Origin of the sequence: Eisenbergiella porci, assembly GCF_009696275.1 — a bacterium.
Taxonomy (GTDB): domain Bacteria; phylum Bacillota; class Clostridia; order Lachnospirales; family Lachnospiraceae; genus Eisenbergiella; species Eisenbergiella porci.
On record NZ_VUMI01000049.1, the window covers coordinates 1 to 41,598 of the forward strand.

Annotated in this window: 54 protein-coding genes, 1 tRNA gene and 1 rRNA gene; 4 read left to right on the forward strand and 52 right to left on the reverse strand. The window is 44.7% G+C overall.

Annotated features, from left to right (window positions below):
• Positions 1-4: 4 nt before the first annotated feature.
• Entirely contained in the window at positions 5-145 is a 141-nt protein-coding gene (locus tag FYJ45_RS33285; protein ID WP_321170290.1) for a KTSC domain-containing protein, read from the forward strand.
• Here FYJ45_RS33285 and FYJ45_RS22190 read toward each other — a convergent pair.
• A complete protein-coding gene (locus FYJ45_RS22190; RefSeq protein ID WP_154467266.1) occupies positions 142-288 on the reverse strand; it encodes a BC1881 family protein in 147 nt (48 codons plus the stop codon). The genes FYJ45_RS33285 and FYJ45_RS22190 overlap by 4 nt on opposite strands.
• Before the next feature lie 78 nt (positions 289-366).
• On the opposite strand from FYJ45_RS22190, the gene FYJ45_RS22195 reads away from it, so the two are divergent.
• Entirely contained in the window at positions 367-681 is a 315-nt protein-coding gene (locus FYJ45_RS22195; protein ID WP_154467267.1) for a hypothetical protein, read from the forward strand.
• An 8-nt stretch (positions 682-689) separates the two neighbouring features.
• On the opposite strand, the gene FYJ45_RS22200 is transcribed toward FYJ45_RS22195, so the two are convergent.
• From FYJ45_RS22200 to FYJ45_RS22390, 40 genes are all read right to left on the reverse strand, one after another.
• On the reverse strand, positions 690-1,361 hold the full coding sequence (locus tag FYJ45_RS22200) for a hypothetical protein (protein ID WP_154467268.1): 672 nt from the start codon (positions 1,359-1,361) through the stop codon (positions 690-692).
• Positions 1,361-1,516, reverse strand: a complete 156-nt coding sequence (locus FYJ45_RS22205) for a hypothetical protein (protein ID WP_154467269.1) — start codon at positions 1,514-1,516, stop codon at positions 1,361-1,363. The genes FYJ45_RS22200 and FYJ45_RS22205 overlap by 1 nt, the downstream gene beginning before the upstream one ends.
• 16 nt (positions 1,517-1,532) lie before the next feature.
• Positions 1,533-2,444, reverse strand: a complete 912-nt coding sequence (locus FYJ45_RS22210; protein ID WP_154467270.1) for an Ig-like domain-containing protein — start codon at positions 2,442-2,444, stop codon at positions 1,533-1,535.
• Between the two features lies 1 nt (position 2,445).
• Complete coding sequence (locus FYJ45_RS22215) at positions 2,446-3,036, reverse strand: hypothetical protein (RefSeq protein WP_154467271.1); 591 nt, start codon at positions 3,034-3,036, stop codon at positions 2,446-2,448.
• On the reverse strand, positions 3,017-5,257 hold the full coding sequence (locus FYJ45_RS22220; protein ID WP_154467272.1) for a hypothetical protein: 2,241 nt from the start codon (positions 5,255-5,257) through the stop codon (positions 3,017-3,019). The genes FYJ45_RS22215 and FYJ45_RS22220 overlap by 20 nt, the downstream gene beginning before the upstream one ends.
• 2 nt (positions 5,258-5,259) lie before the next feature.
• Entirely contained in the window at positions 5,260-5,631 is a 372-nt protein-coding gene (locus tag FYJ45_RS22225; RefSeq protein ID WP_154467273.1) for a hypothetical protein, read from the reverse strand.
• 49 nt (positions 5,632-5,680) lie between these two features.
• The gene (locus tag FYJ45_RS22230; RefSeq protein WP_154467274.1) at positions 5,681-9,790 is read right to left on the reverse strand and encodes a hypothetical protein; all 4,110 of its coding nucleotides are present in this window, start codon (positions 9,788-9,790) and stop codon (positions 5,681-5,683) included.
• A 368-nt stretch (positions 9,791-10,158) separates the two neighbouring features.
• Entirely contained in the window at positions 10,159-10,464 is a 306-nt protein-coding gene (locus FYJ45_RS22235) for a hypothetical protein (protein ID WP_154467275.1), read from the reverse strand.
• A 104-nt stretch (positions 10,465-10,568) separates the two neighbouring features.
• Positions 10,569-11,024, reverse strand: a complete 456-nt coding sequence (locus FYJ45_RS22240; RefSeq protein WP_154467276.1) for a DUF6096 family protein — start codon at positions 11,022-11,024, stop codon at positions 10,569-10,571.
• A gap of 17 nt (positions 11,025-11,041) precedes the next feature.
• Positions 11,042-11,452 carry a phage tail protein gene (locus tag FYJ45_RS22245; RefSeq protein ID WP_154467277.1) on the reverse strand — a complete coding sequence of 137 codons (411 nt, stop codon included), beginning with the start codon at positions 11,450-11,452 and terminating at the stop codon, positions 11,042-11,044.
• Between the two features lie 21 nt (positions 11,453-11,473).
• A complete protein-coding gene (locus FYJ45_RS22250) occupies positions 11,474-11,833 on the reverse strand; it encodes a hypothetical protein (protein ID WP_154467278.1) in 360 nt (119 codons plus the stop codon).
• Positions 11,830-12,366, reverse strand: coding sequence for an HK97-gp10 family putative phage morphogenesis protein (locus FYJ45_RS22255; protein WP_195841937.1), 537 nt, complete (start codon positions 12,364-12,366; stop codon positions 11,830-11,832). Before FYJ45_RS22255 ends, FYJ45_RS22250 begins: the two co-directional genes overlap by 4 nt.
• Positions 12,356-12,730: a hypothetical protein gene (locus tag FYJ45_RS22260; RefSeq protein WP_195841938.1), complete on the reverse strand. Its 375-nt coding sequence runs from the start codon at positions 12,728-12,730 to the stop codon at positions 12,356-12,358. The genes FYJ45_RS22255 and FYJ45_RS22260 overlap by 11 nt, the downstream gene beginning before the upstream one ends.
• On the reverse strand, positions 12,681-13,028 hold the full coding sequence (locus tag FYJ45_RS22265) for a phage head-tail connector protein (protein WP_154467280.1): 348 nt from the start codon (positions 13,026-13,028) through the stop codon (positions 12,681-12,683). Before FYJ45_RS22265 ends, FYJ45_RS22260 begins: the two co-directional genes overlap by 50 nt.
• On the reverse strand, positions 13,028-13,285 hold the full coding sequence (locus FYJ45_RS22270; protein WP_154467281.1) for a Rho termination factor N-terminal domain-containing protein: 258 nt from the start codon (positions 13,283-13,285) through the stop codon (positions 13,028-13,030). The genes FYJ45_RS22265 and FYJ45_RS22270 overlap by 1 nt, the downstream gene beginning before the upstream one ends.
• Before the next feature lie 12 nt (positions 13,286-13,297).
• Positions 13,298-14,242: a hypothetical protein gene (locus tag FYJ45_RS22275; RefSeq protein ID WP_154467282.1), complete on the reverse strand. Its 945-nt coding sequence runs from the start codon at positions 14,240-14,242 to the stop codon at positions 13,298-13,300.
• 23 nt (positions 14,243-14,265) lie between these two features.
• Positions 14,266-14,910 carry a DUF4355 domain-containing protein gene (locus FYJ45_RS22280; protein ID WP_154467283.1) on the reverse strand — a complete coding sequence of 215 codons (645 nt, stop codon included), beginning with the start codon at positions 14,908-14,910 and terminating at the stop codon, positions 14,266-14,268.
• 312 nt (positions 14,911-15,222) lie between these two features.
• Positions 15,223-15,384 (reverse strand): hypothetical protein, encoded by a 162-nt coding sequence (locus tag FYJ45_RS22285; RefSeq protein WP_154467284.1) that lies wholly within the window; start codon positions 15,382-15,384, stop codon positions 15,223-15,225.
• Positions 15,385-15,435: 51 nt separating this feature from the next.
• Entirely contained in the window at positions 15,436-15,609 is a 174-nt protein-coding gene (locus FYJ45_RS29790) for a hypothetical protein (RefSeq protein ID WP_195841939.1), read from the reverse strand.
• Positions 15,596-17,185: a minor capsid protein gene (locus FYJ45_RS22290; RefSeq protein ID WP_235930958.1), complete on the reverse strand. Its 1,590-nt coding sequence runs from the start codon at positions 17,183-17,185 to the stop codon at positions 15,596-15,598. Before FYJ45_RS22290 ends, FYJ45_RS29790 begins: the two co-directional genes overlap by 14 nt.
• Positions 17,178-18,608, reverse strand: coding sequence for a phage portal protein (locus FYJ45_RS22295; RefSeq protein WP_154467285.1), 1,431 nt, complete (start codon positions 18,606-18,608; stop codon positions 17,178-17,180). The genes FYJ45_RS22290 and FYJ45_RS22295 overlap by 8 nt, the downstream gene beginning before the upstream one ends.
• Positions 18,609-18,622: 14 nt before the next feature.
• Entirely contained in the window at positions 18,623-19,990 is a 1,368-nt protein-coding gene (locus tag FYJ45_RS22300) for a PBSX family phage terminase large subunit (protein WP_154467286.1), read from the reverse strand.
• Positions 19,977-20,630: a phage terminase small subunit gene (gene terS / locus FYJ45_RS22305; protein WP_321170288.1), complete on the reverse strand. Its 654-nt coding sequence runs from the start codon at positions 20,628-20,630 to the stop codon at positions 19,977-19,979. The genes FYJ45_RS22300 and terS overlap by 14 nt, the downstream gene beginning before the upstream one ends.
• 66 nt (positions 20,631-20,696) lie before the next feature.
• Positions 20,697-21,686, reverse strand: a complete 990-nt coding sequence (locus FYJ45_RS22310; protein WP_207708445.1) for a haloacid dehalogenase-like hydrolase — start codon at positions 21,684-21,686, stop codon at positions 20,697-20,699.
• Between the two features lie 205 nt (positions 21,687-21,891).
• Positions 21,892-22,320, reverse strand: a complete 429-nt coding sequence (locus tag FYJ45_RS22315; protein WP_154467288.1) for a hypothetical protein — start codon at positions 22,318-22,320, stop codon at positions 21,892-21,894.
• A 116-nt stretch (positions 22,321-22,436) separates the two neighbouring features.
• Positions 22,437-22,742 (reverse strand): NrdR family transcriptional regulator, encoded by a 306-nt coding sequence (locus tag FYJ45_RS22320; protein WP_154467289.1) that lies wholly within the window; start codon positions 22,740-22,742, stop codon positions 22,437-22,439.
• 43 nt (positions 22,743-22,785) lie between these two features.
• On the reverse strand, positions 22,786-22,974 hold the full coding sequence (locus FYJ45_RS22325; protein WP_154467290.1) for a hypothetical protein: 189 nt from the start codon (positions 22,972-22,974) through the stop codon (positions 22,786-22,788).
• Between the two features lie 58 nt (positions 22,975-23,032).
• Positions 23,033-23,257 carry a hypothetical protein gene (locus FYJ45_RS22330; protein WP_154467291.1) on the reverse strand — a complete coding sequence of 75 codons (225 nt, stop codon included), beginning with the start codon at positions 23,255-23,257 and terminating at the stop codon, positions 23,033-23,035.
• 11 nt (positions 23,258-23,268) lie between these two features.
• Positions 23,269-25,116: an AAA family ATPase gene (locus tag FYJ45_RS22335; protein ID WP_154467292.1), complete on the reverse strand. Its 1,848-nt coding sequence runs from the start codon at positions 25,114-25,116 to the stop codon at positions 23,269-23,271.
• A complete protein-coding gene (locus FYJ45_RS22340; protein WP_154467293.1) occupies positions 25,106-25,282 on the reverse strand; it encodes a hypothetical protein in 177 nt (58 codons plus the stop codon). Before FYJ45_RS22340 ends, FYJ45_RS22335 begins: the two co-directional genes overlap by 11 nt.
• 2 nt (positions 25,283-25,284) lie before the next feature.
• The gene (locus FYJ45_RS31050) at positions 25,285-26,097 is read right to left on the reverse strand and encodes a DNA replication protein (protein ID WP_154467294.1); all 813 of its coding nucleotides are present in this window, start codon (positions 26,095-26,097) and stop codon (positions 25,285-25,287) included.
• 15 nt (positions 26,098-26,112) lie between these two features.
• The gene (locus FYJ45_RS22350; protein ID WP_154467295.1) at positions 26,113-27,096 is read right to left on the reverse strand and encodes a hypothetical protein; all 984 of its coding nucleotides are present in this window, start codon (positions 27,094-27,096) and stop codon (positions 26,113-26,115) included.
• 192 nt (positions 27,097-27,288) lie between these two features.
• Entirely contained in the window at positions 27,289-27,540 is a 252-nt protein-coding gene (locus FYJ45_RS22355) for a hypothetical protein (protein ID WP_154467296.1), read from the reverse strand.
• 13 nt (positions 27,541-27,553) lie between these two features.
• Positions 27,554-27,709 carry a hypothetical protein gene (locus FYJ45_RS22360; protein WP_154467297.1) on the reverse strand — a complete coding sequence of 52 codons (156 nt, stop codon included), beginning with the start codon at positions 27,707-27,709 and terminating at the stop codon, positions 27,554-27,556.
• Positions 27,710-27,727: 18 nt separating this feature from the next.
• Complete coding sequence (locus tag FYJ45_RS22365; protein WP_154467298.1) at positions 27,728-28,102, reverse strand: ImmA/IrrE family metallo-endopeptidase; 375 nt, start codon at positions 28,100-28,102, stop codon at positions 27,728-27,730.
• The gene (locus FYJ45_RS22370; protein WP_154467299.1) at positions 28,095-28,340 is read right to left on the reverse strand and encodes a hypothetical protein; all 246 of its coding nucleotides are present in this window, start codon (positions 28,338-28,340) and stop codon (positions 28,095-28,097) included. The genes FYJ45_RS22365 and FYJ45_RS22370 overlap by 8 nt, the downstream gene beginning before the upstream one ends.
• Positions 28,341-28,460: 120 nt before the next feature.
• Positions 28,461-28,715: a hypothetical protein gene (locus FYJ45_RS22375; RefSeq protein ID WP_154467300.1), complete on the reverse strand. Its 255-nt coding sequence runs from the start codon at positions 28,713-28,715 to the stop codon at positions 28,461-28,463.
• 11 nt (positions 28,716-28,726) lie between these two features.
• The gene (locus FYJ45_RS22380) at positions 28,727-29,572 is read right to left on the reverse strand and encodes an antA/AntB antirepressor family protein (RefSeq protein WP_154467301.1); all 846 of its coding nucleotides are present in this window, start codon (positions 29,570-29,572) and stop codon (positions 28,727-28,729) included.
• Between the two features lie 40 nt (positions 29,573-29,612).
• The gene (locus FYJ45_RS22385; protein ID WP_154467302.1) at positions 29,613-30,461 is read right to left on the reverse strand and encodes an antA/AntB antirepressor family protein; all 849 of its coding nucleotides are present in this window, start codon (positions 30,459-30,461) and stop codon (positions 29,613-29,615) included.
• Positions 30,458-30,685: a helix-turn-helix transcriptional regulator gene (locus FYJ45_RS22390; RefSeq protein ID WP_154467303.1), complete on the reverse strand. Its 228-nt coding sequence runs from the start codon at positions 30,683-30,685 to the stop codon at positions 30,458-30,460. Before FYJ45_RS22390 ends, FYJ45_RS22385 begins: the two co-directional genes overlap by 4 nt.
• 147 nt (positions 30,686-30,832) lie before the next feature.
• Between FYJ45_RS22390 and FYJ45_RS22395 the strand changes: the two genes are divergently transcribed.
• Entirely contained in the window at positions 30,833-31,195 is a 363-nt protein-coding gene (locus tag FYJ45_RS22395; RefSeq protein ID WP_154467304.1) for a helix-turn-helix domain-containing protein, read from the forward strand.
• Between the two features lie 566 nt (positions 31,196-31,761).
• Entirely contained in the window at positions 31,762-33,051 is a 1,290-nt protein-coding gene (locus FYJ45_RS22400; RefSeq protein ID WP_154467305.1) for a tyrosine-type recombinase/integrase, read from the forward strand.
• Positions 33,052-33,071: 20 nt separating this feature from the next.
• Here FYJ45_RS22400 and FYJ45_RS22405 read toward each other — a convergent pair.
• From FYJ45_RS22405 to FYJ45_RS22450, 11 genes are all read right to left on the reverse strand, one after another.
• A tRNA-Leu gene (locus tag FYJ45_RS22405) sits at positions 33,072-33,154 on the reverse strand.
• Positions 33,155-33,225: 71 nt separating this feature from the next.
• The gene (locus FYJ45_RS22410) at positions 33,226-34,503 is read right to left on the reverse strand and encodes a diaminopimelate decarboxylase (protein ID WP_102288668.1); all 1,278 of its coding nucleotides are present in this window, start codon (positions 34,501-34,503) and stop codon (positions 33,226-33,228) included.
• Position 34,504: 1 nt separating this feature from the next.
• On the reverse strand, positions 34,505-35,233 hold the full coding sequence (locus tag FYJ45_RS22415; protein WP_021638889.1) for a TrmB family transcriptional regulator: 729 nt from the start codon (positions 35,231-35,233) through the stop codon (positions 34,505-34,507).
• Between the two features lie 57 nt (positions 35,234-35,290).
• Positions 35,291-35,533 (reverse strand): hypothetical protein, encoded by a 243-nt coding sequence (locus tag FYJ45_RS31055; protein WP_235930959.1) that lies wholly within the window; start codon positions 35,531-35,533, stop codon positions 35,291-35,293.
• A gap of 90 nt (positions 35,534-35,623) precedes the next feature.
• Positions 35,624-36,754 (reverse strand): DUF2264 domain-containing protein, encoded by a 1,131-nt coding sequence (locus FYJ45_RS22420; protein ID WP_235930960.1) that lies wholly within the window; start codon positions 36,752-36,754, stop codon positions 35,624-35,626.
• A gap of 50 nt (positions 36,755-36,804) precedes the next feature.
• Entirely contained in the window at positions 36,805-37,482 is a 678-nt protein-coding gene (locus FYJ45_RS22425; RefSeq protein WP_154467306.1) for a uracil-DNA glycosylase, read from the reverse strand.
• A 36-nt stretch (positions 37,483-37,518) separates the two neighbouring features.
• Entirely contained in the window at positions 37,519-38,280 is a 762-nt protein-coding gene (hisF, locus tag FYJ45_RS22430; protein ID WP_154467307.1) for an imidazole glycerol phosphate synthase subunit HisF, read from the reverse strand.
• Positions 38,281-38,295: 15 nt separating this feature from the next.
• Positions 38,296-38,904 (reverse strand): imidazole glycerol phosphate synthase subunit HisH, encoded by a 609-nt coding sequence (hisH, locus tag FYJ45_RS22435; RefSeq protein WP_154467308.1) that lies wholly within the window; start codon positions 38,902-38,904, stop codon positions 38,296-38,298.
• Between the two features lie 184 nt (positions 38,905-39,088).
• A complete protein-coding gene (locus tag FYJ45_RS22440) occupies positions 39,089-39,874 on the reverse strand; it encodes a hypothetical protein (RefSeq protein ID WP_154467309.1) in 786 nt (261 codons plus the stop codon).
• A 314-nt stretch (positions 39,875-40,188) separates the two neighbouring features.
• Entirely contained in the window at positions 40,189-41,208 is a 1,020-nt protein-coding gene (locus tag FYJ45_RS22445) for a hypothetical protein (RefSeq protein ID WP_154467310.1), read from the reverse strand.
• A gap of 285 nt (positions 41,209-41,493) precedes the next feature.
• Positions 41,494-41,598: ribosomal RNA gene (locus tag FYJ45_RS22450) — 23S ribosomal RNA — on the reverse strand; the annotation flags it as partial.

The following is a 41,598-nucleotide window of genomic DNA, read 5'->3' on the forward strand; positions in this document are numbered from 1 at the left end:
GTATATTCGTTTTCACTCTGGATCTGTCTACGAATATTATGATGTACCTTCATCCGTGTATAACGGACTTATGTCGGCATCTTCTAAAGGTACATACCATGCTGATTTTATCAAAAACAGATATAGGTACCGCAGAGTCGGCTAATCGGTAATGATGAGAACAATGGCGGGGCCATTTACCAAAATTTCATTGTTTTGGTAAGGCTCCGTACATTGGCAGGTAACTCCCTCTCTCTTCTTTATTTCTTCCACCAATTCATATGTTTTATATTTTTCTATGTCATTCATATCTTCTCTCTTTCTCCGACACTCAGCAGTCGGCAGCTAAATCAGAATTTAGGGAGCCTACTATCCACATGGGATTATTTGACAGACAGCATTGCCGGAAAAGGAACAGCAACAACTGAATCAATTACTTTATCGCGCCCATTAAGTAGATATAAATTCTTATGCATTGAATTTGAAGTAGAAAAAAATCTACCTAATTACAGAGCTTATATGTACGGGAATTTAATTCCCGTATCCAAAATGACGCTCGGAAAAATTAAATGGGCTTTAGCCTATAATAATGCCTGGTCTTCAATAAGAATCGAAAAGTTATCCGATTCAAGTGTAAGTGTTACGCACGAATATAAGAATTATGAAGGTGGGATTGCTTACAGAATCATTGGCATATCGTAACGCCCGCATTACCTAAGCGCAAAATATCGGGCCTGTTCCCCTTTGTGAAGCGAACCACTCAGCGTTATTGTGAATCCGGTATCTGTTATAGTAAGCCATTTATTTTTGGTATATGACGATCCATCAAAACTATTATAGCTATATTGTTCCGTAAATCCACGAGTGGCTTCATAGCGCCATACAACGCTACTACTATAAGTTTCACTATTGCTCATTATGCAGAGTTTCGATGGTCTGAAACCCAACTCATAGCTGACAGCTACATTTGCACTACTGGGAAGGATAATTTCTCCGAATAGAGCGCTACCCAACGGGACCCACACTGAATCAGCACCTCTTACGTACTTAACGCCTTTTTCTTCCTTAAAGGCGAACCCGTTTAAATTCTGAATTAACTGTTTACCTGCCAGTGCCCCCATCATGTAGCCGGCCTGCGTATTAGCCGCTATATCGTCAACATTATCTATAATCTTTGAAGCATCTGCAGCCGCATTAACCGCTGCATTGGTCTTATTTATATCGGCGGCGCCGAAATTGCTCCCTACTTTTTCATACTGAGTTGCATCCTCCAGACACTTTGTGCCGTCACTGTTATCAGTAAAGGTATACCGTCTTTTCCCTCCCATTGTTGATTTCAGGACATCGTCCTGATAATTTGTCGGTAACGTTGCTTTCGCCATTATTTTAATCCACCTTTCTTTGTGCCCAGCCGGTAAGGCAGGCGATACATATTCGGTTCCTGAACCGTTTCTTTTACGGTTACTTCCACTGTATATTTTTCGCCTACCTTTACTGGATTGGGGGTTATTTTGACTGCTGTTATTATTACTCCCATAGCAGTACCTCTATTCTTAATCTTCCACTTTTACGTAAATCGTAAATACTTCTCCGGTTGATACAGGATTCTTTGAATATGTAACTTCTTTGATTACAGGTGCCTTTGTATCAAGCAGAATAGTCCTTGTTACACTTGAAACTTTACCAGCAGAATCTGTGGATGTAACTACAATCGTATTTGTCCCTTCTACCAGGGTTAATGTCGTGCTGAAAGCGCCATTGCTTCCCACCTCTACCGCTGCGGCCGTACCGGAATTCAGTTTTACAGTCACAGTACAAGGAGAAGAGGTCGCATCGTTTGTAGTTCCTGCCACGGTTACCGTTTTGTTATTGGTTGCCAGATTGTTCGTAGGACTGGTCACACTTAACTGAGGCGGTACAGTATCCACGGTAAATGATACTGCCCTTTGCGTAGCCTTATTCCCATCATAATCTGTGGCATCTACTTTTACTGTATGTGAACCATCTGCAAGTGCTGAAGGAATAGCATAGGAGCACTGATATCCACCTGTGATAGCTGTCTTAGTAATTCCTGCAGTTACCTTGCTGCCACTGTCAATTGTTATTGCAATCGTATCAGGATTTACTCCGGAATCATTATCCGTTACTTTCCATGAGACTGTAGGTTTCGCATTGATTAATTTCTGCCCTGCCGTGGGGGAAGTAATTGTGGATACCGGTGATGTTTTTTCATCAACATCCAGTTTCAATGAATTCCCTAAGGTTGCATGTGTATCATTTGCAGTAGCCATATTTCCGGCTGTATCCTCTGCTTTCGCAGTAACTGGATAATAATGTCCGCTGTTATTATTCCAGGAAGATTTTGAAGGCGCCGTTAACTCCTTAAAATATTTCCCGGATGCTGAATCATAAGAAAGTTCCGATTCCACTCCATTAACTATTACAACGACTCTTTTAACTGCCATGCTATACTTTTACTCCTTTCCAGTCCCCTAAGCGGAAACTCAACCGTGCCAGACCGGCCTCCAGGTTATCTAATAATATGTTCATCTGCAGGATTGCCCCTTCAAGCCTATTCAATTCTTCCCAGTCAATAAATGGGCCGTTGTCAAAAAATCTGACTGTCGGCCCATAATCCTGCGTAAATATATGTTTGTTTATAGTATCCAGGTTCTGCTCAAACAGGTTCCATTCATCAGCATGGTAATCCGTTCGATAGCCTATTTTATCAGCTCCCATGTCCTGCACCAGGAAGGCGGCATATAGCTCTGAAGCACGTTCGTTTAGGAATTCCAGATTATTTTTTATCCGATTGTAATCCTCAATATTCACCGGATCGGTCGGCTGCCAATTGGTCTTTGGCGCATGCCATTTTGTCACACCCACCGTTTTATCTGCAATAGCAACATTCCCGCCATCATCATAAGCAGATACCCGCAGGTTGTATTCTCCGGCTTTTTCAGGCGCTTCATGGCTTCCGGTATACATTTCAGCGCCGATCCGCTCCAGGCCTTTCCTTACACCGTTAAACGCCGATTCAACCCGTTCTATTTCCATTGTGCAGCACCACCTTTCTCGCCTTCATCTGCCCGTTCCATCCGCCGGAATACTTCAGCGTATTTTCATAACCGCGAATCATGGGCGCATCCCTCTCCTCATCCTGTTTAAGGTAAAATAAGTCATGAGCATCAATTCGGGGATCGCCGCGGGTTTTCAGCACATACTCCACATCCCCCAGGTAATACTCCGTGAGCCATACCTGCAGGTCACTGGCCTGCTCCACGGTGCTTATCAGCGGATTCTTCCACTCAACCACCTTCCCTGATTGGTTATGCTGAACAGTATAATAATTCTCATCCGTCAGGTATTCACGGCCGGTAAGGCTGTACTTCACAACGGTCTCGGCAGATAATCCGCTGAAGCGCAGAACAGCATAATAATTACTGCTGTCCACAATCTGACAGTTTACGTTTTCATTATCCACCACGGTCGCCGCCAAGTCATAACTGGCCGCCGTAAAATAGACTGTATATTCTGGATTCTCCGGTGATATACTTATTTCTTCTGACTTTAGTTCTTTGTTTTCCTCATTTTCCCGGTATACAGTCCGTTTCACAGAAATTTTCTGAATCTTATCTGCTCTTTTCCCGGTTACTGATAACAGCATTCCGCCGCCATAGGTCAGCGTATAGTCCGTAATGTCGCCAATCAAGATATTGTCCACCGTTATCCGGCTGTTGGGATGTCCGCGGGTAAACACAATCTCCATCCGGTCAAAAAGTTGCATCTGTTCCTGCGTTTCATATACCAGTTCCGTGTCCGATACCGTCCATTCGGCCACTTTCACACCAGCATTATATGTCCGTATCTGGAATTCTTCCGGAGCTACATTGCGGAATCGGATTAAAAGGCCGTAAGCAACAAATGCCGCCTCCAAATCTATCGTAATCTCTGGCGGTTCCTGAAACATGCCGTTTTCATCTGCTATTCCGCTACTGATAAATCCTGTGTTTAGGTAATTTCCGTCCCGCGGCATAAAATAAAGGCTGCCGTCGGCCACCGAGAAATCATTACTCTGCAGTGCATAGGCATCCTTCTTTTCATCTTTTAATATTTTGCTTACGTGACTGTATTCTGTTTCCCCATTACTGGATGATGTCATATCTGGTATGAAGGAGCTACGAATCTGGATAGTCCCGTTCCGGCTCTGCATAAGGGAACAGCGGCCGGCATTGGCAACCATTTGTAGCGCTTCCGTGTGCTTAACCACAGGTATGGGATTGTATGCCATAACCCTTTTCAGATATGGATCCAGGTAATACTCTTCCACACCGGCATCCCGGAATACATCCTCCGCCAGGTCATATAGGCTGATACCCTGCGGCATGTACCTTCCTCGCCGGTATGTCCCATCCAGGTAGTCAAACACATCCGTCGCCGTGAACTTGGCTTTCTGCTCATCCGCAGACCATGATTTCAAGTAACTGTTCTGCGGCGGCAGCCACTCTATGCTTCCGTCATCCAACTCATAACCAAACTTGACATTCACAGCCTGGCCTATCTCCATAAAAGCCAGGGCGCTGTCCGGGTTATCCGGATTGTAATATCCATCGTAATTATTAACCGTCAGGGATACGTCCCAGCTTGGCAGGCTGTCAGTGATTGGGGATACATGCTCTTTCATGCTGTAGGATATCACCTGAGAGTCAGTAAAGGCATTGGCTATGCCACACACAAACTGGTATATCCGCAGCCTTCCCTGCCCATTCACCATTTTTGAAGGCGTGATGCGGAAATAAGACGTCCCACGGAACACATCCTGTGTTGACCAACATGATTTTGTATTCTCATTGTAGGAATGCGCGCCCTGGTCGTTCTCAATCACAAAATCTGTGGGATAACACTCACCGAAATCTATTGTCAGCCCCTTGATATCCAGCCCCGTCACGCCGCCGAAGCTGATATACACCGTCCCCAGTAAATCCTCCGTTACAATTCCCTGCGAAAAAATCACTTTTGCCGGGTCACGGGGAAGGAAATATTTCTTGCCGTCAGCCAGTGTAAAGTCCTGTTCAGCCGTTGCGTAAATATGGTCTATAGCCGTTCCTGTAAATGGGGCATCCGCATCTGAAAAGTATGTGAACCGGTTTCGGCTATCGGCAGCGCCAACATGCTTCTGCGCTTCGGAATTGATTACTCCAATATACACATTGATATGCCCGGGATTACGGAGGATGCTGTTCATGGACTGCTTATACTGCTTACTTACATTTTGCATCCCTATACCCCGCAATCTATAATGTTTACTTTACAATTCACATAAGTGGTAGGCTTCCCATCCTTATCCACCCAGTAAGGCTCTGCTGACCGGTCCCCTGGATACATTTTGAGAGATATATACTCATCTGTCACCGGGTCAGGAAATGTCACCGTTGCGAAAAAATTAGAAAATGCCTGCAATATGAATTTCCACTGCTTGGCAGTCAGCATCGGCCAGACAAGCGCGTTAATTTTATACTGGTCACGGCCGATCCGCTGCGCAACCACCTCGGCCTTTGCGTTCCTTGTGCTGTCAACCGGTGTGGTAACGATTATATTGCATCCACGGGCCGGATACGGGAACTCTACTCCATTCACGTAGATATACGCCATTTTCTCACTTCCTTCCAATAAATAGGGGACACCCGAAGGTGCCCCATCATTACGTAAAAACTATTCCATTTCTTTTGTTTCGTTCACTCAAAGCTTCAAGGCCTTCTCTGGTATCAAATACGACGATACCTTCTTTTTCAAGGATCGCCTGCAGTATTTTCATCATCTGGGTAAGCATAGAAATCACATCCTGGTTTGCTACCGATACACCTGATGCTATACCCTGTATAATCTGGTCATTATTGGCTACTGCTGTTCGCCTTCCCATCGTGCCTACAAGTTCAGGCCCTGCCTCGTTTGCAATAAACAAACTGCCTTCCGATGGGAATCCGCCGTTTGCATAAGCTGATACACTCCCTATGCTTACAGTATTCAGATTTGCCATTTTGCTGACACCAGCAGTCTGAGCCATAGTGTTATACCCGCTGATAAAGGTATTCGCGGCAGATATAACTTTATTCAATCCACTTTCAAATGCCGATAAAATGCCATTCAAAGTATCATTGATTTTTTCCGATATCCCTTTGAAACCAGTATACATGCCATCTTTCATATTGTTTCCAAATCCCTGCCACTTTTCAACAGTGAAAAACGGTATGATACTCTCATTCCACCACTTAGTAAAACCTGTTTTCCACAGGACGGAGAAATCATTCCAGCGTTTCATTATACCATCACTCATTCCCTGAGATATTGTAAACCACTTTTCCTGAGTGAACCACGGCGTAACGCCTTCCTCCCACCACACAGGCAGTGCTTCTTCGCTCCACCATGCAGATGTTATGTTCCACTGGTTCTGAATAGCCTCTGTCATAGGGATAAAGACTTCGCCCCACTTATCCTGTCCGAATAGTTCAAATACACTTTCAAACCATGTAGTTATGGCCTCATTGGTGGATTCCATATTATCCAGAATCCCATTGTTGAAGCCTTCTACCACATAGGCACCCTCCTGCCAGGAAACCTGCGAAGGGGAATTAATATCCCATGCCGCTTCTAAGCCTGCTTTCCCTTCACTCGTCCAATCGTTTATGGCCGTACTGTCTTTTGCCGCGTCTCGTATTCCCTTATCGAACCCTTCCACTACAAAACGGCCATTGTCATTGCCAACCTGATATCCATCAGGCAATATAGCTTCCAAATCAATTAAATCTTTATCCGATAAGGTTGCCTGGAATTCTTTGGCCCCGTCCTTCATTCCCGTACCGTACCGAACCATAATACCGCTTCCAAGCTCATAAAAGCCATCATCATCCGGATTTAGGCCGTTCTGAATTTCGTTATAGATATCTAACGCATCCTGTCCAAGTATTTGTTTGCCATCATCCCCCCAAATACCATGCAATTCATTGATAGCATTCGATGCATCCAAGACTGATGAAGCATAATCAATGCTGCTCATGGCTGTCTGCATTCCTGTATAAGCTTCACTGACATATAAAATTGAATCTTCTATATCATCATAAGCCTTTTTCGCGTTTTCCACCGCAAGTTTAGCTTCATCGAAAGCATTTTTAGCTTCATATAAATCCGCGCTACGGCCATTATAATTGTTAAGCATGTCATTATACTTTGCCTGTGCTTCTGAAAGCTGGTCTGTGCTGTCCTTAAGATTCAATTTTGCATCCAGTTCATCTTTGTAAAGGTCAAGAAGTTTATCCTTTGCCGCCTGCAGCCGATAGTATTCTTCTGTTTTATTAATTAGCCCTTGGAGTGTGTCCTTTTGTATATTTAAGACCCCGGTTTCATCATCGATATAATTTTTCAGTTCCGGTATTAATTCCACCAGATCCTCAGAATACTGCTTCAATAATTGCTTTTCTGCTGCTGTTTTATTTGTTTTATTCGCAAGATCCACATAACGATCCGCAAGGTTGCGGGCCATTTCTATTTCTGCAAAACCGGCATTGTCCACATAGTCTTTTGCGATTTGTGCATTTTCGCTGATCCTTTGAGAATTGGCGTTTATTTTTTCAGAAAGCTCATGCACCTTATCTGCATACTGTCCTATCGGTGTGTTATTTTGTGCTGCGTTTGATACCGCTATTAGCGCACCTGTTATAATCGCTAAGCTTCCTGCCATTGCAAGTATCGGATTAGTAGCCATCCATGTTGCCGCTGCTTTAAAAAAATCGTCTAACGCTACATATAGGCCTGTAATTCCTAAGCTAACTGCATCAATAACTGTTGTCACGGTCTTATACGTAATGAAAGTAACTAATACTCCCTCTATTGCCCCGGCTATACCAGCCAGGACGGTATCAGGTATTTTATTTAAGGCACTGAATAATCCGTCAAGCGCTTTGGCAACGCCATTGATAATATCAGCTAAAACCGGGCTTAATACATCTACAAGTCCAAGAGAAAGCTCAATAAGCCCTCCACCTATGCCAACTACAAATTTTGATATGGCCTCAAAAAATGATTCAAGCGCAACGTTTATCCCGTTCCAGTCTATTTTTTTCCCAAAGTCAATCAGTACCTCCAGTAAGGAAGGCAGGCCTTTGTTCATCACCCACCTTCCAATAGGTACAAGTAAATCACGATAAAAGCTTAGCATTCCTTTGAATACGAGTTTTGATATATCCAATAATACATCATAAAACTGTTTCATCAGGTTACGTAACCGAAGCCAATTGATACTATTTGCCAAATCTGAAGTGATATCAAGTAAATCAGGAAGCCCATTTTCCAATGTCCATTTTCCTAAAGGTAATAATACATAGATATAGAAGTCTTCCAGCGTCCCACTTATAGCGTCAATAGCAGGTTTTATAGACGCAGTAAATTTTTCGAATGATTTCATAAACGGCTTAAAATCTAATGTCTTCGTCCATTCTACAGTGGCATCTGCAGCGTTTCGGATATGCCTGATTACAATTGCAAAAATATCCCTGATATTCTCAAGAATTTTTAAGCCTGTTTCGTTTTCATTCCATGCCATCCGAAAGTTTTTTGCCAAATTTCCTGCTATCTGTCCTATATCGCCAATGATATGAAGCACATCAGAAAATATCTGAATGGTTTCTTCCTGGTTCCAAACTGTCAAGAAATCCCTTCCGATATCCTTTGCCAGTTTTTTTATTTCTCCAAGAGCGTATTTCCAGGAATCCATCACATACTGGACTTCCCGATCCCAGGCTTCCCTCAATGGTGCAAACAACTTTCCAGTGATGTCCTTAATCTTCTTCGCCAGGTCTTTGTACTTGCCTTCCACCTCCACGGTTTCAAACATGTCGGAAGGGGATACGCCTCCCGCTCCGCCGCCAGAGTCCTGCTGCTGCTGAATAAAATTCAGCTCATCAATGCCCAGCGTTGCATTTTTGATATCCTTTGCCGCCTTTTTGGCCGCGCTCCCGGTCTTGTCCAGGCTGGCCGCATAATCCTCATTGATGCCTACTGCCTGTATTACAGTTCCTTTTCCAGTTAAGGCTGCAAACAATTGTCCTATCGCATTGGCTGCCGTAATGGCAAGCTGGATTATCTGATTCAGCGCCGGAGCAAATATGTTTAACACCGGTGCGGCCGCGACTGCAAATGCGTTCTGAAGCTGAATTAAACTGGAATGCAAAAGGGACAAAGACTGGTTTGTCGAATCACTGTACTGTGCCAGATTCTCAAAACCTTTCTTTGCCCCTTCTATTGTGCTGCGCATGATTTGCCTTATCAGCATCAGCTTAAACATATTCCCCAGACGGAAGATGCTCTTTGACAACTTGTCGGCGCTGAATCGGCAGCCATCCGCGGCGCTCTTATGCTTATGCAGGCCAGCCGTAACTCCTGCAATTTTCCCCTTCACCTTATCCATCACAGCTGCAGTGCCGCTCATGGCCTTCCGGAAGCGTTCCATACCGGACGCTCCGCCGCTGCCGGCTTTTTCAAGCCGTTCCTGCGTCTGGGCGGCTTCCCCGCGGAGACGGTCAAGTTTCTGCGTGGCAAGTTCCAGTTCCGCGGCAAGCTTCTTCACTTCCGCTGTGCTCTCCGGGTTCATCCGTGCCTCTTCCAGTTTCCGGTTCAGGTCAATTACCTTATTTTCAAGTTCATCATACTTCGGATTCAGCTCATCAATCTTCCGTATAACTTCATCAAGGCCATGAGGCTTTAGCCCCTGCGCTTCCCAGGAGCGCATTTCAGACAACTTAGACAGCAGCGGCTGCATTTCCTTGTCAACAGCGCCCAGCGCTCTCTCTGCCTTTTTCAGCTCCGTTTCAAGGAAGGAAACGGAACTATTCCTTGCCCCGCCGCTGTTCATGGCATCCAACTTATTCCTCAGATTTTCCACCTTTGCGGCCTGTGCATTGATTGCCTCTGTCTGCTTATTCAGTTTATTTGTAAGAGCGTCAACTTCCTTCCCCGCGGAACCGGTGGTCACCTTATTAACGGCATCATGGATACGTTCCGTACACTTATTAACTGCCGCAGTAACTTTCTCAGTTTTGGCTTTTACCGCATCGATTTCTTTCTTATAGGCTTCTGCCTTGGCTTCGATAACTACTTGCAGCCTTTCCAGCGTTGTACCTTCTGCCATTATGGTTCACCTCCTTTGGCTTCCCGGATCCGGGCGTTATGTTCCGCCGCCGCTGCCCTTAAGCGGGCATTCCGTTCCTCAAGCTGCTTCTGATATTTCTTCTTTTCAGATTCTTCATTTTTAGGGAATAAGGAAGGATAATAAACCTCAACCGTTCTAAGCGGATGCGCTTCATCGATACCGCCAAATGCCTGCCCTATCTGTAGCGCCTGAATCTGCAGAGCAACCGCCAGGTTCTTAAACTCTTCCAGTTTTTCCTTCTGCCGGCGTTCTTCCCGCTTCCGATGGGCAGTCATTACATCCATAATCTCAGCAATGCTGTAACCCCAGAAAGCTTCAGGGCTATATCCCAGCTCAAGAAATCCAGGATACAGCCCCTCTATGACGTCCGTAACTCTATCATCAGGTGTTACATCTCTTCCCTGGCCTTCCCCATCGTTTCCGACAGGTCCTCCGCCAGACTCTTGGAGAAAAAACCGCTTACCATAAAGATTTCCATATACACGCCAGCATAGAACTCCAACTGGGATCCACCGTTCTCCATGTAACGGTCAAATAATGCTTCCACATCTTTCATCTTGACACTGTGGTGCCAGGGCTTCATGGCAACGTGTGCGACATCCAACATTACGGTCAACGGCGGCATTGATTCACCGTCATGCGGCTGCATCAGGTTGATAACATTGGTCTTGTACCGGCTTTCCAGCTCTTTGATACCCGCAGTACTGAGTTTCAGCTGGTATCCGGTGTCTCCTACATTCCATACAGCAAAACCTATACTTTTTTTCTTCTCAGCAGCTGCTTCCTCTTTTTTCTCTGCAGCTTCCTCGATTGATACCACTTTTTCTTCCGGGAAATAATTCATCTTTCATAACCTCCATCTTAAGCCGGGTCCACAATGGTAATCTCACTCTGCAAAGCCATCGTCACATCAAACTGGATTACACCATTGACACCGCCACCGGTACGCTTCACGGATACTTTTGCGTCAAACTGTATTTTCGTACCGTCAGCGTCCGTTTCGCAAAAGGATCCGACTTTGCCGGCGGCTTCCATTGCACGCAGTGTACGGTAAGGACAATCTGCCTTTGAGTTATCATACAGGAACTTGTATACCAGTTCCCCGGCATCCCCAATTCCTACATCGTACTTTTTCACCTTATCCTTCAGTACGGTGATAGCCACCTTCTCCGGGGTATTGCCCACCTCCGGGATTTCCTGCAGCCCAGGCAGATCCGTATATTCCGCAGATTCACCTTTTTTCACACCAAGTTCTGCTCCATTCGCTAACATGCTTTATTCCTCACTTTCTTCTTAATTGTTCCAATATACAAGCTCTGAGTTCATATCAATAATGCCCTCGTACCTCATCTTTTTATGTCGTAGCCCGGAAGGATCCGGAACATCCTGGCAGCCTGTCCTGACAAGCCCCAGCGCGGCCACAGCCTCATCCACCTTCAGGGCAGCTTCCGAAGTACTCCCGCCGTTCCAGATATCAATGCGGTATCTGACACGGGATTTCTGCTCTCCCTGCTTCGTCCGTTCGTATACGCTGTTATCCTCCTCCGCATACTGGATTGTGGGCAGGTGTGCCCAGTCGCTGGGATAGATGTCCGATACATTCTCAAGCACCGTTTTCAGGGCTTCGTACACCTGGTCTTTTACATTTTTCATATCTTCTTAAACTCCTTCTGTAGGTCGGCTGACAGATTCTTTATGATTTTATCCTCATTATTTTTCAAAGCCGGGTACATGAACGGGTGTGCTGGTTGCCCATTAGTATAGTAGTACAAGTATTTGAAACCATTACTGTCCTCATATACCCCTTCCTTAAAATGATACTTTTCAACTGCATCATTGCGGTCAATAGCATATGCCGGTATTCCCCACCCATGCTGAACATAAGAAGGTTTTATTGCCGGAGATATCCCTTGATGATTTGCGTCCCCCACTGGCCCCGTTCCAAATTCCACATATGGAGCATAGTTCTTCGCGGTATAACAGATACCCCTTACACCGCCTTCTATGACTTCTGAATAGGAATGTATACTTTGTCGTAATTCTCCGCTATTTTCTTGGCATAGAATTTTCGCTTCGTCTGAAACCATATGCGTCTGCCTTGCTACACTTACCCGCAGTGCCCCGCCAGGGATATCTTCAAGTCTGTCTATCTTTTTTATAAGGGAATCAAGTCTATTAATGGACAATCCTCTCCACCTCCATATACAGCGGTTGGTATGGCTTAACCGCAATGATACGATAATCCGGCGGGCTGTCCGGGGATGCATAGAGGCATATCCCGTCCTTTTCCCGCAGGTAGAAGCCCTCAAACTGGTACACCAGTCCGTCTTTGTCCACCACAGGACTATATTTGCCCTCTACCCGACAGTTTAAAATATAACTAACCCGGTCCCCATACTGCTCCGTCTGCACTTTCCCGCCCGCGGGCCAGACCTGCATCATTAACGGATCGGCTTCCCCAAAGCTTTCAATTGGCACCCCTTCCCGATCCCTCTCTACTTTACGGTTCCGCAGGTGGTACTGTTTCAGCGTGCTTTGCTTCATTCTCATAGGTTCTACCTCCAACCCGTACCAGCCGGAACCGGTTCAGCACATCATATATTTGTTTAGGGGCAGACTCAAAGCTGTAGCTGCCGCCGCCCTCATTCCGACCAGTCTCTCCTTCGGTTCCCCTACGGTTATAGGCAATCAGAGCCAGGTCCCGGACAGGCTTTTCCAGTTGCGGAATGATATGAGTCCGGTTTGTATAAGCCAGTACATGTTCTTCGGCATCTGACAGCAAAAGGGAGAGCAATGCATCATCATTCTCCCCGGTCAGTATCTTTAATTTTCCCAGATTGTCAGCCATCAGACCACATCCTTTAAGACAGCCAGCAGATCCTCTTTATTCAAGGCGGATACCCCTTCCAATCCCTTCTCTTTTGCCAGGGCCTTTAATTCTGCGACAGTCATACCTTCCAGGGGTTTATCCGCTTTATCAGGATTCTCCTTGTTATCCTTATTAAATGCATCCTCCCCAATCGGTTCAAATCCCTGCCTCATGAGTTTCCGGATGGCAGTTTCTGTTTCTGCTATCCGTTCTACATTATCCTTTTTCAGTATCATAATCTACCTCCATCAGCCCGCAGAAGGATCCGCATCTTTGATATTCAGATATATGCCATCCACTTTATTGTCCAGTACCCAGATATCGTGGAAGCGCCGGTAATCCATCTGCCATGCGTTCAATTTCTGGTTGATACTCGGATCGAAAATACGCATAATATCCTGTTTGGTAATGGAGATAGGAGTCGTCCTGGGAGTAATCAGGAAGTTAATGTTGAGTGCAGAAGTACCCTTCACATAGCCGCCCTTCTCCTGCCCTTCTGTTTTTCCGTCATAGATAGTAATCGCTGTATACATGCGGTTTGCGGGTGTAGATACAACAGGGACACCGTCAATGGCAGGAACTTGCGTGTCAATGCCTCCCTTAGAAAAGGTCACAGCGGAAATTTTTCCAGCCAGCTCTAACTCCAATTCCATGATAAAATCCGGAGTTGCATGTATAACAAGGGAACCATTGTATCCGGATTCTCTTACCGCCTTAATCCCCTCTTTTACTTTACGTAAGGCGGATGTTCCTGTTGCTCCAGGAGTGTATCCATAAGATACCATTCCTGCCTTCTTGGCAGCGATTACCTCCGTAGCAATCTTGGAAATACGGTATGCGTCAATTTCCGGTATCACATACATGCGCTGGAACTCTCCCATTACAGCTGCTGCCGTAGTTACAAAGTTGTTTTCATTGATATCCATAGGATCCAGCTGGAATTTACGCCCTCTGTCCTGTGTCATTTTGCGGGTCTCATACTCCAGGGTTACGCCGCCCTGCTGGTATCCGTTATCACGGTCATAGTCTCCCAGACCCTGGACGGATAGCTTCGGTATTTTTACCTCTGCCCCGCCGTTATAAATTACCCGTCCGGCGTTTGCGTCCATCCATCCGGTTACGGCATCCTGCATAGCCACCTTATCAAGGGTATCCCTGAAAAGTGTTGCTGTTGCTAAAGTATTAATAGGCATTTATATACCTTCCTTTCCGGGGATTATACTTCCCCTCTCATTAATTTTTCCACCTGCTTTGCCAGGTCTGTTTCATTGCTACCAGGCGCAGCCTTCGGAGGTTTTCCACCTTTTAGTTTCTCTTCCACGGCTGCCTGTACTGCCTCCTGAAAGGCTTTTTCCACAGCCGTAATGGATTTATTACAGGAATCTGCATCAGTGTAATTAAGCACTTCTGCAAGCCCTACAGGCAGCTTTTTTTCCGCCAGTGTATTTTTGGCTTCTGCCATCAGCTCACGGCGGGTAATGCCTGCTTCCCGTTCAGCCAGCTCCTTTTCATGCTTCTGGGCAAGGTACTGGGCTTTCTCTTCCTTTGTCATCATAGCCAGTTTTTCAGCCTCTGTGGTTTTCTCACTGTAGAGTACTTCCAGTTTGTCTTTCTGCGTGTTGAGAGCCTTCTGTGTACGCCGGTCAAACTCCGCCTGATACTCTTTATTCGCTGCCAGCCAATCGTCAAATGATTTTGGCTGGTTACCTCCATTTCCTTCCCCTGTATTTCCGTCTCCGGTTCCGCCACCATTGCTGCTTTCTCCTCCGGCCCCGGCACCGTCTCCGTCTCCTTCTGCAAAAAACTGAATGTTCATCGGGACTCTGCATCTTCCCAAATACCTTATTGTCTTATATTTCATGATTCTTCCTTTCCGCCCCAGCCCGTTCAGCGCCCGGGCCATTGCCTTGTATGTTAATCATCCCAGGAAATTGCCTTTCCACAATACGGACAATATAACCATAGTTTTTCAAGTTTCCTGCCACACTGACAGCTATACTCAGGTCTGTAATGTTTCCGGAAATATGGCTGGCAGGTGTTCTTAATAGGCCTGACAGTTTCGCTTTCAAATTCTTTCACTTCGTCACCTCCAGGCACAAAAATAACGCCCGGTTTCTCGCGCGCCTGTCGCACTGTTTAACGGACAGCTCCGAGATATTGGATCACCGCCTTCCTACTTTGCCGGTTCCTTTGTCTGTTTTTCTTTTATGACGACAGCAACACCTTCGTTCACCAGATGCTGTGCCTTCTGTTCCGATACCTCAAGGATATCTCCTGCCTCTTTGATAACACCAAGCATCACATCACTATATCGTTTGATTACTTTTACCCGCATGTAACTCACCTCCTTCAGAGCATAAGAAAACCACCGGTATTATCCGGTGGCTCATTCATCAATTATTGATTCTACATCCTCAATGGTTTTATCATACAGTGTTTCCCAGTCATCCGCTGAACTGCCTACATCAATAATAAGCGAACCGTCAGGGAACACTTCCATCACATCACCTTCTCTGCCATCTTTCAGCAGCACGCGGTCAAACTCTTTAATCTTCCTCATCCCACTTCACCTCTTTTATATACGCGCTTGCCATGCTTGCAGCACCCTCGTGGTTGACATTCCATCCGATAATCACATTGGCCGGCTTCCCAAGTTTGCCGTATAAAATCATCTTCTGTTCATACCGCGTGCCATACTGGTCTATCATCTTGGGAACTGCAGCATACTCTCCGGCTCTGGATTTGATTTCTGCCTGAAACTCTTTCCAATTCTCCGCATCGTATCCCAGCCTGCTTGTAATCGCTGCACCTTTTGCCAGCCCTCCCGGGTGGCTTCCACCGAACAAATAGTGCGTGAACTTTCTATCCGGTAACGCGGCCTTATCAACACCCGGCAGCTTTTTCTCCGAATGCTTAACCAGCTCATTCCGGCGCCGGTAATCCAGCTTCATATACTTCCACTTCTCAGCATCAGTATACTTTATCCGCTGGAAATCGTCCAGTCTTTCCTGTGCATCCTTCCCAAGTAACCGCACATAGGATTTGTGCAGAGTCCTGTCCTTGGAACGGTTCTTTGCCATCCGCTCCTGCAGTTCCGCCTCCGGGTTCCCTTCCACGTACTTCTTATGCCACTTTTCGTATGACATATCTGCCGGGACATACATCGTCTTGCCCGTCACGGGGTCCCTGGCCCATCGTTTCATCCGGGCTAAATCCTCCGCTTTGATGAAGGCTATCGTGGTGCATCTGCACCAAGGATGCATTGGCGGGTAATTGACTGAGACTTTTCTCTCCGCAACCGGAAAGTCCTTTCCATCCAGCGGCGCACAATCTTCTTTACAGGTTCTTACATCTAACGTTGCCACGTAAATGTAGCGTTCTATTCCGCATTCCTTGTAGCTTTCCGCCTCCATCTCATTCGCGAGGAAGGATGCTTCCGTCCTAACCAAGCGGCGGGCAATGCTTGCACCGATCGCAAACTTGTTTTGGATTATCTCAGCGGTTTCACGGTCTGTCCTTCCGGTCACCAGACTTAACAGCAGTTCTTCCTTCAACGTCTGTGCCAGGCCCGTGGTGTTCCTCCAGATGCGATCGGAATAGTTCATCCCTGACCATCTGCTGTTCAGTACCCTATCAATCTTTTCAGCAGTTACTGTGGAGAAGGAAAAGCCATACCCTACACGCTGTTGGATATCAAACATTGACTTGTAAAAGCTTTCATTTGCCAAATCCACGTAAAAACTGGTGTTACGCGCCTTTTCCTGCCCGTATACCTCCCGCATCACCATATCAATCTGGTTCTGCTTCTGCTGCAGGTGCTCCAAACGCGCTTGATACGCAGGAGCTTCCAGTTCTGCCAGCAATTCCGCCTTTACTGCATCGTCCTTCTCTTCGCTTAGGACACGCTTCAGTTCATCCAGAGACGCCTTGTTCTGCATCTTATTCAGCAACCGGCGCGCTTCCGCTTCTGACAGATGGTGTTTGCGGCGAAACCTGCTGAATATCTTATCCAATTCATAGCTTAGATATCTGGATGATTTCAGATAGAGTTTTGAAATCTCATCGGCAACCTCTTCTGCCTCAGCCATGTACTCAAACATGCGCTGGGCCTGCCGGCGGGCCCAGTAATCACTCATCTACATCACCGCGCTTCTTCTTTTCAGGCGGTTCATCCTCCTGTTTTTCATCCGGAGGAGTGTTGCTGCCAAGCCCGAAGGCCTCCTTCTGCTTCTCGAATGCCTCCGTCTCTTCCTTCTCTACTGCTTTCAGCTCCTCTTCCGGATCTTCTACGAAGGGAATCTGTGACAGTAATGTCTTGCGGCTTACCTTCCCCCATAGATTAACTGTTATCTGGCTGATTTCCAGCAGGTTTTTTGGCAATGCCCGAGTAAATGTCGGCTTTATCGCCTTGATATCAATGTTCACTCCGCTGCGCTTATTAAGGTAATTGGAAAAAATACGGAGCCGCCTGCGCAGCCCCTTTTTATAATACCTGGTCTTTATCTTTGTTATGTTTTCCATCCCGAGCAATTTAAATTCCATAGCCACGCCGCTGACATTCCCGCCAAAAGCTTCATCCGTCATACATGGAATGTGCGAAAACTTATGGATATCCTGTTCGATAGCCTTTTTCAAAATCTCAACGCCAGATTCATCAAAGGTGCGGGTAAGGTATTCAGCTTTTGAGCCATCCGGTAGCTCCAGAAGCTTTTCTTTTTTTATCCGCTTCATTGCCGCCTGGGAATTTGTTTCCTCTCCCTCTTGTACCGTGGTTTCATCTTCATCTGCCAGCAGTGTACCATAGATTGCAAGAATGGCATCTATGAATTGCTCCTTGTCCGTAATACGGTCGCTCATCAGGGCGTTGTACGCATCAATCAAAGGTATCTGTAGCTCATAGTCCCCAATCTCCAGCTTGTTATTCTGATATTCAATAATAGGAACCTCTCCCATGAAATGGGGCTCCGGAGTTTCGACAAGCGGTTGTATCTCCTCCGTGTCCTGAATGTTCAGAACGTACTTATAATTCTGCGTCACCACCGTAGCAGCATACCGGATATTGGTTTTATCGGTATCATCTATTTTTGGATAATAGTATACGCCGAATAACTCATTTTTCTCTATGGTATCATCACACACAATAAAAGTGTTCTGGGGAGGAAGATTCTTAATTCTAAGTTCAGCGGCCTCCCGCGCTGCATAGATATACTCATAGGCTCTACCATACACAGAAAGGTCGAGGCCAAGGTCTCCATCTGCCTCATCAGCACCAGCGCTTTCCAGTTCATCCGTTAGCGGCGTAATATCCTGATCACTTTTATATGCCACCGGGTTCCCGATGAAATAGGAACTTGCGGTATCAGAAATATCCTTCGCATGGTTGCACACAAGTTTGTTTGCCCTGTTCTCTGACAGTATCTTATGCTGCCCGCCATAGTATTTCTCAAGCGTTTCAAGGCGCGGTATGCAGGCCCTATGCTTCTGTATCAGATGCAGGATATCACGTTTATTCAGATTGCGTTCATCATATGTCTCTGCAGGTATTGTGAATTGTCTCAATTTATCACCTTCTTTCAATGCAGCCCCAACTTCTGTTTATTTTTAATCCTGGCTCTGTTCGTGCCAAGTATTGTAAATACAAAATATCTGACGGCATCCATTCCGTGGTCATGCTGCTTCACTGGTTTATCTTCCCCACGTTCGGCCGCCTTCTCATCCCAGATATAGCTTCCGAATTCTTTTATCGTCCCCTGGCAGTTATCTGCAAACACAAGCTGCCCATTCTGGAGTAGGGAGGCCACCAGCCTGATACCGTCCAGCACATCATTTTTACCTTTTATGACGGTATACCCTCTCTTCCGCAGCTCCGCAATAAAGGAAGCTGCCGCCGGATCCACAATCACGGCCCTTATTGGGGTCCCCTCCAGCCATTTCTTCAAGTCATCTGCATATTCGCTGTCTGTTTTTTGGCTGCCTTTATCGCGGCCGGAATAATAGTACTCACGAATGCAGTACCATTTCTTATCACAGCCCTTATTCCACAAGAGAAAAACTGTAGCATTTTGCGTACCATAATCAATAGATACGTACCTGCTACCATCTGTAAGCAGCTGGAAAAATTCAGTTATCTTCTTAACATGCCTCTCTTCAGAAAACATGTCATAGATAATGCCTTCGGCCATAGCCCATAAGCCAAGTATGTAGCGTTTGAAGAATACGCCGCTGTAATTGCTCCGGTATCTGGCTTTAATCTCTTCGGACAGGCTCAGGTTATCGTCCATTGTGAAATGGACATATAGGAGCTTTTTCAGGCCGGCTTCCTTGCCTTCCCTTGCGGCTGTCTCCTGAAGTTTCCTGACTTTCTCTTTACCGATATATCCGATAGCTTTATCAATCCAATCAACCTTGAACCAGTGATACGGCCCATCCGGATTGCAATTGAACCAGTACTTGCTTCCGTCCACGGAACAGCGGCCTGTTGCCTGGTTGACAAAGGATTCCGGCATCAGCGCAACCTCATCAAAAAAGACCCCTGCCAAAGTGATACCTTGGATGAGATCCTGCGAACGTTCATCTTTTCCCCCGAAGATATAAAAATAGTTCTCAACTCCATGCCTGGAGACTATCACCAGGTTATCCGCCCGATGGTCTGCCACCTTATAGCCGCGGCTCCGCAGCATCAGCTTAAGCCAGAACAATACATTCCGGCGAAAGCTGCCAATGGTCTTGCCACACATTCCAAAGTTCTGGCCGTTGAATCGCGTCATAGCCCACAACACATATGACAGCGACATACTTATTGTCTTGCCCGATCGGATTGCTCCATCGGCTATAATGCCGTCATAGTCCTTCACGGGGGATGCATCGCACCACCAGTTCAGAACTTTCCGCTGCTTCTGAGAGAATGGCTTGAAATGAAATATCTGGTTAACCTTCTTCATCCGCCCAGTCCTCCGCTGCCGTACCATTCAGGGCATCCAGGAATCCATCATCAGCGACTTCTTCCCCGCTGCCATCCAGATTTGCCTTAAGCTCTGCAATCTGAATCTGTTTTTTGGTTTTTATCAGCTTTCTGATTTCCGCCGTGACTTCCAGTATTCCCTTCTCCCTCTCTCCTTCCGTCAGCTCCCGCGTATGCGCCCCTCCAAACATATCAAAAGTAGTAATTTCATTCCGGGCAATCAACCGGGAAAGTTTCAAGCGCAGCAGCCGGATTTCTCCGTCCAGTTCATCACTATCGGGAATTGCATTAAAAATGGCCCTTTCCTCCTCCGGAAGGGCCTCTAAATAGATTGTTTCATATGCTCCGTGTGTTACGGCGTTCTTATTGCCGGGAGGAGCGGCTCCGCCTCTGTTCCCCAGAGCATTCTGATTCCCAGGCTGTCCGCCTTTATGATTAGTAACGTTACTTTTCGTTTTTGGTAACGTTACTTTATCCCATTTATCTTGATTCTTCCATTTCCGAACCTGCTCTTCTGATACTCCCAGCTTTTCGGCAATATCTTTGAGCTTTCGTTTTCTCCCGCTGTTCTCCCACAGCTGGAATGCTTTGTCCCGGTTCGGGCTTCTTGGCCTTGCCACACACCACCACCTCTCAATCGTGTTTGTTTTGGGAAAGAAAAAAGAAGGCAATATCGCCCTCTCTTTTCATCTCTCTTTTAATCTTGGTATCAAATGTCTAGGTGGAGTTTTTACTCGACTTTTAAGTTGCTCGTCGTGACTATTATAGATTCTATCCGCGATATCAAGCACGCTTTGAGTTAGCCACATATAAGCCATTGTTCCTTCTGAATAATCAGCTTCAGCGAACATATCAATTCTCCCATCTCGCCTCAACCCATCTACTTGATTAAATGCTTCTATGTTTCCTTTTGGATAAACAGCAAAAGTCTTTCCGCCATACTGTTGTAATAATGAAAAAACAGGAACATCGCTAGGCCCATCAGCAATATAAACCATATTTTCAAAAGGTACTCTTCTATCATCTTTGTCCATACGGCTATTAACATCTATGTATTCAAATTTATTTACACCCTTATTTATTTCAAATATTGCTCTTGTTTTAGAAGTATTATCTATGATATACCCTGTTTGATGAATAACATCTTTTTTCCTCACTTCATCGACTCTAGTCTCCAAATTAGATCTAAACGGAGTCTCGATGAACTCACATCCCCAAATACCGTCAACAAAATTATTTACTTTAGACCCTTTAATCATAGCTGTCAAGCCAGTGCTAACTATATAATGTTCTACATGTATACCAAATTTTGTATATTTATCATCATTTCTTATAATATCTTTTAATGCCTGAAAAATTTCAGGAACTCCTTCATAAAACTCAATATCTTTTCCTAATTTTTTCAGTAATTCATTATCTAGTTCTGGAAATATACCCTGATTAGCACAAGTAATCATATGATTTAGGTAGATCGTATCATTGTTTACCCTTATTCCTAACTCAGCATATCTCTGAGGTAAAGAATTTACCTCATTCCAAAAATCATTGGCATCTATTCCAAATTTACTAAATATTGGCTCCTGCATATAACCTGGTATTAAAGTTTTATCAAAATCCCATATTACAGCAATTGTATTTTGTTCCATATCGCATAATCCCCCTACATTTATAGCCATATAATATCACCTTATTTCTGATAGTTCAACTTTATTTTGAATATCTTTGTTATAATCTTGAACATTTTCCGACAAAAAGAAACACCCTGCATTACACAGGATGCTTCTTTAAAAAAATGTATTGGGGTTATGGGGAGGTCAATGGCGTCTGTCATTTAACCTGCTTACACTATATCATAGGTGTAGTGTGTACTTCCATGTACTTTTACAAAATGAAGTGCTCTAAAGCCCTGGCATGTATTTTATGTATCCATTTCCAGCTATAGTGCATCTCTACACAGATATCCTCCCACTTCATCAGTTTGATGTATCGATAAAAAAGAACATCCTTTTCATCTTCGTCCACAAGGCGCTCTATCTTATCAGATATTTCCTGGCACCTTTTAATCCTTAGGTATCTGGCCTTCTGGTATTTTCGCTCTTCTTCATCCAGCCTCGCGGCATAACCAGATAAATCAGAACCGCCTGAAGCATGTGGCATCCCGTCAGCAATAACAGAAGGGCATATCCGGTTAATCCGCATTTCCCGGATCCGTTCCTCGCTTCGCTTCATATCCCGGATAGCCCGCTCATAGCCCCTGAGATACCACTTTTTTTCGTCATTTTCAGTAAAATCTTTTATTTCATTGCTCATCGGTATCACCTCCCTATCAGTCAAGTAAACCGTCCTCGTGCCGCATCCTGATGCAAGCGGCCACGGCCAGTATGTACCCCGCTGCGATAATGCAGCAGACTATAATTGCAATCGTCTTAATAATCATTCCTACGCTCCTTAATCCTTATCCCGACGGTGTCCCATCGCTGCCCGCAGGCCTTACACTGCCGGCGCCGAACTGGACTTTTCATGCTTTCCCAATACCGTGTTTCGATTATTTCGCTGTCAGCTCTGCAGTAAGGGCATTTCCCGCCTTCTGCATATTTCATTTTCACTGTACTGCTTATTCCGTATTCTTGTGAAATCCCATTAATTTTCTGAGGAAACACACCATCACTATTTCCGATTTCATCCATTATTTCTGGGATTCCTTCACCTGCACCCATCACAGTTCTATGCATTATACTTCTCCTCATTTACCTGATAGTTTCATAATATTTCTTTTTAGAATTCTTCGGATATTTTTCTTATTCCCCTCCAGTTCAATTGAGCTCCGCAAAAAGGACAATAGTTATAGCTCTGCTCCACTCCCATATCACATTTACAGCGAAAATCAGCAAAATGCTCAGTTCCGTGTTTTATGTAACCAACCAATTCAGGCACTACTATTTCAATTAATTTAATTTTTCTCATAAACACTTTCCCTTCTATCGTTTTTTTCTGTTGCTTTATATACATTTAATGTCATTTACTAATTTATTTCCTGCTGCCGCTTGTAATAATTCGTAACTGCCAGGAACATATCCCGGAAGAACATCCCGTCCATTTCAGTATCTGACTTCAAAATCTCTTCTGCCTTCCCTATAAGGGCTTCCCATTCTGAATCCGACAGTGTATGGAACCCGGTATTCTTCATCAGCCCCCATGCCTGCAGGAGGGCTTTATAACAGCATTTCTTTTCTTTTTCTTCTTCCACGTTTCCACCTCTCAATCAAAAGGAATATCATATTCATCACCCAAACTTATCTGCTCAAAATCGCCGGTATCATCTGAATTATCCGGTCTTTCCCAGCCATACTTCCGGTTTACATCATCGCCCATTCCAAAAATACGTTTTGATTTTTCATCATAATCCAGAATAAAGCCCTCTGTATTCAGTTTCCCTATCAGTCGGTTCTTGGTTAAAATAAGCTTTCTCTGATTATTCTCCAGTTTGTCGTCTCTATTGTACCCAAGGATGACGCCGGCATAGTTGGTGATATCTCCGGAGCCCATTACTTCATCGTTCATGTCAGAGGAATAGCCGTTTTTCCTCCGATGGGCAACCAGCAGAATCATCACATCAAATTTCAGGGCTATTCTTGTGAGTTTGTACACAAACCTGCTCTGCTGGTCATATTTATCGGAATACCTCTCTGAATCTAAATCTATGGCCGTCATAAGGTTGTCCAGCAGGATTACCCTTACTCCATACTGCATGATGCTCTGCTCAATAATGTCAAGCAGATCTGCCGTTTCGCCTTTTTCAGAATCAATAATGCTCGTGTCATATAAAAATGCCCGGTCCCGGTACCAGTTATTAATCCTCTCCGAAGTGGAATTTGTTATGAAATAACTGGGGGCCCCGCTGATGCTGTCATTCTGCATCACATTTTTACCGCCGGCAATCTGCAGGTCTATCCATACTTTAAACAGATAGTTCGGAAGTTCCCCGCTGTAGGACAATACCCTCTGATTCTGTTCTATCGCATTTACCAGGAGCTGGCTTGCAAACGTACTTTTCCCGTCTCCGCGCTTTCCGCTTATGATATGCACCTGACCATAGGGCAGCCCGCCGCACAAATACCGGTCTAGGGCCCTTATTCCTGTTGCCAGCTTGGGAATCTCATAAATATTTACTTTTTTCACATCGGCCAGCCGCATGACACGGTTTACCGGAACCTGTTCCGCATGGTTGACGGCTTCCGCCACGGCCTCCGCGCCGTATTTCTGTAAAATCTCGTTGGCATCCTTGCATCCTTTGTAATATTCCGGAGGGATATAACTGATTTTCTTTTTGAACCGCTGTTTGATATCATCCAGAAGTGTTACCCGGCCTTTTTCATAATCGCCAAACACCACCAGCTCTTCAAACTTATTTACCCAGTCCCAGCAATACGGCACCCATGTGAAGCCTTTCGCCCCTGTAGGAACGGATACCGCATTGCTGAATCCTGCCTCCGCCACGGAAAGGCTGTCGATTTGCCCCTCCGTTATTATCAACCTTTTAAAGTCCCTGCACTGCTTCATACCAAACAGAACCGGTTTACAGTCCCTTTCGCACCATTCCTTATTGCTGTCCCTTTCCCTGTCATAATCCGTCTTGCGGTACTTGACGAACTGCAGCAGGCCTTTTTCATCAAAGAAGGGGAAAACCAGAATATTTTCGTGGCCGTTCTGCACAGTTATCTCATACTCCCTCGCTACCCGTTCGGAGATACCGCGGCCTTTCAGATACTCAACAGCCTTATCCTTCGGGACTATAGGTTCCTTCCTGGGCTTAAACCTTCGAAACTGCCTTTTTGGAGCTATGTATTCGTCAATCTCATTCCCCAAACTGAATCCAAAGTCTTTCGCCAGCGTAAGCATATTTCCTTCGGCGCCGCAGCTTGCCCTGAAACACTTAAACTGGCCGGAATTCAGATTAATCGAAAAGCTCTTGATATTCCCCTTTGTTGGTAATGGCCGGCAATAAGGGCATGTCTTAAAAAAAAGTTCGTCCCCTTTGGGTTTCGCCTCAATACCCGTAAATCTGGCAAAATCATAGGCATCTTCCTGCCTGAATTCATACTCCATCTTCGTCCCTCCGGTAAATATCCAGGCTGCTTTCCAGCATATCCTGGTAGGCCAGGACAACTGGAAAGTAATCTTCCTCCAGAATGGTCCTGGTCACACGCAACGTGTTCTCAATCTCTACTTTATTTTCTGGTATTTCAAAGTCTCCATATATTGGATGTTTCATTTTCACCAGTCATCACCCACCAGTTCCTCATCCGGAAGCGCTTCTTCCACTATCGCCTTTTTTGATTCCTGGCATCCATAATTACAGTCCAAATAATCTACATAGCCAGAATTAAAAAAAGTACTGCCATTTTGGGGCTTTCTCCAGGAATCTTTTTCCAGGTCTGCCAGATACCGATTTATGGCTCTCTCCATTTCATCACGGCCAATCTGAAGTAACTTTTTCTTCTTGGCAGCGGATACCTGCCCTTTTCCTTTCTTTACTGGATATGATTTCCATAGTTGCTCAAACAGTGCATCGGCGTCAGCTGTGCACATAGTATTTATACTTATCTTATTTATACTATTCTGATCTAATCTAATCTCGGTATCCATCTGGTAGGCATTTGGTATGTCACATGTCATACCACTGGTAGACACTTGGTTGTCATTTGGTATGACATCATTATTCTGAATACTATTATTCGGTTTTATATTTAAAGTATATGCTCCATTTTCCTTTATTTTTAGCCTGCTTTTTTCCTCCATATATTGAGTTTCATGATACCTGTCTCCCCTTATGTAATTATGGATTCTCCAGTGTTTGATAACTATCACACCGCTTTCAAAACACAAGATAAAACGCTTTTCAACAAGGACATTGAAATCTTCCTGGGATGCACCAATACACCTTATGATTTTCTTCGGATTATTCACAAAACCATCATCATCTGCCCGTACCAGCAGATGGAGGTAAAGAGCCTGCGCAGATAATGGCATCTCCAGAAAGGGATCGCTATCTACTATTTTTTTAGACATCATTCTTTTTTCCGGCATTGGCAATCCCTCCTTTTAGATTGTATTTCCGGCCGATGCATGAAACCTTTCCATCTGCCTGAAATAATTCTCTACCGGGTCGCTAATCCCGCAATGAACATCATAGTCACCCATACAGGAAAAATAGTTCACCCAGAAAAGAAAAACGTCCCTGTTGTAATACTCCTCCAGAAAACAGTTAATCCCATTGCCTATCGGTTTGCCTTCCGGGAAACGCTTTACAGCCTTCATAGTAGTAAAATAATCCTTCTCCATATATTTCTCCCCATTGTATTCCTTATCGGCCGGGAAAAGGCTCACAAACTCTTCTGGGGTCAATCTGGATGCTGCCTTTACGATATCTGTCATGGCCTTAAAACTTTCTTCTATCTGGTAACAAATTTTAACCGGGCCACTGTTCTTGTTCCTGGTATAGTACCTGATTCCATAGTACACATGTTTTTTCCAGTCATCTGCAGTTCTCTTTCTTTCAGGGATATCACGATATTTTTCATAATTTCTCTTTATAAGAAAGGGCCTGTCTTTAGAAGTGGGCTTTGTCCCTGGGATTTCCCGAAGTATTTCCTTAACAAGCATTATTCTGGAGAAATGCTTTATCCGAAAAAACATTTCTCTGGCCGCTTCCCGAATCCACCTGTAACCCCGGTTAATCAGATTTCTGCTTTGAAACTCACATCGGATATATTCCATCAGTTCCTCTTTCCCAATGAAAGAATTACTTACGTTCGTATATTCCATCAAACGATTTTTATCCCAGCTGCGGAGCATCCAGAGAATATTATTCCGATTTACCGCCATATCATCTAAGGACGAAGCATAATCCAGAATCTGTTCCATCTGCTCGTCATTCAGGTATGCCTCAAATACCCTCCGACTTTTCCTAAGGCCATAATAATTAAACAGAATGTCAATATTCACAAAATCGCAGATAATATCTTTCCCATCCAGTCCCACCTCGTCAAGAATCCGGGATTCACATAGTTTACAATAAGAACCCATCTGAAAAGCATTCATAATAGACCGTAAGCTACAGTATGGACTTTCGAAATATGCCCTTTCCTGTATGGCTTTATGCATACTCTGGCCTAATCCTATATATCTCATTTTTTCTCTCCTTTTTATTCTTTGGTTTATGCCGCCGGGTTCCGGTGTGGGGACACCATTCCCCGGAAGGCATACCTGTTACTCTTCTTATGATGCATCAAAAAGTGTATTGAAAAGTTTCCTTGCCTTTGCCAGATTATCCTCAATTCTGTCCACATAATCATAGGTAATGCGGGACATAATCCGACAATCATCATAACTGCACAATTTCTGGGCATCTGATTTCTCTGCTGCCAGTTTATCCCACAATTGATAACTCTGGTATCTGCCCTTCTCTGCATCATCTTCCATAACTGCCAGCAGTTCATCCAGTTCGGTAAGCAATTTATTATTCTTCATAGTTCCATCCTCTTTAACCCGCCGCCGTTGCCTTCCTCAGTCCCAGTGTTTCCCTCATGCAAGCCTTGGCCCCTTCACTCCATTCAGGTTCCTTCAGCATTTCCTGAAGCTCCTCATCCGTAGAAGGCTCCAGCAATAACATAATGATTTCTTTCATTTTTCCATCCATACCTGCTACCCCTTTCCCTCATACTGCTGCCAGGCATAACGCTCTCAGCAGAATCCCTGCTGCGAAGTCAGCCTGCCGCTCACATTTATCAGCATCACTGTGATTTTCCAAGTGCCCTAAATGTATGTGGGACAGCTCATGTGCCAGCGAAAACACCTTCTCTTCTGCCGAATCGGTTTTCTCTATCCCAATCACTTTCTTTCCCGCAATGGTGGCGACAGCTGCCGAACACAGGCCTTCCATGTCAATTTCCATCACACGGATTCCCTGGGCCTGTGCATTCCCTGACAGAAAGTGGTATAAATGCTTTGCCCTTCCCCTTTCAGAAATACGCTGATTGAGGATTACCGGAATCTGGCTTTCCGGCTCCGCACTGTATATGTATTTACTCATAAATTACTCCTTCCAGCATCTTCTCTCTTTTTATATCACAAACGGCCTCGATTAACTTTTTACACCAAACTATTACACTCTGCGGCATTTTCATTTCTTCCATCTGGGAAGTCCAGATTTTCCCCAATTCCTCCGTTTCAGAAACAGACCAGTCATATACTTCTTCATAAAATTCTCTGATAAGCGCCTTGTATGACTCTTCGCGTTTTTCCTCATTCTGAAAACCATGTTTTTTCATAAAAACCCCTTTCTTTTTCTTAGGGGATATGCTATCGTTAGGTTGTGTTTATTGGATAGCATATCCTTGATACTGCCTTTGTCAAAGCGCCAACTTTGCAAAGGCTTTTTTATGTAACAATTACTCATCTATTTTTCCCCAGAGGATTAATCCACGATCCTCCTTGCTGATTTTTAGAGCTTCACACAGGCACCAGAGCTCATCCAACGTAAAAGTTTCTGGCCGTTTCCTTTTATTCTGAAGAGTTCGTTTGACTACATCCATTTTTTGTGCCACATGCTCCTCATCCTCTCCACGCAGATCCATATATTTAGAAATAATTGATTGCGCTACTCTTCTCCGTTCCATTCCCGGTGTTAGCCTTGTTTTAGGCATCCTTCCCCCTCCTATCCCTGGTCGAACTCAAACTGATAAACTACCATACATGTTTTCAGACTACCTTTTGAGTTCTCATAGATAATCTTTACCGGATAATTGTTCACTTCCAACCAGCCCTTTACCTTATTAAGTACAGACGGTGTATACTGGGTTGTCACATCATCGTGACCGTTCCGAGTGAAGGCAGTTGTAACAATCTCGTTTTCTTCGATATCCATCTGCTTTATAATGGCACTGACTGCCAGACAATGCGGATTCCCTGTTTTCGACATAATGCCCAGTTCTCGTGCCATTTCCGTACAGTCATAAAGTTTCGGCATAGCCTCCTTATCAGTAAGCAATGGAGCTTTAACCTCATATCCTGCATCTGTATAAATCCGTTTTATTTCGGCGGCAATGAAAATTTTATCTACTCCAGCCTTTTCCAGCGAACTTTGCACATTCTTTACCATCATGTTTACGGAAGACAATGGAGTTTTCTTGACGGAAGATTTCTCTATTTTCTTCTTTTCTTTTTCTTCATTGTATTTCGCTTCCACCCTAATAAAATACCGGCGCACCCGCTTGCCCTGCTCATTACGTTCCAACATTGCCATTTCCTTGGCCGTATCCAGCTTGATGATGTATTCCTGCTTTGGACGGCCTCCTGAGGGTTTTTCACAATTTTGTGAAAAACTCTGATAATCCACATTTTCCGCGGCATCGCATTCCACAAAACGGCCTTTTATCCAATCTGTATACTGACGCTTACTGCCAAGATTATCGTATAACTCTGTACCATATACGACCTTCTCACCTGTGCTGGTCACATATACCGGAACCAATTCGTTTTCAAGTAATTTTAATTCGTTCATGTGTTCTCCTTTTCTATTTCAGTTCTCTTCAATTTAGACATTATTCAGACGAGCACACATTATAAACCGCCAGCATTTCACGGATTACCGATTCATAAACAGGCTTCAAGTCCTTGTCCCCTTCTATAATAGAAAGCTTGTTTATTTCCTCTATTTGCCGTTTTGTCGCCCCCGCCGTAGCAGCATCACCCCTTGCACGCGCAACCCTCTGGCTGAGCCTGCAGGAGCGCTTCTGGTTAAGTCGTTCGTAGCTTTCGTTCCATACTGCCTGATACCGCTCTTTTGTGCTTCCAATGAAGGGATAATTCTCACTTCCTGCAACCGCGGATATATTGTTTTTCACCCATGTACGGAAGTCCATCTCTACCGGCTTTGCCAGGGCCTGAGTAATCACTTTCTGATTCTCCTGAACCTTCAGCAGTTCTTCCGCCTGACGTTCCTGTTCTGCCTTCTGTCGTTTTTGCTCCATTTCCATATTGATCATGAACTGCAGCTGCGGTGACATCTCCTGCATCCGAAGCACCATTTCCTTGGCACCATCCTCTACCTTTGTAAAATAGTCTCTGGCATCTTCGCCCTTCTGGTTCTTCTGAGTCATGGAAAGTTTCTTTGCGAAATGGGCAGTAAGCTTAAAATCTTCACGCTGAATTTTCCCACCGGTGGGCGTCTCCGCATCAAAGAGGAATCGCACATAATCCTCGTTTTCCGTGGCAAATTCATTTTCTGTAATATTTGTTTTACACCACCTTGCAAAGTCAGCTTTCCTTAACTCCAAGAATCCATAAAGCTTTCTTGCAGTGGTCATCCCGTTCTCATCAATCCCCAAGGCAATCTCAATCGGGGTTAATTTTGATGTGTCTGTCTCTTTCTGACTAAATAATTCGTTCATGAGTCCTCCTTACTTATTCTACATTTTGTAGAAGTATTACCAAAAAAAATTGTATCAACACTTTCTCCTAAAGCATGTGCAATAATTTTAGCATTACCAATTGACACATTATCCGGATTTTCTTCCCACGCCGCATAAGTATTTCTATGCACATTACATTTTGACGCCATTTCTTCCTGAGATAATTCTTTCGCCAATCTCCATTGTTTCATTGTAAGTCCCATAATTTATTCACCTCCCTACGTTTTGTGGACTAGTGTTATAATATACTACATTTTGTAGAATGTCAACAGTTTTCTCTACAAAATGCATATTTCAATTGACATACCTCTACAAATTGCATATAATTCTAAGTAGAAAGGCGGTGTACTATGAGTATAGGTGATAATATTAAAAAAATAAGAGAACAGAGGAATTTAAGACAATCTGAACTTGCTGAAATATTAGGTGTAAGCGATAAAACTATTTCTTCGTGGGAAATAAACAGAACAGAGCCGAAAATGGGAATGGTAGAAAAAATATGTGATGCTCTAAAATGTAGAAAAACAGATATTATAGGGAATGAACAAGACAGTATAGATGAAAAAGCTACTGCAATTGGGCAAGAAATTTTAAATAATGAGGAATTACGCAAACTGTTCGATGCTTCCAGAGATGTGACACAGGAAGACCTTCGAACCATAAACGCTTTGCTGTTATCACTCAAAAAAGCTGCAGAAAGAAAAGAAAAATAGGTTTTGTCAAATCTTTGCTCAACGAAATTCGTTGAGCGAAAGATTTCCTGAATAACCATTTAGCTATGAGCTACTACTTACAATTTAGAATCCATTCGTCCAGCAAACAATATTGACTTTTGACAACCTAATATACTTACCCGGGCAGCCGGGAGGGCGTGCGTGCCATCCGTTCTGAGTCTTGCAGAAAGGATGATGCTTATGAGTACATATGAAGAACTCATGATAATCATAGCAGTTGCTGGATTAATCATTGCGATTCTGAATTTAAAAAATAAGTAAGCCGCCCTGCTCCTTGGCCGGATGGGCGGCTTACTAAAAAAGTTATACTCCGCCGGGACGGATAGGCTTAATCTATCTTCCGGCTGTCTTGTTAAGTATATTATAGCAAATATACTCAAAAAGTCAATTTAAAAACCGCTCCGATGTTCCCCAACACCAGAGCGGCCGCGCAAATACCAGCGAACTGATATAAGCCCTCAACAAGCATATTGTATCAGTTCCCGGTATATTTTACAAGCTTACCGGGCATTTTTATGCCCAATTTTAAAGAAAGGACTGATACAATGGCACGAATAAGAAAAGGCGAACTGCCCAGCGGCAACATTCGAAAACAAGTATTTGATCACTTTGAACCTCTGTTTGATGATACCGGACGCCCTATCATCGATCCCAAAACAGGCAAACAGAAGAAAAAACGGGTATACATCTCCATAACCAGAAGTTCAGTAGATGAAGTCAATCTTGCTAAAGCTGAAGTAAAAATAAATAAGGCTTCCAAAAAACAACCAGCAAATATCACCTTACGTGAGGTAATTGAGAAATATATCTCTTCTTCCGATGCAGTACTATCTCCTACAACAGTAAGAGGATATAATACCATTTTAAATAATGCCTTCGTCTCTATTATGGATATGAAAATTTCTAAATTGAGTACTGAGACTTTAAAGGAAGCAGTTAACCAGGAAGCCAAGCGGATGACCAGAGGGAAAAAACCGCATCGTATATCAGCCAAAACTGTCAGCAATGAATACGGCTTGATTGCTGCCGTCTTAAATATATATGCCCCCAGTCTCGATACCTCCGTAAAGCTGCCGGCCAGAAATCCTAAAAAACACGAATTATCTCCGCCAGATATAATTTTCAATATGGTAAAAGGAACAGAGATAGAGCTCCCGGTACTACTTGCTATGTGGCTTTCTTTTTCCATCTCAGAAATTAAGGGTCTGTATAAATCAAAATCCATATCCAGCAATGGTGATTATATCTCTATTGTTCAGGTAACTGTTAAAGTTGGGAAAAAAGAAATAACAAAGGATAATGCAAAACAGATAACACGTCACAGAACGCACCGTATCCCTGCATACATCAAAGATTTGATTGCCAAGGTAGAAACAGACCAGTTGGTAACATTAAGCGCTTCTGCAGTCTCTAATCGTTTTAAACGCCTGGTCCTGAAATATAAAATTCCGTATATGACTTTTCATGATTTACGACACGTAAATGCCTCTGTTATGACTCTCCTGAATATTCCGGATAAATATGCCCAGGAACGTGGTGGTTGGAAAACGGATGCTGTAATGAAGGGTACATATATGCAAACCTTCACCCGGGCCAGGGTTGAAGTAGATGATACCATAGATAACTACTTTGAATCCCTACTCTTCGGCACTCCGGAAAGCATAGACCAAAAGTATAAAGCATGGCTGCTACTGTTTGATATGGAAGATAATTCAGAAAATAAAATACTTTACAATTCCTTTATGGCTCAAAAAGAACGCATAATTCTTCTTCTCTCAGATACAGAATCTCAAAAAGTGCAACACGAAATGCAACACGAAAAGAAAAACCCCTGATAAACTCAGGGGTTTTGCACTGCCGGCGGCGGGACTTGAACCCGCACGTGGTTGCCCACAACAGATTTTGAGTCTGCCTCGTCTGCCATTCCGACACGCCGGCGCATCGGCTGATTGGAATTCCAATTCAGCCGAAATTTATAATACCATATCTGACCATTTATGACAAGAGTTTTATTCCTGAAAATCAAATTTCTTATAAATATCAAAACAGTCAAAGGTAGCAAAATAATCCTTTGGCGTCTCCGCTCTCCGTATCAGCTGCACCTCTCCGTTTTCCTTCAGAAGCAGCTCCGCGGATTTCAGCTTGCCGTTATAATTATATCCCATGGCAAAGCCATGGGCCCCCGTATCATGAATTACAAGGTAATCTCCCATATCAATCCTGGGAAGCATTCTGTCTATGGCAAATTTATCATTATTTTCACAAAGCGACCCCGTCACATCATATTTGCAGTCACAGGGAAGGTCTTCTTTTCCAAGCACCGTAATATGGTGATATGCGCCGTACATGGCAGGGCGCATGAGATTTACGGCACAGGCGTCACAGCCGATATATTCCTTGTGTGTATGCTTTTCATGGATCGCCTGCGTTACCAGATGTCCGTAAGGCGCCATCATAAATCTTCCCAGCTCCGTATAAATAGCCACATCTCCCATCCCGGCAGGCACAAGAACCTCTTCAAATACCTTTCTCACACCTTCTCCAATGGCCAGAATATCATTTTCAGCCTGATCCGGAAGATAAGGGACCCCTATCCCTCCGGACAGATTAATAAAACGAATATCCGCGCCGGTTTCCTTCTCCAGCCTGACTGCCAGCTCAAACATTTCCTTTGCCAGCATGGGATAATATTCATTCGTCACCGTATTGCTTGCAAGAAAAGCATGGATTCCGAAATGCTTCACGCCTTTTTCCTTCAGCATACGGAAGCCTTCAAACATCTGCTCCGTAGTAAAACCGTATTTCGCATCTCCCGGATTATCCATGATACTGTTGCTTATTTTAAAAACACCGCCCGGGTTATAACGGCAGCTCATCGTTTCCGGAAGTCTGCCCAGGATATCCTCCAGAAATTCTATATGCGTAATATCATCCAGATTGATGGTAGCGCCCAGCTTAGCGGCATAGGCGAACTCCTCCGCAGGCGTATCATTGGAGGAAAACATGATATTTTCTCCGGTCACCCCCATCGCTTCGCTCAGCATCAGCTCCGTCAGGGAAGAACAGTCACAGCCGCAGCCATAATCTCTTAAAATATCTATCAGAAACGGATTGGGCGTGGCTTTTACCGCGAAAAATTCTTTATATCCTTTGTTCCATGAGAATGCCTCTTTCAGCCTTGCGGCATTTTCACGGATTCCTTTCTCATCGTATATATGAAAGGGGGTGGGATAAGTTTTTGCAATCTCCTCCACCTGTGCTTTCGTTACGAATGGTACTTTGCTCATTTTATGCTTCTCCTTTTGCTTTCTTTTTCTTTCCGGTAAGTTCAATCAGCTTTATCTCATTGCGCATCGCTTCCTTCAGCGCATCCACAAATACCCTCTGCCCGGAATAGAGGCAGATATCCCTGGGGCTGCCGGTCAGTTCCCCCGTCAGCACATACCTGGAATCGGAAATCAGGCGCACCTGTTCTTCCTTTCCCTCTGTTTTATAGCTGACCGCGCCCTTCAGCTTCTCAGGCACCTTATCCGTGAGCAGGACCACCTTAATCCTGCGCTGCAGCAACGCTGCAATATCGCTTTCCATCCCGGAAAGCCTGGCCCCGGATGCCGAAAGGTAAATTCTTTTTTCCGCCTGCTCCATCATATGATGCATTTTGTCCAGGATCTGCTGCTCTCCCACAATAGTGATGTAGCCGTCGCTTGGCTCATCGGCCGCAGGCATATTCTCCTTCAGCCATTTCTTAGTATTTTCCATCATACGCAGTTTATTATCGCAGAATTCTTCCACCGGCACAGCCATGTATTTACTGCTGTTTCCTTCCAGAAGATAAGCGGCGCCCTTTTCAGCCAGCCCGGCCAGCGCATTATAGACATTGGAACGGGAAATCCCGGTGAGCTTCGCCGCCTCATAGCCTGTCAATATACCATTTCTGTACAGACACAGATAAATAGAAGCCTCCTGCCTTGTCAGACCGAATACCATCAGCTTTTCGATAAAACTCATCTCATCCATAAGTTTCCTCTTTCCCGCCCCTTCTTTAGTAGTTCCTTACAGGAACACTATAAACTGTCATATTCTTTTTGTCAAGGCCTTCCAATAATCCAGACGGTTCCATTGTGCCCTTACGCAGGTTTCTATTACCGTTACCCCTTCCATAATCCTGTATTTTACTGCAGGAATCACTGCCTTGGGATAAAGCAGATTGGTATTGGGATCCGCGTCAATAACAACGCCCGGCTCCAAAAGCCATTCCCCTGCATCATCCATATACTCTCCCGTCACCTCACAGGATGCATAACGGTTTTTGGTCATGCGGCCCCTTCCTCCGTCCCGGCTTCATAACCGTCGTCCGGATCTGACGCAATGCCGAAGCCGCAGTCATAGGCTTCACATTCCACATTACTAACAATCCTGTGGATTCTCCGGTGTCCCCAGCTTTCCGGAAGCACCGTGTTTTTCTACCTGGATATCCGGATACGGGGACCAACTGGAAAGCTTTGCACTCCAGAAGATATGATCATCCGGCAGCATCAAAAAAGCAAAGGTTTTCAAACTCCAATAAGGCGATCCCGGACCATTATAACGCTCTCCCATCACCAAATCCGGATATGCATATCCAATCGTTAAAATATGATCTCTGTCAAAAACAGGCTTTTTCAGCCAATCCTGCATATGACGCACAATAAGCCCCTTAATGACCTCCACAGGATACGGATACACCCCCGCCATCAGGCAGGCAGACCAGAAGCTCACCTGGGCAAAACGATAGGTAAGGGATCTGCCGAAGGGCAGCGCCGCACCGTCTTCATCAAACCAGTAAATGAAGGTTTTTCCAAAAAGCATAGCGCGTTCCTTGTAAATCCGGCATCTTTCCGGATCCTCTTCTCCCATGACCCGCGCATAAAAAAGGCAAAAATGTATAGCAAAAGAAACATAATAATCCTTCTGCCCGGAATCCCCATCCTGATACCATCCGTCTCCCAGATAAAATTCCTCCACACCCTGCAGATACTTTTCAAGCTTCCCAGCATCATATTTTCTTTCCAGCTTCATCAGCGCAACATTCACAAGCACAGCAAAAAGGATCCAGTTGCAGACCGGAAGCTCATATTGATTGATGCCGTACAGCCAGTCCGCAAGCCGATCCTTTTCCCTGTCGGAAAGAGGATCCCACAGCTTCCCGTGCGTTAGTATCAGACCATAGGAAATAGCCGCCATCTCCACGAATTTCTGGTCAAAAGCATGAAAACCACCCCAAAATTCGTCTCCTGTAGGATCGGTTCCGGCCACCAGCCCTAATCTGTAGATTTCTTCAAACCCAGCTTCCGTACCTCCTCCTGCCCAAAAAGGCACCAGTCCCCACAATGGTCTGGAAAAGGCCTCCATAGTCTCCGCTTTCCTGTCGTAGTTCGTTGCCGTAACGCCAAGCACCAACCGGGCTTTTTCCTCACTGTAATAAAGTTTCAGCGGCTCCACAATGGATAACAGAAGCTCCTGAAAATCCTTTTTGGAACTCCATATTTTATCAGACATCTTTCCTCCCTGTTCGCATCTGCTTATATCAGATATTCGCAGCAGTTTTATCAGATATTTTCAATTTGCCAGTCTATTGGTTCCACGCCATGGCTCTTCAGGAAATCATTGGCCTGGCTGAAATGCCTGCATCCGAAAAAGCCCCTGAAGGCCGACAGCGGACTGGGGTGGGATGCCTTTAGTATCAAATGATTCGGGTTGGTCAGCATCGGAATTTTACTCTGCGCAGGACGCCCCCAAAGCATATATACCACAGGCCTGTCCTGCCGGTTTACCGCTTCGATCACAGCATCCGTAAACTGCTCCCAGCCTCTTCCCTGATGAGAATTTGCCTGATGTGCCCTGACCGTAAGCACCGTATTGAGCATCAGCACACCCTGGTCCGCCCATTTTTTCAAATACCCATTGTTTGGTATGTAGCAGCCCAAATCCTCATGCAGCTCCTGATATATGTTCACCAATGACGGCGGAATCTCCTTTTGATCCGGTTTTACGGAAAAACTGAGTCCATGTGCCTGATTCACATTATGATAGGGATCCTGCCCCAGAATAACCACCTTCACCTTGCTCAGGGGGGTAAAATGAAATGCATTAAAAATATCTTCCGCAGGCGGATAGACCACATACGTGGAATACTCCTTTTTCACAAACTGGAACAGCTGCGCATAATATGGCTTCCTGAACTCATCGCTGATTTCCTCCAGCCAGTCATTCTGTATCATTCCCATTCTTTTATCTCCCGTCTTCCGCGCATCCGCCTGACTTTACAGCCGTACAGATACGCCTTTCTCATTTAAGTATTCTTTTACTTCCCTGATTTCCAGTTCCTTATAATGAAATAAGGACGCCGCCAGAACCGCCTCTGCGCCTCCGTCTGTCAGTGCGTCGAAAAAATGCTCCAGCCTTCCCGCGCCGCCGGATGCGATAACCGGAACCGGAACCAGATCCGCAACGCGCTTGGTCAGTTCAATGTCATATCCCGCCTTCGTACCGTCGCAGTCCATGCTTGTAAGCAGAATCTCTCCCGCACCCATCCTTGTTACCTTTTCCGCCCAGGCAAGCGCATCAATACCCATATCAATTCTGCCGCCGTTTTTATAAATATTCCAGCCGCTTCCATCGGCCCTGCGCTTAGCGTCAATAGCCACTACAACACACTGGCTTCCAAACTTATCCGCAGCCTCGCTTATCAGCTCCGGCCTGTTGATAGCGGAGGAATTGATTGATATTTTATCCGCACCTTCACGGAGCAGCACCCTGAAGTCCTCCACGGTACGGATGCCTCCTCCTACCGTAAAAGGAATAAAAACCTTCTCAGCCACCCTGCGCACCATATCCACAACGGTTTTTCTGTCATCCGAAGAGGCTGTTATATCCAGAAATACAAGTTCGTCTGCACCGGCCTTATCATAGGCCTCTCCTATCTCCACAGGATCACCCGCATCCTGAAGGTTTACAAAATTAACTCCCTTAACCACCCTGCCGTTTTTTACATCCAGGCAGGGGATAATTCTTTTCGTATGCATCCGCCTATCTCCTTATCATGTGAGAGAAATAAAATTCTTCAGAATTGAAAGCCCGACAGAGGAACTTTTTTCCGGATGGAACTGACATGCAAATACATTATCCTTCTCCACGGATGCATGTATCAAAGTTCCGTATTCCGTCTCCGCAGTTACAATAGAAGGCTCCGTCGCTTTCAGATAATAGGAATGGACAAAATACACATAGGGATTTTCCTCTATTCCTTCAAAAAGCCTGCCCGGATTGGGAAACGTCAGCGAATTCCAGCCGATATGCGGTATTTTAAGGACATCTTTCTCCGGAATACGCAGGATTTCCCCTTTTAAAATCCCAAGGCCCTCCACTCCCGGGCTCTCTTCGCTTCTTTCAAACAAAAGCTGCAGCCCCAGGCAGATTCCCAGAAAAGGGGTTTTGCGGCGGATTGTCTCCTTTATCACATCCACAAGCTGGAAAGAATGAAGCTTACCCATGGCATCGCCAAAAGAACCTACCCCGGGAAGAATCACCCTGTCGGCTGCCAGGATGCGCTCTGCGTCCCTGGTGACCTCCGTTTCTTCTCCCAAAGCCGCAAGTGCTTTCTCCACACTTCTGATGTTTCCCGCATCATAATCTATTAACGCTATCATGCTTTCCTCCCTGCACTATCATTTTTCTGCACTATCATTTTTCTGCAATTTCATTGTCCTGCACTTTTATTTTCCAGCAAATTCATTTTTCGGTACTTACAATTTCAGTACATTCATTTTTCAACGCTTTATCTCATTACCGTAGTGTAGCATACTTATTCTGAACCTGCAATCCTCAGTCCATTCAATTTTTCAAAAACTCCTCCGGATTTGCCTGGATGGAAACACCCTTTTCCTTCAGTTCCGCAGTCATCTGATATAACCTACTGTGCACTCTGTAAAAGCGGGCTTTCTGATTGAAATAGGCAACTTTTTCAAAAGGGAAACGGATTACCGTAGGATATTCCATACCGGCGCCCAGCTCCAATATACAAAGCTTTCTGTTTAAGGTTCCCTGAAGCCACTTCGTATATTTTTCCCATTGAGGAAGATACCCCTCTTCTTTATAACCAGGTGTATCTATTCTGTTGAAATACATTATGGAACAGCATTCCGCACATACAGGGAAATCTACCTTTGAAAGCTGTCCTTCGCACTGCCTTATTTCCTCCATGACCTGAGCTGTCACCTGTTTATCCCAGACAAGCGGCTCCTGATCCGTACTGCATTCCGAATGGCACTGAAGCGCCCGGAAACCACCGCAGGGGGTAACAATACGGCCGACATCCAGCTTTGACGAATAAATATAATCATCCGTACAAAGAGACACCACAAAATAATTTTTTCCTTCCAGCAAGTCTGCCAGCCTGTTGTAAGCATCTATTTTTCCGGAATCCGGGTTCTTTTCTCTATAATAACATTGCAGATACTGCAATATTGCAGCTGCGTCCTCCTCTTTCTCCGCCTGGGCCATCAAAGATGAATAAAAACTGTCATTTTCCATTTCCTTATACGTTTCTTCCATCTCTTTTCCAATACCCACCAGAACCATCTGGGCATCCGCTATCTCAGCGAGCAATTCTTTCGTCATAATCCGCTTCCTCTTTTCAAACTTTTCACCGCATTTCTACTTATGCAGGATAACTCCTTATTGTAAAACTGCAACACTTATTCCTGTTAATAGTATCATAATGTTTACATCGCATCAAGTAATGAAAATCTATCTCTTTCTTCCTATAAAAATCTATTCCTTTTCCTCTTCCTGGCGGCCTCCTTCCGGGAAGCCCCATCTGGAATGGATCCACAAAGCGCAATGTGATTTCCTTTTTTGCTTTTATGCCAATAAAAAGGCAGCATCCTGTGAAAACAACAGAACACTGCCGGGAAATACTCTTTATATATTTTTTACTCTGCAGCAATATTAATTGCATGCATATAAGCATCCGAACCTCGTACACAGGTAACTGCAACCTTTTTCCCGCTGACCAGTGCCTTACAATTGCTGAGCGTGAACAGCACATCCAGTTTCAGTTCCATTTTACCCTGCGCAGTACTCAGATAAAGCAGATTCTCATTCGATTCACGTTCCACAGTACCTTTTACGGTTACAATAGACGAGGTATCAAGCTGGACTGCCGAGGGATTGTTCTTTGAAGCCACAATGGCGGAGGCATGAAGATAGGCATCCGAGCCGCGGTAAAAAGAAACCGTCACCGTATTGCCGGGTGTAAGAATCATACCTTTGCTGGTATCCGTATCATTGTCGATTACAAACTGCATTTCACCTTCTTTGGTAGACAGATACAGAAGATTATCCTTTGTGCTGTCACCTACCGTACCGGTAACTCCTGGAGCTGTATTGCCTTTCGCTCCTCCTGCGGTATCTGAAATACTGATGGCATGCATATAAGCATCAGAACCTCTGGCACAGGAAATAAAATAAGTATTTCCCGCCACAAGATAAGAGCATCCGCTCATACCCGTATTCGAATCCAGCTTAATCTGCATTTCGCCGGCGCTTGTATTCAGATACAGAATATCATCCTTGGTTTTATCACTCAATGTCCCCTTTACCGTAACGGTAGTGGATGCGTCAAGTGTGGTTGACGAAGTCTGCGTTTCGCTGGTAATCTTAACAGCATGAAGATAGCTGTCCGAACCACGGGATACGGAAACGCTTATTTTCTTGCCGGGCAGCAATATCTTGCAGGCACTGGCATCCGTATCGCTGTCGAGCTTTATTTCCATATTGCCCTGCGGTGTGGAGAGCCTGAGCAAATCAGAGGTTGTCCCCGATGAAATAGTTCCCTGCACTGTTGCAATAATCTCATTCGCCTTAACCTCAAGCTGATTTATCGGCATTACGGATATTCCAAGTATCAGGCAGATAGTCATACATAGCTTAATTATTCTGTCCTTCTTCATAACCATCCCTCCATAGATATCATCATTAATCTACATAAAGCAACAATAATATAAATTTATCATATAATATTTAGCCGGGAAACGCAATATACTTTCCCTAATTGCTTTTTTATTAAGAATTTCTTTCGTAACAATTCATATATCTTAACCTTTGATATCTGCAAATATCAACAAAAAAACCTTATCTGAATTTCAGATAAGGCAATTATTTCTATCATATAAAATCCATACCCTCAAAACCGAACATTGAATCTAATCTCTTTTCTCTCCAAAACCTGCTTCTTTCAGGATAAGCCCTCGACCGATTAGTACTGGTCAGCTGCATACATTGCTGCACTTCCACCTCCAGCCTATCTACCTCATACTCTCTAAGGGGTCTTACTTACTGGG

Bases quoted from the DNA above. Each gene is read 5' to 3' on its own strand.
- FYJ45_RS22190 (WP_154467266.1), bottom strand. From the start codon at position 288: ATGAATGACATAGAAAAATATAAAACATATGAATTGGTGGAAGAAATA.
- FYJ45_RS22200 (WP_154467268.1), bottom strand. From the start codon at position 1,361: ATGGCGAAAGCAACGTTACCGACAAATTATCAGGACGATGTCCTGAAA.
- FYJ45_RS22205 (WP_154467269.1), bottom strand. From the start codon at position 1,516: ATGGGAGTAATAATAACAGCAGTCAAAATAACCCCCAATCCAGTAAAG.
- FYJ45_RS22210 (WP_154467270.1), bottom strand. From the start codon at position 2,444: ATGGCAGTTAAAAGAGTCGTTGTAATAGTTAATGGAGTGGAATCGGAA.
- FYJ45_RS22215 (WP_154467271.1), bottom strand. From the start codon at position 3,036: ATGGAAATAGAACGGGTTGAATCGGCGTTTAACGGTGTAAGGAAAGGC.
- FYJ45_RS22220 (WP_154467272.1), bottom strand. From the start codon at position 5,257: ATGCAAAATGTAAGTAAGCAGTATAAGCAGTCCATGAACAGCATCCTC.
- FYJ45_RS22225 (WP_154467273.1), bottom strand. From the start codon at position 5,631: ATGGCGTATATCTACGTGAATGGAGTAGAGTTCCCGTATCCGGCCCGT.
- FYJ45_RS22230 (WP_154467274.1), bottom strand. From the start codon at position 9,790: ATGCAGCCGCTGCTGTCTAAGTTGTCTGAAATGCGCTCCTGGGAAGCG.
- FYJ45_RS22235 (WP_154467275.1), bottom strand. From the start codon at position 10,464: ATGGATGTAATGACTGCCCATCGGAAGCGGGAAGAACGCCGGCAGAAG.
- FYJ45_RS22240 (WP_154467276.1), bottom strand. From the start codon at position 11,024: ATGAATTATTTCCCGGAAGAAAAAGTGGTATCAATCGAGGAAGCTGCA.
- FYJ45_RS22245 (WP_154467277.1), bottom strand. From the start codon at position 11,452: ATGTTAGCGAATGGAGCAGAACTTGGTGTGAAAAAAGGTGAATCTGCG.
- FYJ45_RS22250 (WP_154467278.1), bottom strand. From the start codon at position 11,833: ATGAAAAATGTAAAAGACCAGGTGTACGAAGCCCTGAAAACGGTGCTT.
- FYJ45_RS22260 (WP_195841938.1), bottom strand. From the start codon at position 12,730: ATGAGAATGAAGCAAAGCACGCTGAAACAGTACCACCTGCGGAACCGT.
- FYJ45_RS22265 (WP_154467280.1), bottom strand. From the start codon at position 13,028: ATGGCTGACAATCTGGGAAAATTAAAGATACTGACCGGGGAGAATGAT.
- FYJ45_RS22270 (WP_154467281.1), bottom strand. From the start codon at position 13,285: ATGATACTGAAAAAGGATAATGTAGAACGGATAGCAGAAACAGAAACT.
- FYJ45_RS22275 (WP_154467282.1), bottom strand. From the start codon at position 14,242: ATGCCTATTAATACTTTAGCAACAGCAACACTTTTCAGGGATACCCTT.
- FYJ45_RS22280 (WP_154467283.1), bottom strand. From the start codon at position 14,910: ATGAAATATAAGACAATAAGGTATTTGGGAAGATGCAGAGTCCCGATG.
- FYJ45_RS22285 (WP_154467284.1), bottom strand. From the start codon at position 15,384: ATGCGGGTAAAAGTAATCAAACGATATAGTGATGTGATGCTTGGTGTT.
- FYJ45_RS29790 (WP_195841939.1), bottom strand. From the start codon at position 15,609: ATGAGGAAGATTAAAGAGTTTGACCGCGTGCTGCTGAAAGATGGCAGA.
- FYJ45_RS22290 (WP_235930958.1), bottom strand. From the start codon at position 17,185: ATGAGTGATTACTGGGCCCGCCGGCAGGCCCAGCGCATGTTTGAGTAC.
- FYJ45_RS22300 (WP_154467286.1), bottom strand. From the start codon at position 19,990: ATGAAGAAGGTTAACCAGATATTTCATTTCAAGCCATTCTCTCAGAAG.
- FYJ45_RS22310 (WP_207708445.1), bottom strand. From the start codon at position 21,686: ATGGCTATAAATGTAGGGGGATTATGCGATATGGAACAAAATACAATT.
- FYJ45_RS22315 (WP_154467288.1), bottom strand. From the start codon at position 22,320: ATGAGCAATGAAATAAAAGATTTTACTGAAAATGACGAAAAAAAGTGG.
- FYJ45_RS22320 (WP_154467289.1), bottom strand. From the start codon at position 22,742: ATGCATAGAACTGTGATGGGTGCAGGTGAAGGAATCCCAGAAATAATG.
- FYJ45_RS22325 (WP_154467290.1), bottom strand. From the start codon at position 22,974: ATGAGAAAAATTAAATTAATTGAAATAGTAGTGCCTGAATTGGTTGGT.
- FYJ45_RS22335 (WP_154467292.1), bottom strand. From the start codon at position 25,116: ATGGAGTATGAATTCAGGCAGGAAGATGCCTATGATTTTGCCAGATTT.
- FYJ45_RS22340 (WP_154467293.1), bottom strand. From the start codon at position 25,282: ATGAAACATCCAATATATGGAGACTTTGAAATACCAGAAAATAAAGTA.
- FYJ45_RS31050 (WP_154467294.1), bottom strand. From the start codon at position 26,097: ATGCCGGAAAAAAGAATGATGTCTAAAAAAATAGTAGATAGCGATCCC.
- FYJ45_RS22350 (WP_154467295.1), bottom strand. From the start codon at position 27,096: ATGGGTTCTTATTGTAAACTATGTGAATCCCGGATTCTTGACGAGGTG.
- FYJ45_RS22355 (WP_154467296.1), bottom strand. From the start codon at position 27,540: ATGAAGAATAATAAATTGCTTACCGAACTGGATGAACTGCTGGCAGTT.
- FYJ45_RS22360 (WP_154467297.1), bottom strand. From the start codon at position 27,709: ATGGATGGAAAAATGAAAGAAATCATTATGTTATTGCTGGAGCCTTCT.
- FYJ45_RS22365 (WP_154467298.1), bottom strand. From the start codon at position 28,102: ATGAGTAAATACATATACAGTGCGGAGCCGGAAAGCCAGATTCCGGTA.
- FYJ45_RS22370 (WP_154467299.1), bottom strand. From the start codon at position 28,340: ATGAAAAAACATGGTTTTCAGAATGAGGAAAAACGCGAAGAGTCATAC.
- FYJ45_RS22375 (WP_154467300.1), bottom strand. From the start codon at position 28,715: ATGCCTAAAACAAGGCTAACACCGGGAATGGAACGGAGAAGAGTAGCG.
- FYJ45_RS22380 (WP_154467301.1), bottom strand. From the start codon at position 29,572: ATGAACGAATTAAAATTACTTGAAAACGAATTGGTTCCGGTATATGTG.
- FYJ45_RS22385 (WP_154467302.1), bottom strand. From the start codon at position 30,461: ATGAACGAATTATTTAGTCAGAAAGAGACAGACACATCAAAATTAACC.
- FYJ45_RS22390 (WP_154467303.1), bottom strand. From the start codon at position 30,685: ATGGGACTTACAATGAAACAATGGAGATTGGCGAAAGAATTATCTCAG.
- FYJ45_RS22395 (WP_154467304.1), top strand. From the start codon at position 30,833: ATGAGTATAGGTGATAATATTAAAAAAATAAGAGAACAGAGGAATTTA.
- FYJ45_RS22400 (WP_154467305.1), top strand. From the start codon at position 31,762: ATGGCACGAATAAGAAAAGGCGAACTGCCCAGCGGCAACATTCGAAAA.
- FYJ45_RS22410 (WP_102288668.1), bottom strand. From the start codon at position 34,503: ATGAGCAAAGTACCATTCGTAACGAAAGCACAGGTGGAGGAGATTGCA.
- FYJ45_RS22415 (WP_021638889.1), bottom strand. From the start codon at position 35,233: ATGGATGAGATGAGTTTTATCGAAAAGCTGATGGTATTCGGTCTGACA.
- FYJ45_RS31055 (WP_235930959.1), bottom strand. From the start codon at position 35,533: ATGACCAAAAACCGTTATGCATCCTGTGAGGTGACGGGAGAGTATATG.
- FYJ45_RS22420 (WP_235930960.1), bottom strand. From the start codon at position 36,754: ATGTCTGATAAAATATGGAGTTCCAAAAAGGATTTTCAGGAGCTTCTG.
- FYJ45_RS22425 (WP_154467306.1), bottom strand. From the start codon at position 37,482: ATGGGAATGATACAGAATGACTGGCTGGAGGAAATCAGCGATGAGTTC.
- hisF (WP_154467307.1), bottom strand. From the start codon at position 38,280: ATGCATACGAAAAGAATTATCCCCTGCCTGGATGTAAAAAACGGCAGG.
- hisH (WP_154467308.1), bottom strand. From the start codon at position 38,904: ATGATAGCGTTAATAGATTATGATGCGGGAAACATCAGAAGTGTGGAG.
- FYJ45_RS22440 (WP_154467309.1), bottom strand. From the start codon at position 39,874: ATGACGAAAGAATTGCTCGCTGAGATAGCGGATGCCCAGATGGTTCTG.
- FYJ45_RS22445 (WP_154467310.1), bottom strand. From the start codon at position 41,208: ATGAAGAAGGACAGAATAATTAAGCTATGTATGACTATCTGCCTGATA.